Origin of the sequence: Streptomyces griseocarneus (assembly GCF_014655595.1) — a bacterium.
Classification (GTDB): domain Bacteria; phylum Actinomycetota; class Actinomycetes; order Streptomycetales; family Streptomycetaceae; genus Streptomyces; species Streptomyces griseocarneus.
Window position 1 is genome coordinate 178,927 of sequence record NZ_BNBL01000003.1, and the last position, 57,508, is coordinate 236,434.

Sequence of the window (57,508 nt, forward strand, 5' to 3'; positions counted from 1 at the left end):
TATATCCCTCGCCCTGACCACGGCCGCCCTCATCGGCGGCACCGCCGCGCTGGCCGCCCCGGCCCAGGCCGCCGCCCCGGCCGCCGCGCCCCAGCGCGTCGCGGCCGCCGCCAAGCCCTGCAACGCCGACAACGCGGCCATCTACACCGACGGCACCCGCCTGCGCACCAAGCCGAGCGCGTCCGGCGCGGTCAAGGGCCAGCTCTACTTCGGCGACCCGATCCGGATCCTGAGCAAGTCCGGCAAGTGGGACTACGTCCAGCTCAAGGCCAAGAGCCGCGGCGGCCTGTCCAAGGGCGCCCGCGGCTACGTCGCCCACGCCAACATCATCCCGCCGTACTGCGGCGGCCTCTAGGAACGACGCCGCCCCCGGCCGGCTGGGGGGCCGGTCGGGGGCGGGGGTTCACCTGAGAGCTGATCAGCCCATGTGGGGGTAGGTGTAGTCGGTCGGCGGGACCAGGGTCTCCTTGATCGACCGGGTGGACACCCAGCGCTGCAGGTTGCTCGCGGCACCGGCCTTGTCGTTGGTGCCGGAGGCGCGGCCGCCGCCGAAGGGCTGCTGGCCGACGACGGCGCCGGTCGACTTGTCGTTGATGTAGAAGTTGCCCGCGGCGAAGCGGAGCTTCTCCATCGCGTCGGCGGCCGCGTAACGGTCGCCGGCGATGATCGAGCCGGTCAGCGCGTAGGCCGAGACGGACTCCATCTGGGCCAGCATCGCGTCGAAGTCGGCGTCCTCGTAGACGTGGACGGCCAGGATCGGGCCGAAGTACTCGGTCGTGAAGACCTCGTTCTCCGGGTCGGTGCACTCGATGACGGTCGGGCGGACGAAGTAGCCGACCGAGTCGTCGTAGCTGCCGCCCGCGACGATCGTGCAGGTCGGGTCGGCCTTGGCGCGGTCGATGGCCGCCTTGTTCTTGGCGAACGAGCGGTCGTCGATGACGGCGCCGATGAAGTTCGACAGGTCGGTGACGTCACCCATGGTGATGCCGTCGACCTCGGCCGCGAACTCCTCCTTGAAGCCGTTCTCCCAGATCGAGCGCGGGACGTAGGCGCGGGAGGAGGCCGAGCACTTCTGGCCCTGGAACTCGAAGGAGCCGCGGGTCAGCGCGGTCTTCAGGATGGCGCGGTCGGCGCTCGGGTGGGCCACGACGAAGTCCTTGCCGCCGGTCTCGCCGACCAGGCGCGGGTAGGACTTGTACGTCTCGATGTTGTTGCCGACCGTCTTCCACAGGTACTGGAAGGTCTTGGTCGAGCCGGTGAAGTGGATGCCGGCCAGCTCGGGGTGGTTCAGGGCCACCTCGGAGACGGCGATGCCGTCACCGGTCACCAGGTTGATGACGCCCTTGGGCAGGCCCGCCTCCTCCAGCAGCTGCATGAGCAGCACGGCGGAGTGGGTCTGGGTGGGGGACGGCTTCCAGACGACCACGTTGCCCATGAGGGCGGGGGCGGTCGGCAGGTTGCCGGCGATGGCGGTGAAGTTGAAGGGCGTGATCGCGTAGACGAAGCCCTCGAGCGGGCGGTGGTCGCTGCGGTTCCACACGCCGGCGGAGTTGGCGACCGGCTGCTCGGCCAGGATCTGGCGCGCGAAGTGCACGTTGAAGCGCCAGAAGTCGACGAGCTCGCAGGGCGTGTCGATCTCGGCCTGCTGGGCGGTCTTGGACTGGCCCAGCATGGTGGAGGCGGCCAGCGTCTCTCGCCAGGGGCCGGCCAGCAGCTCGGCGGCGCGCAGGATGATCGCGGCGCGGTCGTCGAAGGACATCGCGCGCCAGGCCGGGGCGGCGGCGAGCGCGGCGTCGATCGCGTCCTGGGCGTCAGCCTGCGTGGCGTTGTTGAAGGTGCCGAGGACGGCGGCGTGGTTGTGCGGCTGGACGACCTTGAACGGCTCGCCCCCGCCCATCCGCTTCTCGCCGTTGATGGTCATCGGCAGGTCGATCGGGTTGGCCGCCAGCTCCTTGAGCTTGGCCTCGAGACGGGCGCGCTCGGGGGAGCCGGGGGCGTAGCTGTGCACCGGCTCGTTGACCGGCGCGGGGACCTGGGTCACGGCGTCCATGGGTTCCGTGTCTCCTTCGGGGCTTTCGAGGGTGGTCGGGAGGGGGGCTCAGCCCTTGGTGAGGATGGAGCGGGCGAAGAACAGCAGGTTCGCGGGCTTCTCGGCCAGGCGGCGCATGAAGTAGCCGTACCAGTCGGTGCCGTACGCCGTGTAGACGCGCATCCGGTGGCCCTCGGCCGCCAGCCGGACGTGCTCGTCGCTGCGGATGCCGTACAGCATCTGGAACTCGTACTCGTCCAGTTTGCGCCCTGCCTGCCGGGCAAGGTCCTGGGTGATCGCGATCAGACGCGGGTCATGCGATCCGATCATCGGATAGCCCAGGCCGCCCATGAGGATCTTGACGATCCGGACGAACGCCTTGTCGATCTCGGCCTTGTCCTGGTACGCGACGGAGGCGGGCTCCTTGTACGCACCCTTCACGATACGCACCCGGCTACCGGCGGCGGCGAGGCGGCGGGCGTCCTCCTCGGTGCGGAAGAGGTAGGCCTGGATGACGCAGCCGGTCTGCGGGAAGTCCTTCCGCAGCTCCTCGTGGATGGCGAACATCGAGTCGAGGGTGGTGTGGTCCTCGGCGTCCAGGGTGACCGTGGTGCCGATGGCGGCGGCGGCCTCGACGACGGGACGGACGTTGGCGAGCGCCAGCTCGTGGCCGCCCTCCAGGGCCTGGCCGAACATGGAGAGCTTGACCGACATCTCGGCCCGCTCGCCCAGACCCAGCTCCTTCAGGCGCCCGATCAGCTCGAGGTAGGCGTCGCGGGCGGCGTAGGACTGCTCGACCGTGGTGATGTCCTCGCCCACGACGTCCAGGGTGACCTCGAGGCCCTTGGCGGCCGAGTCCTCCACGATCGGAATGACCTGGTCGACCGTCTCACCGGCGATGAAGCGGTCGACGACCTGCTTGGTGCCCGGTGCGGCCGACACGAAGCGGCGCATTTTGTCGCTGCGCGACGCGGCGAGAATCACGGGACCCAGCACGGGCACCTCCACGGTGACGGCCGCTCCCACCTGGGGAGACGGCATAAGTAACTCAACGTGAAACGTAGAGTTCACGCCACCTCGCGGGCCATCGACAGCTGTCACGCATCGGTGGCCGGGATCTCAGACAAATGTATGACAATGAAGAGCGGTGAATACGAAGGGAGTGCGGAGCGGCATGCGTGGCGAGTACCAGCAGCTGGTGGACGAGATCTCGGCGGCCCTCGGCGCTCCCGCAACCCTGGAGGACCGGGACTTCGGGCTGATCGCGTTCGGCGCCCACGGGGGTGACGACGACCTCGAGATGATGATGGACCCCGTCCGGACGCGCTCGATCCTGCAGCGCCGGTCGACGGCGGCGGTACGGGCGTGGTTCGAGGCCTTCGGCATCGCGCGGGCGCAGGCGCCGCTGCGGATCCCGCCGGACCCGGCGGCCGGCGTCTTCAAGGGCCGCATCTGCCTGCCCGTGCGGCACCGGGGCGTGGTGCACGGCTATGTGTGGCTGCTGGACGACGGGCACCTGGCGGGGCTGGACCTGAAGACGCCGTTCGCCGACCCCCGGCTCGCCCAGGCCATGGAGACCGCCGCGCGCATCGGCGCCCTGCTGGCGGCCGAGGCCCGGGCCGGGGCGGAGCTGGGCGAGCTGCTGCGGGACCTGCTGACGGCCCGGCCGGCCGGCCGGGAGGCGGCGCGCGGCGCGCTGCGGGAGGCGCTGGGGAACGCGGCGGACGGGCCGCTGGCCGTGGTCGCCGTCGCACCGTGGCGCACGGCCGCGGACGGCGACGGGGACGACCAGGCGGGCCCGGACGGTACGGGCTCGGCGCTGGCCGCCCAGTCCGGGGTCGCGGCGATGTGCGCGGTGCCGGGCGTGCTCCCCGACGGGTCGGCGGCCCTGGCCGCCCTCATCCGGCTGCGGGCCACCACCTCGCCCGCCCCGGCCCAGGCGGCCGCCGACCGGCTGCTGCGCTCGCCCCGCGCGGGGCGGGGCGACGGCGGGGCGGCGACGGCCGCGGCCGGGATCGGCACGCCCCGGCGGGGGCTGGCCGAGCTGCCGGACGCCTGGGCGGAGGGCCTGGCCGCCGCGCGGGCGGCGGTGGCGGACCGGAAGCTGGGGCCGGTGGCCGAGTGGACGGCGATCGGCCCGTACCGGGTGCTGACCGGCCTGCCGGAGGAGCGCGCGGCCGACCGGGCCGTGCTGCCGCTGCTGGAGCCGGCCCACACCGAGCTGGCCCGGACGGCGGAGGTGTACCTCGACTGCGCGGGCCAGGCGGGCCGCACGGCGGCGGCGCTCGGCATCCACCGGCAGACGCTCTACTACCGGCTGGGCCGGGTGGAGCAGCTCACCGGCCTCGACCTGGACGACGGCGAGGACCGTCTGCTGCTCCACATGACGCTCAAGGCGGCGCGCCTGCGCCTCCGCCCGTAGGACCCCTCCGTCAGCCCTCGGCGAGCGTGATCGCCTGGACGGGACAGCCGCGCGCCGCCTCCTTCACCAGCGGATCGCCCGCGCCGTCCTCCTTGCCGGGAAGGACGCTGCCGTAGCCGTCGTCGTCCTGGGTGAAGACCTTGGGTGCGGTGAGGGCGCACATGCCGGATCCGATGCAGGAGTCGGAATCGATGGTGACGCGCATGATCGTGCTCCGTTCTTCGGTCACCAGGTGACCGGGAGGGCGTAGAGACCTTGCAGGGTGGTGCCGGGTTTGATGACGCCGCCCGGGCCCACGACCAACTCGTCGGGTTCCAGGGCCGGGCGCAGCGTCGGGATGCGGGTGAGGAGGGTGGTGAGGGCGATCTCCATTTCCGCCCGGGCCAGGTTCTGGCCCAGACACTGGTGGACCCCGTAGCCGAAGGCCACGTGGTGGCGGGCGACGCGCCGGACGTCGAGGGCGTCGGGGTGGTCGTAGACGGCGGGGTCGCGGTTGACGACGGAGACGGCCAGGACGACGCCGTCGCCCGCGCGGATGGTGTGGCAGGCGAGCTCGATGTCCTCGAGGGCGACGCGCACCAGCCCGTCGGCGATGGACAGGAAGCGCAGCAGTTCCTCGACGGCGCCCGTCATCAGAGCGGGGTCGGCGCGCAACGCGGCGAGCTGGTCGGGGTGTTCGAGAAGGGTGTACGTACCGAGGGAGATCATGTTGGCGGTGGTCTCGTGGCCGGCGACAAGCAGTATGAAGGCCATCATCACGAGTTCGTCGCGGTCGAGCCGGCCTTCGGCGAGTCGTTCGGCGACGAGCTCGTCGAGCAGTCCGTCGTCGGCGGCGGCCGTGCCGCGCTCCTTGGCGTCGACGAGCCGGTGGAGGTAGTCGACCAGGTCTTCCCTCGGCGGCCGGGCCTCGTCGGCGCTCTGGGCGGTGAGCAGCGCGCGGGAGCGGCCTTCGAAGAAGTCGTGGTCGGCGTAGGGGACTCCCAGCAGCCGGCAGATGACCATGGACGGCACGGGGAGGGCGAAGGCGGGGACGAGGTCGGCGCCGGGCCCCTGTTCGAGCATGGCGTCGATGAGGCCGTCCACGACGGCCTGGATCGCCGGGCGCATGGCGCTGATGCGCTTGAGGCCGAATGCCGGGATGAGCATGCGGCGCTGCCGGGCGTGCTCGGGGTCGTCGACGCCCACGAGCGGGAACTCGAGGCTGGCCTGCTCCGCGACGCGCGGCACGAAGACGGGGAAGGAAGGATTCTTCCGGTCGGAGGAGAGGCGGGGGTCCGCCAGCAGGGCGCGGGCCTCGGCGTGCCCGGTGACGGCCCAGACCTCCCGGCCGTCGTAGAGGGTCATCCGCCCCACCGGCCCGCGTGCGGCCAGTTCGGGGTACTGGGCGGGCGGGCGGTACGGACAGGTGCGGTCCTGGGGGAATGCGGGGGCGGAGGGGGTGGTGGAGGGGGTGTCGGTCACGGCCATGTGAACCTCCCGGACGGACTGGTGTCCTTGGGCAACCAGTACAGCGAATTCATCCCGCTTACGTCCAGTACGCCCCCTCAAGTCGCCGCCGCACAACCGAATTAGGCGCCGCCCTCCCGGCCGGGCGCCGTCAGCACCGTACCCGCGAGGATCCGGAGCATGCCCTCGACGATTTCCTTCCCGCTCGGCACGGCCGACGGGTCGACGAGCCACTGCGCCCACAAGGCCGATGAAGAGCGAGTGGTAGACGGACCCGGCGGTCCCCGTCCCGTCCGGCACTGACCCCGCGTCACCGCGATTCGCGCCCGCGCCCCTCCGGGCGGGGGCGCGCCCCCGCTCCCGCCCGGGCCACGACCGGCTCCAGGCCGTCGAGCAGCCGGGCCAGCCCGAACGCGAACATCGCGTCGAGGCCCGGCCCGCCGCCGGCGTGGTCGAGGACGCGGCCGCCCTCCGCCGCGTCCTCCAGGTTCACGGCGAGACCGCGCACGAAGGAGGACCAGGTGACCGCGATGTACGTCAATTCACCCGACCCGAGGCCCAGTTCCCGCAGCGGCTCCATCGCCCACCGCGCAAGGGCGTCGGCCCGCGCCGACGGCAGCGGCCGGACCGGCGACATCACCTTGGCGAGCCAGGGGTGGCGGCAGTAGAGCGCCCACTGCGACCCCGCGGCCGCCTCCAGCCGTCCGCGCCAGTCCGCCGGAGCGCGCGCCGGGAGCTCGGCCTCGCCGAGGACGGCGTCGGCCATCAGCACGACCAGCTCGTCCTTGCCGGGTACATGCCGGTACAGCGCCACGGTGGAGACGCCGAGTTCGGCGGCGAGGGCGCGCATGGACAGCGCGGCCGAGCCGTACGCGTCGGCGATGGCGACGGCCGTGCGCACCACGCGCTCCCGCGAGAGAGCGGGCTCTCCCGTACGCTGCCGGGCGCGCCGGCGCGCCGTGCGGGCGGCCGGCTCCGGGCGGAGGACCGCGCCGGGCGCGCGGACGACCGTACCGACCCCGGGCACCGCCCGCACCAGCCCCTCCTGCCGCAGGACCGCGAGCACCTTGGCGGCGGTGGCCGTCGCCACGCCCCACTCCTGGGCGATCCGCCGCGTGGACGGCACCTTCTCCCCCGCCCGCACCTCTCCGGAGGCGATGCGCTCACGGAGCTCGGCGGCGATCCGGCGGTAGGGCGGATCCGTTGGCTGTCCGCGTGCGCCCATGACGGAAGAGTACGGCCGGGCGGGACGCATGGCCCCGGTCATAAAACAGGATGAGCGACCCGGTACGTTCGGTGACGACCCATCACCTACGGCGAAGGGCGGAAGAGCCATGAAGGCGATCCGCAGTTGTGTCACCGCGGCCGCGGGGGCCGCTCTCGTATGCGGGCTCACGGCCTGCGGCGGTACGGGCGAGGGCGGCACGCCCACCCCGCACGCCGCGCTGAAGGCCGCGGCGCTGAAGACCACGCAGCAGAACTCGTACCGCACGAAGCGCTGGACGAAGGGCGACGGGAAGGAGCCCAGCTCCCGCGAGGAGCTCGCCTTCCAGCGGAAGCCCGAGCTCGACGAGAAGAAGCACTGGAGACCCGGGTCCGCCGAGGCGAGCCGGACCTTACGCACCCCGGACGCCGACTACATCAAGAAGCCCGGCGCCCAGGGCGGCAAGTGGGTGAAGATGGACAACGACCTGGGACCCGTCCCGCGGCGCCCCGTCGACCCGGAGATCAAGAAGCGGTCCGAGGGCTATCTGCCGAACATGATCGGATCCCTCGCGACGGCCAAGAACCTCGAGAAGGCCGGCGAGGAGACCGTGAACGGGCGACCCACCACCCACTTCAAGGGCACGGTCGTGCCCCTGGAGATGGAGGAGTACAAGGGCGACGTCATGAACGGGGCCGTGCGCGACCACTTCGCGAGCGAGCGCAAGATCGCCCACCATGTGAAGGCCGAGATCGACCTGTGGATCGGCGAGGACGACCTCGTCGTCAAGGCCCAGGAGGTCGCCCGCACCTCCCAGGGCGAGATCCGCACGGTCGAGGAGTACTCGGACTACGGCGTCGACCCGAGGATCACGATCCCCCGGGGCGACGACGTCGTCTCCTTCGACCGGGTGAAGCCCGAGTCCGCCGGCAAGAACTGAGGGCCGGCGGACTTCGCGACGATCGCGGCGGCCGTCAGTCCGTGAGGTTCACCGCACGGGCCGAGGCCGCGCCGATCTCCTCGGCGATCTCGGTGAGCACCGGCGCCGGGACGGACTCGTCGACGGTCAGGGCCACCAGCGCCTCGCCGCCCTCGAGGGTGCGGGAGACCTGCATGCCCGCGATGTTGATGCCGGCCTCGCCGAGGATGCGGCCCAGCGTGCCGACGACGCCGGGGCGGTCGGCGTAGCGGAAGAAGGCCATGTGGTCGGCGAGCGCCAGGTCCACGTCGTGGTCGCCGACCGCGACGATCTTCTGCAGGTTCTTGGGGCCGGCCAGGGTGCCGGAGACGGAGACCTCGGCGCCGCCGGAGAGCGTGCCGCGCACGATCACGACGTTGCGGTGGTCGGGGGACTCCGAGCCCGTGGTGAGGCGGACCTCGACGCCGCGCTCCTGCGCGAACAGCGGGGCGTTCACGTACGACACGGTCTCGTCGACCACGTCCTCGAACACGCCCTTGAGCGCGGAGAGTTCGAGCACCTTCACGTCGTGCTGGGTGAGCTCGCCGTAGACCTCGACGTCGAGCCGGACCGCGACCTCGCCCGCGAGCGCGGTGAAGATCCGGCCGAGCTTCTCCGCCAGCGGCAGCGCGGGCTTGACGTCCTCGGCGATCACGCCGCCCTGGACGTTGACCGCGTCCGGCACCAGCTCGCCCGCCAGCGCCAGCCGTACGGACTTGGCGACCGCGATGCCCGCCTTCTCCTGGGCCTCGCCCGTGGAGGCGCCCAGGTGCGGGGTGGCGACCACGTTGTCGAACTCGAACAGCGGGGAGTCCGTGCACGGCTCGGAGGCGTAGACGTCCAGGCCGGCGCCCGCGACGCGGCCCTCCTTCAGCGCGCTGGCCAGGGCCGCCTCGTCCACGATGCCGCCGCGGGCGGCGTTGACGATGCGCACCGAGGGCTTGACCTTGCGCAGCGCCTCGTCGCCGATCAGGCCGAGCGTCTCGGGGGTCTTGGGCAGGTGGACGGTGATGAAGTCCGCGGCCTCGAGCAGCTCGTCGAGCGTGACCAGCTTGACGCCCATCTGCGCGGCCCGGGCGGGCTGCACGTAGGGGTCGTAGGCGACGACCTTCATGCCGAACGCCGCCATGCGCTGGGCGACCAGCACGCCGATCCGGCCCAGGCCCACCACGCCGAGCGTCTTCTCGGACAGCTCGACGCCCGTGTACTTCGACCGCTTCCACTCGCCGTTCTTCAGGGCGGAGTTGGCCTGCGGGATGTTGCGGGCGGTGGCGATCAGCAGGCCGCAGGCGAGCTCGGCGGCGGTGACGATGTTGGAGGTGGGGGCGTTGACGACCATGACGCCGGCCTTGGTGGCGGCGGAGACGTCGACGTTGTCCAGGCCCACGCCCGCGCGGGCGACGACCCGCAGCCGCTTGGCGGCGGCGATGGCCTCGGCGTCGATCCGGGTGGCCGAGCGGACCAGGATCGCGTCGGCGTCGGCGACGGCGGGCAGCAGCTCGGCCCGGTCGGCGCCGTTGCAGTGCCGGATGTCGAAGTCCGGGCCCAGGGCGTCGACGGTGGCGGGCGAGAGCTCTTCGGCGATGAGTACGACGGGTTTGCGAGACGAAGCAGTGCTCACGTGGTCTCAGTCCTCACTAGTCCTTCGCGGACGGCCGTCCCGACGGCCGAAGGCGGTGAAGGGGGCAGCCGCGTGGAAGACGCACGACGCTGTGAGCCTGACGCGTTGTGCTCCGCAGTGTATCGGTGCACGCGGCCGCGGCCCGTGCCGATGCCCAAACGTCACCCTGGGGTGGCCGGACTCGGCGGACCCCGGCGGACAAAGCGGAACGGCACCGGGCCGGGGCCGCCGCCCCCTGCCCGGTGCCGACGCCCGCGGTGCCGGTTACTCCTTGTCGTCCACCCAGCTCATCAGCTTGCGCAGCTTCTTGCCGGTGGTCTCCAGGAGGTGGTCCTCGTCGGCCTTCTTGTACTCGTTGTACTGGGGCAGGCCGGCCTGGTACTCCTTCATCCAGTTGTTGGCGAAGGTGCCGTCCTGGATCTCGCCCAGGACCTTCTTCATCTCGGCCTTGGTGGCGTCGTTGACGATGCGGGGGCCGGTGACGTAGTCGCCCCACTCGGCGGTCTCGGAGACCGACCAGCGCATCTTCTCCAGGCCGCCCTCGTACATCAGGTCCACGATCAGCTTCAGCTCGTGGAGGCACTCGAAGTACGCGATCTCCGGCTGGTAGCCCGCCTCGACCAGGGTCTCGAAGCCCGCCTTGACCAGCGCGGACGCGCCGCCGCACAGCACGGCCTGCTCGCCGAAGAGGTCGGTCTCGGTCTCCTCGGTGAAGGTGGTCTTGATGACGCCGGCGCGGGTGCCGCCGATCGCCTTGGCGTACGAGAGCGCCAGCGCGAAGCCGGAGCCGGAGGCGTCCTGCTCGACGGCCACGATGCACGGGACGCCGCGGCCCTCCTCGTACTGGCGGCGCACCAGGTGGCCCGGGCCCTTGGGGGCGACCATGCAGACGTCCACGCCGGCCGGGGGCTTGATGAAGCCGAAGCGGATGTTGAAGCCGTGGCCGAAGAACAGGGCGTCGCCGTCCTTGAGGTTGTCCTTGACGGACTCCTCGTAGACCTTGGCCTGGATGGGGTCCGGGACCAGGATCATGATGACGTCGGCCTCGGCCGCGGCCTCGGCGGGGGTGACCACGCGCAGGCCCTGCTCCTCGGCCTTCTGCTTCGACTTGGAGCCCTCGTGCAGGCCCACGCGGACGTCGACGCCCGAGTCGCGCAGCGACAGCGCGTGGGCGTGGCCCTGGCTGCCGTAACCGAGGACCGCGACCTTGCGGCCCTGGATGATGGACAGGTCGGCGTCGTTGTCGTAGAAGAGCTCGGCAGCCACGTGGAATATCTCCTTGTTTCCGGTGTGTCCGGTGGTACGCCCCACCGTATGACGGGTGGGCAGGGGAAGGTGTTCGGGGATCGGGGTGCGGCGGACGGCCGGTCAGGCCGAGCGGTCCAGCGCGCGCAGCGAGCGGTCGGTGATCGAGCGGGCGCCTCGTCCTATGGCGATCGTGCCGGACTGGACCAGCTCCTTGATGCCGAACGGCTCCAGCATCTTGAGCATCGCGCCGAGCTTGTCGCTGCCGCCGGTGGCCTCGATGGTGACGGCCTCCGGGGAGACGTCGACGGTCTTGGCGCGGAAGAGCTGGACGATCTCGACGATCTGGGAGCGGGTCTCGTTGTCGGCGCGGACCTTCACCAGGACGAGTTCGCGCTGGATGGCCGCGCTGTCCTCCAGCTCGACGATCTTCAGCACGTTGACGAGCTTGTTGAGCTGCTTGGTGACCTGTTCCAGGGGCAGCGACTCGACGTTGACGACGATCGTGATCCGGGAGATGTCGGGGTGCTCGGTCACCCCGACGGCCAGCGAGTCGATGTTGAAGCCCCGGCGGGAGAACAGCGCTGCGACCCTGGCGAGGATGCCGGGGGTGTTCTCCACCAGGACGGAGAGCGTGTGCTTGGTCATGATCGGTCTCTCGGCTTTCTCGTCGCGGCGGGTCAGTCGTCGTCGATGCCGTCGAAGTCCGGCCGGACGCCGCGCGCCGCCAGGATCTCGTCGTTGGAGGTGCCGGCGGCGACCATCGGCCAGACCATGGCGTCCTGGTGGACGATGAAGTCGACCACGACCGGGCGGTCGTTGATGGCGTTGGCCTGCTCGATCACGGAGTCGAGCTCGGCGGGGGACTCGCAGCGCAGCCCCACGCAGCCCATGGCCTCGGCGAGCTTGACGAAGTCGGGCACCCGGGTCCCGGCGCAGGGCTCCTGGCCGGGGCCGGTGGCGGTGCCCCCGTTGGAGACGCCGTCACCGGTGTGCAGCACGGTGTTGGAGTAGCGCTGGTTGTAGAAGAGGGTCTGCCACTGGCGGACCATGCCCAGGGCGCCGTTGTTGATGATGGCGACCTTGACGGGGATGTTGTTCAGCGCGCAGGTGACCAGTTCCTGATTGGTCATCTGGAAGCAGCCGTCGCCGTCGATGGCCCAGACCGTACGGTCCGGCATGCCGGCCTTGGCGCCCATCGCGGCGGGCACCGCGTAGCCCATCGTCCCGGCGCCGCCGGAGTTGAGCCAGGTGCGCGGCTGCTCGTAGTCGATGAAGTGGGCGGCCCACATCTGGTGCTGGCCGACGCCCGCGGTGTAGATGGTGTTCGCGGGGGCGAGCTGCCCGATGCGCTGGATGACCTGCTGCGGGGAGAGGCTGCCGTCCTCGGGCTGGTCGTAGCCGAGCGGGTAGGTCTGGCGCCAGCGGTCGAGGTCGGTCCACCAGTCGGCGTACCGGCCGCGGGCGGCCTCGCCCGCACGGCCCTCGGCCTGCTCCGCCTGGACGGCGACGATCAGGTCGGCGATGACCTCGCGGGCGTCGCCCACGATCGGCACGTCGGCGACGCGGTTCTTGCCGATCTCCGCCGGGTCGATGTCCGCGTGGACGATCTTGGCGTAGGGGGCGAAGGAATCCAGCTTGCCGGTGACGCGGTCGTCGAAGCGCGCGCCGAGGGCGACGATCAGGTCGGCCTTCTGCAGCGCGGTGACCGCGGCGACCGAGCCGTGCATGCCGGGCATGCCCAGGTGCTGGGGGTGGGTGTCGGGCAGCGAGCCCAGCGCCATCAGGGTGGCGGTGACCGGGGCGCCGGTCAGCTCGGCGAAGACCTTCAGCTCGGCGGTGGCCTTGGCCTTCATCACGCCGCCGCCGACGTAGAGCACCGGGCGCTCGGCCTGGGCGATCAGCTTGGCGGCCTCGCGGATCTGCTTGGCGTGCGGCTTGGTGACGGGCCGGTAGCCGGGCAGGTCGGTGTGCGGCGGCCAGACGAACGTCGTCCGGGCCTGCAGGGCGTCCTTGGCGATGTCGACCAGCACCGGGCCGGGGCGGCCGGTGGAGGCGACGTGGAAGGCCTCGGCGATCGTCCGCGGGATCTCGGCGGGGTCGGTGACCAGCCAGTTGTGCTTGGTGATCGGCATGGTGATGCCGCAGATGTCCGCCTCCTGGAAGGCGTCCGTACCGATCGACTTCGAGGAGACCTGCCCGGTGATCGCGACCAGCGGGACGGAGTCCATGTGGGCGTCGGCGATCGGGGTGACGAGGTTGGTGGCGCCCGGGCCGGAGGTGGCCATGCAGACGCCGACCCGGCCGGTCGCCTGGGCGTAGCCGGTGGCCGCGTGGCCGGCGCCCTGCTCGTGGCGGACGAGGACGTGGCGGACCTTCGAGGAGTCCATCATCGGGTCGTAGGCGGGGAGGATCGCGCCGCCGGGGATGCCGAAGACGATGTCGGCACCCACCTCCTCGAGCGAGCGGATGAGGGACTGCGCACCCGTGACGTGCTCGACGGTGGCGGGCTGCTGCTGGTGCGCCGCGCCGCTGCGGGGCCGCGGCTGCGGATGGTGGGCCCCGGTGGCCTGCTCTGTCATCGACATTCTCTTCTCGAAGGCTTCGGATTCGACGGTTCGGCAGAAGGTTCGGCAAACAAAAAACCCCTCGTGCCGTAAGGCAAGCGAGGGGAGCGCGTCGGTGTGGTCAGCAGGGCTTCATGAGCGGCCTGCTTCAGCCGACGCGCTTTCCAAGTACGAGAATTCGGGTGCGCATGGGATCGACCCTCCCTCCGGCACACCTGAAGTGTCAAGTGGGTGGGACGGGCGTCTCATTATTTGAGCGCAATGGAGCATGCGCGAGCGCTCCGGCACCGCCCACCGCCCCGGATCGTACGGGCAGCGCACCCCCGACGAGCACCTCGTTTCCGCCATTCGTGGGATCACCCGGCAGTGCGTACGGACCGCATTCGAGGGCGTGCCGCAGCCGGTGTTCGTCGAGGGCTCCGGCGAAGGCCGCGCCCTGCCCGTGGGTGCAGCCCATGGCCCGCAGGGCGAGGGCCTGCTCGGGCTCGTCCACGCCGTCGGCCACGGACTGCATGCCGAGATCCGTGGCGATCCGCAGCAGCCCTGCCGTGATCTTGTGCAGGCGGGGGGACTCCACGACGCCGTCGACCAGGCCGCGGTCGAGCTTGAGGACGTCGATGGGCAGCCGGCGCAGGGCGCTCATGGCGGCGTAGCCGCTGCCGAAGCCGTCCAGCGCGATGCGCACGCCGAAGCGCCGCAGCGAGGCCAGGCGCCGCTCCAGCTCGTCCAGCGGGACGCGCGGATCACTGCCGGACAGCTCGAGGACGAGCGACCCGGCGGGCAGGGCGTGCCGCAGGACGATCGCCTCGATGTCCTTGGGCGGCAGCGACTTGTCGAGCAGCCGGGCGGCGGGCAGCCGTACGTACACGGGCACGGTGTGGCCCGCGCGGCGGCGCCGGCCGGCCTGCTCCGCGGCCTTCTCCAGCGTCCAGCGGCCGAGCTCGGCGGTGCGGGCGCTCTCGTCGCCGCGGTCCATCTCGGCCACCCGCAGGAACTCGTCCGGGGTGAAGAGGATGCCCTGGGCCGAGCGCCACCGGGCCTGCGCGGAGACGGCGGTGATGCGGCCGGTGGCCAGCTCGACGACCGGCTGGTGCAGCAGGGCGAACTCGCCGTCGTGCAGGGCGGTGCGCAGCCGGGTGGCTAGCTCCGCGCGGCGCACGACGTCGGCCTGCATCTGGGGCGCGTAGAGCTCGACGCGGCCCTTGCCGGCCTGCTTGGCGCGGTACATCGCGAGGTCGGCGTTGCGCATGAGGGTGCCGGGGGTGATGCCCGGCTCGGCGAAGGCGACGCCGATGCTGGCGGCGACGCGGACCTCGGTGCCGCCCTCGACCAGGTAGGGCTGGGAGAGGGTGAGCCGGAGCCGGTCGGCGATCTCCAGGATGCGGTACTCGCGGGCGGCGGCGTCGCGGGTGCCGTCGCCGATGATCAGCGCGGCGAACTCGTCGCCCCCGAAGCGGGCGGTGGAGTCCCCGGCCCGGACCGAGTCCTGGAGCCGGCGGGCGGCCTGCACCAGGAGTTCGTCGCCGGCCTGGTGGCCGACGGTGTCGTTGACGGCCTTGAAGCCGTCGAGGTCGATGAAGAGCACGGCGGTGCCGGCATCGGTGACTCTGCGGCCGGCGAGGGCCTGCTCGACGCGCCGGGTGAACAGGGCACGGTTGGGCAGGTCGGTGAGCGGGTCGTGCTCGGCGGTGTGCTGCAACTGGGCCTGGAGCCGGACCCGTTCGGTGACGTCGCGGCTGTTGAAGATCAGCCCGCCGTGGTGGCGGTTGACGGTGGACTCGACGTTGAGCCAGTCGCCGCCGCCGGAGCGGAAGCGGCACTCGATGCGGGTGGTGGGCTCCTCGGCGGGCGGGGCCGCGAGGAACCGGCGCACCTCGTGCACGACGCGGCCCAGGTCCTCGGGGTGGATCAGCGAGGCGAGCTCGGAGCCGACGAGCTCCTCGGCGTCGCGGCCGTAGACCCCGGCGGCGGCGGGGCTGACGTAGCGCAGTATCCCGGTGGGCGCGGCGATCATGATGACGTCGCTGGAGCCCTGCACCAGGGAGCGGAAGTGGTTCTCCTTCTGCGCCAGTTCCTGGGTGAGGGAGATGTTGTCGAGCAGCATGATGCCCTGGCGGACGACGAGCGCCAGGACGACCGTGCAGCCCGTGAAGAGCACGACGCGGTCGACGCGGTGGCCGTCGAGGACGTTGTACAGGATGCCCAGGGTGCAGACGGCGGCGGCGAGGTAGGGCGTGAGGGCGGCGAGCGAGCCGGCGATGGGCCGGCCGGCCGCCGGCAGGGGCCGCGGGCGCTTGCCGGCGCTCTCCTCGCCCTCCTCGCGGGCCACCCAGGGCGCGTACGCCATGAGCAGGTAGCCCGCGAACCAGCCGGCGTCGAGGATCTGGCCGGAGCGGTAGTGGTCGCGCAGCAGCGGCGAGGTGAACAGCGCGTCGCACAGGACGGTCAGGGCCAGGGCGGCGATGGCGGTGTTGATGGCGGAGCGGTTGGCCGAGGAGCGCCTGAAGTGCAGCGCCAGCACCATGGACACCAGCACGATGTCCAGCAGCGGGTAGGCCAGCGACAGCGCGGCGTGGGCGACGGTCTCGCCCGCGAAGTGCGCGGTGTGGGCGAGGGCCAGGCTCCAGGAGAGGGTCAGCAGCGAGCCGCCGATGAGCCAGGAGTCGAGCCCCAGGCACACCCAGCCGGCCCGGGTGACCGGGCGGCGGGCCAGGACCAGCAGGCCGATGATGGCGGGCGGCGCGAAGAGCAGGAAGCAGAAGTCGGCCGGGGAGGGGCTCGGCACGGGCCGGTCCAGGACGACCTCGTACCAGCCCCAGACGGCGTTGCCGAAGCCGGCCATCGCGGAGGAGGCGGCGAACAGCAGCCAGGCGGGCCGGAAGCGGGTGCTGCGGGTGTGCCCGTACCAGAAGCAGGAGACGGCGGCGAGGCCGGCGGCGCCGCTCAGGCCGAAGTCGCCCATGGTGGTGGCGAGCTCGGCCGAGCCCCAGCCGAAGGCGGCGCCCGTGGCGTAGCCGCCGCAGATCACGGCGAGGAGGAGCTGGGAGAGCACGCCCGGCCCTCCGGCGGGGGCGGCCCGGCGGGCCAGCGCCGCTCCGGGGGCGCTCACCGCGCCGCCGTCCGGTGCAGGCCGGGCCGTGGGAGCCACAGGACCGGGGTCGCCGTGCGGTGCAGCCGTGGTCGGTGCCTGAGCCGCGTCGGGTAGATCGTCCATTGGCCGTGCATCGCCCGTCGCCCCCCTCGAGTGCCGGTACCTCGCTGCGTCCGTACGGTGCGCGGCGCAGCCCCCGTCGGGACGATACACCAGACTCGTCACTCAGGGACATAGCTCATATACATAGCGTAACTAGGTACGGGATTACGGATACGGAGCGCAGCCGAACGATGTCTCTACGTGGTAGCGCGCCTCACGCGGCCCGGAATCGCTACGCGGTGGCTACGACATTCCGCAGAGGCTCGTCCAGTACGAATCTGGCCAGCTGATCGCGCAGGAGGGTCTTGGCCCGGGGCAGATAGGCCGAAGAAGGTCCACCCACATGGGGGGTGACGAGGACGCCGGGCGCCTTCCACAGCGGGTGACCGGCGGGCAGCGGCTCGGGGTCGGTGACGTCCAGGGCGGCGCGCAGCCTGCCCCGCTCCAGCTCGGTCAGCAGTGCCTCGGTGTCCACGACGGCGCCGCGCGCGATGTTGACCAGGAGTGCGCCGTCCTTCATCCGGCCGAGGAACGCGGCGTCGGCCAGGTGCCTGGTCTCGTCCGTGAGGGGGGTGGCGAGGATCACCACGTCGGCGTCGGGCAGGAGTTGAGGCAGGGCGGCGACCGGATGCACCGGGCCGCGTGCTGTCGTACGCGGGGAGCGCGCGACGCGCACCACCCGCGCGCACTCAAAGGGAACGAGCCGGTCCTCGATGGCCGAGCCGATCGAGCCGTAGCCGACGATGAGCACCGACTTGTCGGCCAGCGCCGGGCGGAACTCCTGCCGCCACTCCCCCGCGTCCTGCGCGCGGACGAAGCCGGGGATGTCGCGCAGGGCGGCGAGGGTGAGGGTCAGGGCGAGCTCGGCGGTGCTGGCGTCGTGCAGCCCGCGGGCGTTGCACAGCAGCGTGCCGGACGGCAGCAGGGGGACGGCGGGCAGGATGTCGTCGACGCCGGCGGTCAGCGTCTGCACGACCCGCAGCCCGGTCATCCGCGGCAGCGGGCGCGCGGCGACGGCGGCGCCCTTGAGGTAGGGCACGCAGTAGAAGGCGCAGTCGGCCGGGTCGGTGGGGTAGTCGGGTCCGCCGTTCCAGTGGGCGTAGCGAAGGCCCTCCGGCAGGCCCTCGATCTCCTCGGGAGCGATGGGCAGCCAGGCCAGGGGGAGGGCGGCGGAACCGCTGTGATCTGCGCTCATGTCTGGAGGCTATGCGAAGGGGCCCCGGAGGCAGAGGTTACTTTGGGGGCGAGGAACGGGAGGGGTACGGCCGGTGGACCGCAGGACAATCGGTGCGACGGCGCTCGAAGTGGGGGCGATCGGCCTCGGGTGCATGCCCATGCACTGGGCGTACACCGCCTCCCAGCAGAACGGCGAAACCGCGCTGCGCACGATCCACGCGGCCCTCGACGCGGGGGCCAGCCTGCTGGACACCGCCGACATGTACGGGCCGTTCACCAATGAGTTGCTCTTGGGGCGGGTGTTGCGGGAGAGGCGCTCGGAGGCCTTCGTCTCGACCAAGTGCGGGCTGCTGGTGGGCGAGGCGCACATCGTCGCCAACGGCCGGCCCGGCTACGTCAAGCGGGCGTGCGACGCCTCGCTGCGCCGGCTGCAGACCGATGTGATCGATCTCTACCAGCTGCACCGGCCGGATCCCGAGGTGCCCGTGGAGGAGACCTGGGGGGCGATGGCGGAGCTGGTGTCCGCCGGGAAGGTACGGGCGCTGGGGTGGTGCGCGATCGGCGCGCGGGCCCAGCGCAGGCCCGGTTCCGGGTCCCGGGCCGGCGCTGGGATGTACGACGCGACGATCCGCCAGCTCGAGCGGGTGCAGCAGGTCTTCCCGGTCAGCTGTGTGCAGGCGGAGTTGTCGGTCTGGTCGCGGGAGGCGCTCGACCGGCTGGTGCCGTGGTGCGCGTCGCGCGGGGTGGGACTGCTGGCCGCGATGCCCCTGGGGAATGGTTTCCTCAGCGGCACGCTCACTCCCGGCCAGGGCTTCGAGCCGGAGGACGTCCGCGCGCGGCACCCGCGCTTCACGGCGGAGATGATGGCCGCCAACCAGCCGATAGTCGCCGGGCTGCGCCGGGTGGCACGCCGGCACGACGCCACGGCGGCCCAGGTCGCCCTGGCCTGGGTGCTGGCCCAGGGCCGGCACGTGGTGCCGGTGCCGGGCACGAAGAAGGCCCGGTGGGCCGTGCAGAACGCCGCGGCCGCCGGACTGCGGCTGACCCAGGAGGACTTCGCCGAGATAGCGGCCCTGCCGAAGGCGATGGGGTCCTGGGACTGAGCGGGTGCGGGTGTATGAAGGACGCGTGACCGACGCCGTCGAGGCGAGAGGACCTTCACCGTGCGCCCTTCACGACGCCTCGTGGCCGCCGTGGCCGCCGCGCTGCTGATCGCCGTCACGGGTTGTTCGGAGGGCGGCGGGCGGCCCGGCGTCCCCCCGACGGAGAGCGGGCGGCCGACGTCGGGGGCGGCCTCCCCCGGGGCGCCCGCGAAGGGCTCGGCCGAGGTCGTCCGTACGCTCACCACGAAGCTCGCCTCCCCCTGGGGCGTGGCCACGCTGCCCGGCGGCGACCTGCTGGTGGGCTCGCGCGACACGGGCAGGATCGTCCGGATCGCGGCCCGGGACGGGCGGCGGACCGAGGTGGGCTCGGTGCCGGGGGTCGCGGCGGCGGGCGAGGGCGGGCTGCTGGGTCTCGCGGCGTCCCCCCGCTTCGCCGAGGACCGCACGCTGTACGCGTACTTCACCACCGAGTCCGACAACCGCATCGCCCGCATGCTGGTCAACGACAGGCGTCCGGCGGGCGAGCAGCTGACCCCGCCGGACACCGTCCTGCGCGACATCCCCAAGGGCACCGTGCACAACGGCGGCCGCATCGCCTTCGGACCCGACGGGATGCTCTACGCCGGCACGGGTGAGGGCGGGCGGCGCGAGCTCGCCCAGGACCCCGCCTCCCTCGGCGGCAAGATCCTGCGCATGACCCCCGACGGCGAACCGGCCCACGGCAATCCGCGGGCCGACTCGGTGGTCTACAGCTCGGGCCACCGCAATGTGCAGGGCCTGGCGTGGGACGCGGACAAGCGCCTGTGGGCGTCGGAGTTCGGCCAGAACACCTGGGACGAGCTCAACCTCGTCGAGCCGGGCCGCAACTACGGCTGGCCGGAGGCCGAGGGCAGGGCGGGCCGGCCCGGCTTCACCGACCCCGTGGAACAGTGGCGCACCTCCGACGCCTCCCCCAGCGGCCTCGCCTACGCGGCCGGCTCCCTGTGGATGGCGGGCCTGCGCGGGGAGCGGCTGTGGCGCGTCCCGCTGCGCGGCTCCCGGCCCGCGGCGGCGCCCCGGGCGTTCCTCGCGGGGAACTACGGGCGGCTTCGCACGGTTGTACCTACAGACGACGGCGGTCTGTGGCTGACGACGAGCAACACGGACGGCCGGGGCAGACCCGGGCCCGAGGACGACCGGCTGCTCCGCCTGAAGGTGACCTGACGGACGGGAGTCCAGATGTTCAACGTGATCGAGGAGCTGTTCGCGCCCGGCCGTGAACACTCCGAGGAGGAGCGCAACCGTCTCGAGTTCACCCGCGAGGACGTCGGCGACGCGGACCCGGCCGAGGGCCCGATCGACCTGGACTCGGGACACGTGGTCATCCGGCCCCGGCAGGGCTGAGGCCGGGGATTTCCCCGGCCCGCCGCGTCAGCGCGCCAGAGAGTCGGCGCGGACGTCCTCCGCCTGATCGGTACGTGCCCGGTCCGTACGCTCCGCCGGGCCGGCCGCCCGAAGCGGTATGGCCACCGGCTCGAGCAGGGGTGCGGGCCCCGCCGCCGGCTCCTCGGCCGGCTCGATGCTGATGCGCGGCAGCACGCGGTCCATCCAGGCCGGGAGCCACCAGTTGGCGCCGCCCAGCATGTGCATGAGGGCCGGGACCAGCAGCGTGCGCAGCACGAAGGCGTCCAGCGCCACGGCGGCCGCCAGGCCGATGCCGAACATCGCGATCACCCGGTCGCCGCTGAGCACGAAGGCCAGGAACACGGAGATCATGATGACGGCCGCGGAGTTGATCACGCGGCTGGTCTCCGCCAGGCCCACCCGCACCGCGCGGCAGTTGTCGCGGGTCGCCAGCCATTCCTCGTACATCCGGCTGACCAGGAAGACCTGGTAGTCCATGGACAGCCCGAAGAGCACCGAGACCATCACGACCGGCAGGAAGGGCTCGATCGGGCCGGCCCCGCCCAGGCCCAGCGCCTCGCTCCCCCAGCCCCACTGGAAGATCGCGACGACGATGCCGAAGGACGAGGCGACCGCGGCCATGTTCATCGCCGCCGCCTTCAGCGGTATGCCGATGCTGCGGAAGGCCAGCAGGAGCAGCAGACAGCCCAGGCCGACGACGGTGCCGACGAAGAGCGGGAGCTTGCCGAGGATGACGCCCGCGAAGTCGTCGTAGCTCGCGGTCATGCCGCCCACGTGGACGTCGAGGCCGCTGCCTGCGGTGGCCCTGGGCAGCACGCTGTCGCGCAGGTGGTCGACGAGGTCGCTGGTGTCGCGGGACTGCGGCGAGGTGGTGGGGACGACGGTGATCACACCGGTGTCGCCGCTGGCGTTCACCGTGGAGGGGGTCGCGGCGGCGACGCCGGGGGTGTGGCGCAGGGTGTCGGGGAGCCGGTTGAACGCCAGCCGGTCGGAGGCGCTGTCGAGCGGCGCCACGAGGGTCAGCGGGCCGTTGACGCCGGGGCCGAAGCCGCGGCCGAGCATGTCGTAGGCCTGGCGGGTGGTGGAGCTCGCCGGGTTGTTGCCCTGGTCGGAGGTGCCCAGGTGGAGGGAGAGGGTGGGCAGGGCCAGGGTCAGCATGACGGCCGCGGCCACGGCTCCCAGCAGCTTGGGGTGGCGCTCGACGAAGGCCGACCAGCGGGCGGCCAGGCCCGTCGGGCTGTCCGGGGCCGGGCCCGTCAGGGCCAGGGTGCGGCGCTCGCGGCGGCTGAGGGCCCGGGGGCCGATGAAGCTCAGCAGGGCGGGCAGCAGGGTGACGGAGGCGGCGACGGTCAGGACGACGGTCAGCGAGGCGGCGATCGCCACGCCGGTGAGGAAGTTCAGCCGCAGGATGAGCATGCCGAGCAGGGCGACGCACACCGTGCCGCCCGCGAAGACCACGGCCCGCCCGGTGGTGGCCACCGCCCGTTCGGCGGCGAGGGGGACCGGCAGGCCCTGGCGCAGGCCCTTGCGGTGGCGGGTGACGATGAACAGGGCGTAGTCGATGCCGACGCCGAGCCCGATGAGCGTGCCCAGCATGGGGGCGAAGTCGGCGACCTTCATCAGGTGGCCGAGCAGGGACGTTCCCATGGCGGCGGTGCCCACGCCGACGAGGGCGGTCGCTATGGGCAGCAGGCTGGCGGCGAGCGAGCCGAAGACCACGAAGAGCACGATCGCCGCCACGGCGATGCCGATGATCTCGCTGAGGTGGCCGCTCTTGCCCTCGGTGGTGGCGATGCCGCTGCCGCCGAGGGCGACCTGGAGGTTGGCGCCGGCGGCCTTGCGGGCCGTCTCGACGACCTGGGTGACCTGGGCCTTGTCCGGGTCGCCGCCCTGGGTCGCGAAGGCCACGGAGGCGTAGGCGGTGTGCCCGTCCGGGCTGATCCGCGAGGCGCCGTCGGCGCCGTAGGGTCCGCTGACCGAGCTCACGCCGGGCAGCGCCTCGATCTTGCGCAGGGTGGCGCTCATGCGCCCCTCGGCGTCGGCGGCGCGGACGGTGCCCTGGTCGGTGTGCCAGACGATCTTGTCGTCGCCGCCCTCGCCCGGGAACGCCTTCTCCAGGAGGGCGGTCGCACGGGCGGCCTCGGTGCCGGGGACGCCGTAGTCGTTGGAGTAGGCCGGCCCCGCCAGCGTGGCGGCGGCGGTGGTGCCCGCGAGGGCGACGAGCCACAGCACGACGACTGCGAAGCGGCGGCGCAGGCACCACCGGGCGAGTGAGGTCATCTGGCCGCTTCCCGGGTTTCGCGTCGATCTCCGGGACATGACCCGTGGTTCCGACCGCTGAGCAACTGGGCGAAGGTCACCCCTCAGGGGTTCCCTGGCGCCCTACTGTGACAGCCGGAAAAGATCATTTGTCCCCTTTGTGGGTTAAGCCACAAAGGGGACTTTCGACGCCGTTTCCCCGGGCTCAGCGGAAGCCGTTCCAGCTGTGCGCGACGTCCACCACGACGTGGTTGCCCGTCTGGAACACCCGGAACGGCAGGCGGGCGCGTACGCCGAGGCCCACCTGGGTGTCCCCCTCGAAGCTGCCGCCGAAGCGGGTGTCGCGGAACGTCGGGTAACCGCTCAGCCGCACGTCCGGCAGGGACTGGCGCACCTTGCCGTCGTAGGTGGCCTGGCCGGTCCGCGGGTCGTAGCTGGGCGCCGCGACGCGGACCTCGAGAATCGCCCCGCCGCGCACCGGGATGACGTCCCCGGAGCCGTCCTGCCGCAGCCGGTCGACGTACCGCACGTGGTAGCCGATCCGGGCGCCGGCGTCCGGCCCGAGAGTGTCGAAAACCATGCGGTCGAAACAGCCGTGGCTGCCGGTCCTGATGTCCCTCAGCGGTGTGTACCGGCTGTCGGTGGAGACCTTCGGCACGCTCCCCCAGCCGGTGCCGCAGGCCGCCGCGGAAGCGGCCCGGGGGGCGGCTTCCGCAGCCGCGGCCTGCCCCGCGGGCACCGTCGCCGCCAGGCCCGCTCCCGCCAGCAGGAGCGCGGCCAGTGATGTGCTCAACCGTCGCATTGCTACCCCCAACACTTCAGGTGCGGGCCACCCTGACAGGCCCACTGCCGCGATCATGCCGGACCGTTTTCCCGGATGGGGCACGTACCGGCAAATCTCGGCCGTCCCGGTGCTACGGGGGCCGCCCGCCGTCAACGTACGACGACGGCCGCCCCCCGCAAGGGGGACGGCCGTCGCTGTCGTGGCAGGCTGCGGGAGCCGTCAGCCCTCGACGCCGAGCCGCTCCAGGATGAGCTCGCGCACGCGCGCGGCGTCCGCCTGGCCCCGGGTGGCCTTCATGACCGCGCCGACGAGCGCGCCCGCCGCCGCGACCTTGCCGGAGCGGATCTTGTCGGCGATGCCCGCGTTGGCCGCGATGGCCTCGTCCACGGCCGTGCCCAGCGCACCCTCGTCGGAGACGACCTTCAGGCCGCGCTTCTCGACGACCTCGTCCGGGGCACCCTCGCCCGCGAGCACGCCCTCGATGACCTGGCGGGCCAGCTTGTCGTTGAGGAAACCCTCGGCGACCAGCGCGCACACCCGGGCGACCTGCTCGGGAGTGATCTCCATCGCCGCGAGGTCGGTGCCGGCCTCGTTGGCCCGGCGGGACAGCTCGCCCATCCACCACTTACGGGCGGACGCGGCGTCGGCACCGGCCTCGATCGTGGCGACGATCAGGTCGACCGCGCCCGCGTTGAGGATCGACTGCATGTCGTGCTCGGAGACGCCCCACTCCTCGCGCAGCCGGTTGCGGCGCACGCGCGGCAGCTCGGGCAGGCCCGCCCGCAGCTCCTCGACCCACTCGCGGGAGGGGGCCACCGGCACCAGGTCCGGCTCGGGGAAGTAGCGGTAGTCCTCCGCCTCCTCCTTGATGCGGCCGGAGGTGGTGGAGCCGTCCTCCTCGTGGAAGTGACGGGTCTCCTGCAGGATCGTGCCGCCCGAGGACAGCACGGCGGCGTGCCGCTGGATCTCGAAGCGGGCGGCGCGCTCGACCGAGCGCAGCGAGTTGACGTTCTTCGTCTCGCTGCGGGTGCCGAACTTCTGGGCACCCTTCGGCATCAGCGACAGGTTGACGTCGCAGCGCATCTGGCCCATCTCCATGCGGGCCTCGGAGACGCCGAGCGCCTTGATGAGCTCGCGCAGCTCGGCGACGTACGCCTTGGCGACCTCGGGGGCGCGCTCGCCCGCACCGGTGATCGGCTTGGTGACGATCTCGATGAGGGGGATGCCGGCGCGGTTGTAGTCCAGCAGGGAGTGGGACGCGCCGTGGATGCGGCCGGTGGCGCCGCCCACGTGCGTGGACTTGCCGGTGTCCTCCTCCATGTGGGCGCGCTCGATCTCCACGCGGAAGACCTCGCCGTCCTCCAGCTGGACGTCCAGGTAGCCGTTGAAGGCGATGGGCTCGTCGTACTGGGAGGTCTGGAAGTTCTTCGGCATGTCCGGATAGAAGTAGTTCTTCCGGGCGAAGCGGCACCACTCGGCGATCTCGCAGTTCAGCGCGAGGCCGATCTTCACGGCCGACTCGACGCCGACGGCGTTGACGACCGGGAGGGAGCCGGGCATGCCGAGGCAGGTGGGGCAGGTCTGCGAGTTGGGCTCGGCGCCCAGCTCCGTGGAGCACCCGCAGAACATCTTGGTCTTGGTGCCGAGCTCGACGTGCACCTCGAGGCCCATGACGGGCTCGAAGGTGGCAAGCGCCTCCTCGTACGACACCAGTTCAGTGACGGTCACGGAAAACTAACCTCTCAGTCCCGGCTCAGCCCGCGAGGACGTCGTCGCTGTTCATGCGGCGCAGCTCGCGGACGAGCAGGGCGACGCCGGTGGCGATGGCCGCGGCGGAGACGACCGCGTCGACGAGCTGGAGGGTGTCCTGCTCGCCGCGGGCCTTCTTCGCCTGCTTGATCACGCTCACCGCACCGAACAGCGTGGTGCCGATGGACAGGTACGTACCGGCCTTGGACTTCTTGAAGCCCTTGGCCTTCGTCAGCGCGCTCTTCTTGTCGGTGCTCACAGCGACGGTGCCTCCTCGAGAATCGGGTGGCCCCAGCGCTCGGTGAACGCGGCCTCGACCGCGGCACCGACCTTGTAGAGCCGGTCGTCCTTCATGGCGGGAGCGATGATCTGCAGACCGACCGGCAGGCCGTCCTCGGGCGCGAGGCCGCAGGGCAGCGACATGGCGGAGTTGCCCGCCAGGTTGGTCGGGATGGTGCACAGGTCCGCGAGGTACATCGCCATCGGGTCGTCGGCGCGCTCGCCGATCGCGAAGGCGGTGGTCGGGGTCGTCGGGGAGACGATCACGTCGACCTGCTCGAACGACTTGTCGAAGTCGCGCGAGATGAGCGTGCGGACCTTCTGCGCCGAGCCGTAGTACGCGTCGTAGTAGCCGGAGCTCAGGGCGTACGTACCGAGCATCACGCGGCGCTTGACCTCGGGGCCGAAGCCGGCCTCGCGGGTCAGGGCGGTGACGTCCTCGGCCGAGCGGGTGCCGTCGTCGCCGACGCGCAGGCCGTAGCGCATGGCGTCGAAGCGGGCCAGGTTCGAGGAGCACTCGGACGGGGCGATGAGGTAGTACGCCGCCAGCGCCAGGTCGAAGGACGGGCAGTCCAGCTCGACGATCTCCGCGCCCAGCTCCTTGAGGAGCTCCACGGACTCGTCGAAGCGCTGGATGACGCCGGCCTGGTAGCCCTCGCCGCGGAACTGCTTGACGACGCCGACGCGCATGCCGGCGACCGAGCCGTTGCGGGCCGCCTCGACGACCGGCGGGACCGGGGCGTCGATGGACGTCGAGTCCAGCGGGTCGTGGCCGGCGATGACCTCGTGCAGCAGGGCCGCGTCCAGGACCGTACGGGCGCAGGGGCCGCCCTGGTCGAGGGAGGAGGAGAAGGCCACCATGCCGTAGCGGGAGACCGCGCCGTAGGTGGGCTTGACGCCGACCGTGCCGGTGACGGCGGCGGGCTGGCGGATGGAACCGCCGGTGTCCGTGCCGATGGCCAGGGGGGCCTCGTAGGCCGCGAGCGCGGCGGAGGAACCGCCGCCGGAGCCGCCGGGGATCTTGGTGAGGTCCCAGGGGTTGCCGGTCGGGCCGTAGGCGCTGTTCTCGGTGGAGGACCCCATGGCGAACTCGTCCATGTTGGTCTTGCCGAGGATGACGACGTCGGCGTCCTTCAGACGCTTGGTGAGCGTCGCGTCGTACGGCGGGATCCAGCCTTCGAGGATCTTGGAGCCGACGGTGGTCGGGACGCCCTTGGTGGTGAAGATGTCCTTCAGCGCCAGCGGGACGCCGGCCAGCGGGCCGAGCTCCTCGCCGCGCTCGCGCTTGGCGTCGACCTCGCGGGCCTGGGCGAGCGCGCCCTCGCGGTCGACGTGCAGGAAGGCGTGCACCTTCTCGTCGACGGCGTCGATGCGGGCCAGGTGGGCCTCGGTGACCTCTACGGCCGTGAGCTCGCCGGAGGCCACCTTGGCGGCGATCTCGGCGGCGGTGAGCTTGATGATCTCGCTCATGCGGTTCAGTCCTCCCCCAGGATCTGCGGCACCTTGAAACGCTGCTGCTCCTGGGCGGGGGCGCCGGAGAGCGCCTCCTGGGGGGTCAGCGACGGGCGGACCTCGTCCGCTCGCATGACGTTGGTCAGGGGCAGCGGGTGGGAGGTCGGCGGTACGTCCTCGTCGGCCACATCGGAAACGCGGGCGACCGCGCCGATGATCACGTCGAGCTGTTCGGCGAAGTGGTCGAGCTCTTCCGCCTTCAGCTCCAGACGTGACAGCCGGGCGAGGTGAGCGACCTCCTCGCGCGTGATGCCAGGCATGCAGCGATCCTCAAGGGTGGTGGATTGGGTGTACGGCTTTCGCCCCAATCCTATGGCGCCGGGGAGCGTGCCCGCGAAACGGTTTCGCCGCCGCTGGGTTCAGTGGTCATTTCGGGGGGTACCTCCCCGCCGCGCCGGCGTCCGGCCACGACGGGGGGGCGACCGCCTAGGTCACCGGCTGGTCCGCGTCCTCGTCGGCGGTGGCGGCCGCCAGCGGCTCGTCCTCCCGGCGCCAGCCGGAGGTGCTGCGCAGCCGCAGCCACGCCGTCGTCTCGTCGGGCGGCATCGCGGCGGCCACCAGCCAGCCCTGGACCGCGTCGCAGCCCAGGTCGCGCAGCCGCTCCCAGGTCTCGTCGTCCTCCACGCCCTCCGCGACGACGAGGAGCCCCAGCGAGTGGGCGAGGTCCAGGGTGCAGCGGACGATCTCCGCGTCCTCGTTGTCGATCGCCAGGCGGGCGACGAACGAGCGGTCGATCTTGAGCTCGCTCACCGGCAGCCGCCGCAGGTGGACCAGGGACGAATAGCCCGTGCCGAAGTCGTCGAGGGACATCTTCACGCCGTGGCCGGTGAGGCCGGCGAGGGTGTCGGCGGCCCGCTGCGGGTCCTCCAGCAGGACGTGCTCGGTTATCTCCAGCTGCAGGGCCCCCGGGGGGACGCCGTGCCGGGCGAGGCGGGCGGCCACCGAACCGGCGAACCCGGGAGTGTGAACGTCGCGCGGCGAGACGTTGACGGCGACCGGCACCTCCAGGCCCATGGCGCGCCACTTGGCGACCTGGCACAGCGCGGTCTCCAGGACGTACTCGGTCAGCCTCGGCATCAGCCCGGACGACTCCGCTATCGCGATGAACTCGTCCGGGGAGACCCGGCCGCGCTCGGGGTGCACCCAGCGCACCAGGGCCTCCAGCCCCTCCACGTGGCCGTCGAAGCCGACCTTGGGCTGGTAGTGGAGCTCGACCTCGCCGGCGTCCAGGGCGCGGCGCAGGTCGCCCAACAGGCCGAGCCGGTCGGGGGTGTTGCCGTCGCGGCGGGCCTCGTAGACCTCGACGCCGCTGCGGTCGCGCTTGGCCTGGTACATCGCCACGTCGGCGCGGCGCAGCAGTCCCTCGGCGTCGAGGGCGTGGTCGGGGTAGACGGCGACGCCCGCGCTGGCCTCGAGGACGAGAGTGAGCCCGTCGAGGTCGAGGGGGGAGCCGAGGTCGGCGACGAGGTCCCGGGCCACGCGCTGGGCGCTGGTGAGGGAGTCGGTGGTGGGCAGCAGGACGGCGAACTCGTCGCCGCCGAGCCGGGCGGCCTCCGCGTCGCGCGGGAGGGCCAGGAGGAGGCGTTCCGCTATCTGCAGCAGGAGCCGGTCGCCGGCGAGGTGGCCGAGGGTGTCGTTGACGGACCGGAAGCGGTCGAGGTCGATCAGGACCAGCGCGGCGCGCTCGCCCGCCTGTTCGGCTTCGTCCAGGGCGTTCCATGTGCGCTGCAGCAGCCATTCCCGGTTGTGCAGGCCGGTGAGGGGGTCGCGCAGCTGCTCCTCGGCCCGGGCGCGGGCGATCCACAGGGTGGAGTCCAGCGCGATCAGGGGCACGGCGAAGAGCGGGAGCAGCAGCGGTGAGTGGTCGGCGACGACGGCGATCAGCGGGGCGATCCCGAGCAGCGCGATGCCCACGAGGGCCTGCCGCACGAGGGCGGTGCGGGCGATGCTGGCGAGCGAGGAGCGCGGGGCCATCGAGTACCAGAGCAGGGCCCGGGTGACGGCGAGGTAGAGGAAGGCCGCCAGCGCGATCCTGGGGGCGGCGGCGAGGTGCCAGGTGTCGGGGAGCCAGGGGTCCTCGACGGAGGCGCTGACGTCCCAGGAGACGAGAGCGAGCCCGGCGGCGGCGATGCCGAGGATGTCGACCGCGCCGTGGAGTAAGGCCTGCCGCCAGCGGTGCCGCCGGGCGGTGGCCACCAGGGTGACGACGGCGATGCTGATCAGCACGGCCGGGAGCCAGCCGTAGAGCAGCAGGACGGCCAGGGTGAGGGCGGCACCGGATCCGGTGCCGCCCCACCAGCGGTCGCGGCCCAGGGCGACGAGGTGGACGACGATGAGCGCGGTGAGCGTCGCCAGCGACCAGCCGACGGCCCCGCCGGGGAAGAGCGCCCGGCCCGAGGTGAGGGCCTGGAAGGTGCCCCCGGCGAGCGCCAGCGCGGCCAGGGCCAGACACAGCGTCGGCAGCCCGGGCGAGGAGAGCCGGCGCAGCCGCGATTCCGGTTCGGCGCTGTCGGTGGGTTTCATGCCCGTCCCTCTCACAGCCGGCGGTGCCCGCGCCACGGCAGGCGCACATCCCAACAGTAGGCCGCAGAAGGCTACGGCGGGCAGCGATCGGCAGCGGTTGCCCGAATGCGTTCCGGCCTTCTGCAGCCATCTGGTATGCGCTGTAGGGGTAATGCCCACTGACTATGCGGGCATTACTCCGCGGGGGTGGCCTCCTGGGGCACGGCCGCCGCGCGCGCCGCCTCGGGGCCTTCGCTCAGGAGTACGACGAAGCCGTCCTCCTCCAGCACGGGGACCTTCAGCTGCATCGCCTTGTCGAACTTCGACCCGGGATTGTCACCGACGACCACGAAGTCGGTCTTCTTCGACACCGACCCGGTCACCTTCGCGCCCTGCTGCTGCAGCGCCTCCTTGGCGCCGTCGCGGGTGAAGCCCGAGAGGGTTCCGGTGACGACGACGGTGAGTCCGGCCAGCGGACGCGGTCCCTCGTCCGTGGCGGCCTCCTCCTCCATCCGGACGCCGGCGGCACGCCACTTCTCGATGATCTCGCGGTGCCAGTCCTCGGCGAACCACTCCTTGACCGCGGTGGCGATGGTGTCGGAGACGCCCTCCACGGCGGCGAGCTCCTCCTCGCTCGCCGCGGCGATGCGGTCGATCGAACGGAACTCACGGGCCAGCGCGGCCGCGGCGACGGGTCCCACGTGACGGATGGACAGCCCGTTGACGATGCGGGCGAGCGGGCGCTGCCTGGCGGCCTGGATGTTCTCCAGCATGGCCAGGGCGTTCTTCTTCGGCTCACCCTTCTGGTTGGCGAAGAACGTGACGACCTTCGCCTCGCCCGTCTTGGGGTCGCGCTTGGGCAGACCGCTGTCCGGGTCCACCACGTACGACTTGATGGGCAGCAGCTCCTCGATCGTCAGACCGAAGAGGTCGCCCTCGTTCGCCATGGGCGGGGTGGCGGGCTCCAGCGGCTGGGTGAGGGCGGTGGCCGCCACGTAGCCGAAGTTCTCGATGTCGAGGCACTCGCGGCCCACCAGGTAGTAGAGCCGCTCACGGGTCTGGGCCGGGCACGAGCGGGCGTTGGGGCACCGCAGGTCGATGTCCCCTTCCTTCATCGGGCGCAGCCCGGTGCCGCACTCCGGGCACTCGGCGGGCATCACGAACTCCCGCTCGGTGCCGTCGCGCAGGTCCACGACGGGGCCGAGGACCTCGGGGATCACGTCGCCCGCCTTGCGGATGACGACGGTGTCGCCGATGAGGACGCCCTTGGCCTTGACGACCTCCTGGTTGTGCAGGGTGGCGAACTCGACCTCGGATCCGGCGACGGTGACGGGCTCGAAGACCGCCTGCGGGGTGACCCGGCCCGTGCGGCCGACGCCGACGCGGATGTCGAGGAGCTTGGTGTTGACCTCCTCGGGCGGGTACTTCCAGGCGATGGCCCAGCGCGGGGCGCGCGCGGTGGAGCCGAGGCGCCCCTGGAGGGGGATCTCGTCGAGCTTGACGACGACGCCGTCGATCTCGTGCTCCATGGAGTGCCGGACCTTCGGCTGGCCGTAGCGCGCGATGAACGTCCGCACGTCGTCGAGGGAGTCGAGCACCTGGGCGTGCGCGGCGGTCGGCAGGCCCCATTCGCGCAGCAGGTCGTACGCCTGCGACTGGCGGTCGATGTCGAAGCCCTCGCGCGCGCCGACGCCGTGCACCACCATGTGCAGGGGCCGGGTGGCGGTCACGCGCGGGTCCTTCTGGCGCAGCGAACCGGCCGCCGCGTTGCGCGGGTTGGCGAAGGGGGCCTTGCCCGCCTCCACCAGACGGGCGTTGAGCTCCTCGAACTTCTCCATCGGGAAGTAGACCTCGCCGCGCACCTCGACCAGGGCGGGGATGCGGTCGCCCTTGAGCCGCTCGGGGATCTCGTCGATGGTGCGGATGTTCGGCGTGATGTCCTCGCCGGTGCGGCCGTCGCCACGGGTGGCGGCGCGGGTGAGCCGGCCGTTCTCGTACGTCAGGTTGACGGCGAGGCCGTCGACCTTCAGCTCGCACAGGTAGTGATAGCGGGCGCCCTCGCCGATGTCCTTGGCGATGCGCTCGGCCCAGGCGGCCAGCTCTTCGTCGTCGAAGGCGTTGTCGAGGGAGAGCATGCGTTCGCGGTGCTCGACGGAGGTGAACTCCGTCTGGTACGCCCCCGCCACCTTCTGGGTGGGCGAGTCGGGAGTGCGCAGCGGTGGGTACTCCTCCTCCAGCGCCTCCAGTTCACGCAGGAGCGTGTCGAAGTCGGCGTCGCTGACGACGGGGGCGTCCTTGACGTAGTAGCGGAAGCGGTGCTCCTCGACCTGCTCGGCCAGCAGTGCGTGCTTCTCCCGCGCCTTCGCGGGCACCGCGGCCTGCGCCGCGAGCGCTTCGAGCTCTTCGCCTTGCTGTTCGACAGCCACCGTCTCGTCCTCCCGTTGCTCCATGAGCGCCGTCACTCAGGGTTGTCTGCGAGTGATTTCGCCGCCCGGACGCAGTGGGCGAGGGCCGCACGGGCATATGCGGGCGAAGCGCCCGCGAGCCCGCACTGCGGGGTGACCACCACGGACTCGGCGAGAGTCCCCGGCGACAGCCCCAGCCTGCGCCACAGCGTCCTGACACCCATGACGCTACCGGCAGGGTCTGACAATGGGCCGTCCACGCCGGGCACCACGCCCGCGAACAGCGTGGTGCCGGCCTCGACCGTCTCGCCGATCGCGTCGTCCTCACGCTCGGTGAGCAGCGAGAAATCGAACGAGACGCCGGTGACGCCGGCGCGCCGCAGCAGTGCGAACGGCACGCCGGGGGCGCACGAATGCACGACGACGCCGGTGCCCGCGCCCTCCCGCGCCACCGCCACCAGGTCCCTGAACGCGCCCTCCACCACGGCCCGGTCCACCGCCCGGTACGTGCGGTAGCCGCTGGCGGAGCGCACCTGGCCGCGCAGCACGGCGGGCAGGGAGGGCTCGTCCAGCTGCAGCACGACGTGCGCCCCCGGCACCCGGCGGCGCACCTCCGCGAGGTGGGACCGCAGCCCCTCGGCGAGGGAGGCCGCAAGGTCGCGGCAGGCCCCGGCGTCGCTCAGCGCCGCCTCGCCGCCGCGCAGCTCGAGCGCGGCCGCCAGGGTCCACGGGCCGACGGCCGAGACCTTGAGCGGGCCCTCGTAGCCCTGGGTGAACTCCTCGAGCGCGTCCAGGTCCTCGCCCAGCCAGGAGCGGGCGCGGCGGGTGTCGCGCCCGGGCCGGTCGCTGATGCGCCAGCCGCTGGGCTCCACATGGGCGAAGACCTCCACCAGCATCCCGGCCGTCCGGCCGATCATGTCCGCGCCGGGCCCGCGCGCGGGCAGCTCCGGAAGGTGCGGCAGCGCCTCCAGGGATCCGGTGACGGTCTTCGCGGCCTCCCGGGCGTCCGTCCCCGGCATCGAACCGACGCCGGTCGCGGTGCCGGCACCCCACATGGCCTTGTTCTTCTCGCTCACCCAGGAAGGGTACGCAACCGGGCGCCCGGGGATCAGCCTCCGGAGTGTCCCGGGCGCACGGTCAGGTCGTGGATCTCCGCGTCGCGCGGCAGGTCGAGCGCGAGCAGCACGGTCGTGGCGACGGACCGGGGGTCGATCCACTTGTCCGGGGTGTACTCGTTGCCCTCCTGGCGCTGCACGTCCGCCTGCATGGGCGTGGCCACGCGGCCGGGGTAGACGCTGGTGACGCGGACGCCGTTGGTGTGCTCCTCGTCGCGCAGGGAGTCGGCCAGGGCCTTGAGCCCGTGCTTGCTCGCGGCATACGCGCCCCACCCGCCGCGCGCGTTCAGCCCCGCGCCGGAGTTGAGGAAGACCACGTGGCCGCGGGACAGGCGCAGCTGGGGCAGCATCAGGCGGGTGAGCTCCGCCGGGGTGACCAGGTTGACGGCGAGGGTGCGGTTCCAGGTCTTCGGGGTGAGCTCGCCGACGGGGCCGAGGTCGGAGACGCCGGCGATGTGCAGCAGCGAGTCGAGCCGGTCGGGCACGTTCTGGTGGCTGAGCGCCCAGGAGAGGCGGTCGGGGTTGGCGAGGTCGGCCACGAGCGTGTGGGCCCCGGGGAACCGGGCGGCCAGCTCCTTGGCCCGGCCCGCGTCGCGCGCCACGAGCCACAGTTCGTCGCCGCGCTCGTGCAGCCGCCGGGCGACCGCCTCGCCGATGCCCGAGCCGGAACCGGTGATCAGATGTGTTGCCATGCCCCCCAGCTTGCCCTAATGCGGGCCGACGGGCCCCGGCCGGACGCTATGGACTGGTTTCGGCCGTCTCTGATCAGGTTCCGGGCTCGGTTAGGTCGCGAGTCCGTCACGGTGTTACCGGCGGTATGGCGGACCGTGGACGGGTTGCCTAGCGTGACGGACTCGTCGAAGGCGCCGGTCCCGGTGCCGTTCGACGTCTCCTGTCGCCCACCGAGAGCAGCCACTGTGAAGCTTCGTATCGTCCGTACCGCCGTCGCCTTCGGAATCGCCGCCATCACCCTCAGCGGAGCGAGCGGCTGCAGCGGCGGGTCGGGCGGGCCGGAGTCTTCCTCCGGCTCGGAGGAGACGTCCGTCAAGAGCGCGGCGGGTGTCGACGACGCCCGTGACGCCCGGAAGGACGTCGAGATCTCCGAGTGCGCGTACGCGGACAAGAAGGGCGTCACGGCCAAGGTGAGCGTCACCAACGCCAGCGCGTCGTCGACCTTCAACTACGACGTCACCGTGAAGCTCACGGCCCCCGACGGCACGGCGCTGACCGACCAGAAGGCGTCCTTCCTCCTCGTCCGCCCCGGCCGCATGGACACCGCCGACGTCGCGGCCCCCCATGCCGGCAAGGCGGGCGCCTCCGCCGGCGGCGCCAAGTGCGAGGTCGCCAAGGTGGAGCGCGGCACCGGCTGAGCCCCGTCGGACATGCCGTCCAATGACCTGATTTCGGCGACCCCCCGCCCCATTTCAGGACCAGTTGTGTCGCGGCCGTGTCACAGAAATCGCAAGGCCACGCTGGGATTTGGCGCCATGTAAGAACGTTGTTAGCGTGACGTGCGCTCGTCAATGCAGCAACAACTTCAAGCCACTTCATCGGGGGAGTTCTCAGCGTGAAGCTTCGTCATGTCCGCGCGGCCGCCATCTTCGGTATCTGCGTCGTCGCCCTGACCGGAGCCCGTGGGCACCACGGCGGCAGCTGCTTCGGCGGTTCCAGCCACAGCAGCGGCTCGTCGTCCTCCGGCGGCTCCTCCACCACCACGGGCGGCAGCACGACCGGGGGCGACTCCTCCGGCGGCTCGTTCGGCGGTGGCACCACGAGCGGGGGCACGACGACCTCCGGTGGCACCACCACCTCCGGCACGTCGGGCGACTCCACCACCTCGGGCGGTACGACCACGGTCGGCGGCAGCGGCGGCAGCAACAGCGCCATGCGCGACATCAAGATACGCAGCTGCGAGTACACCGACCGCCTCGGCATCACCGCGAAGATCGAGGCCACCAACAGCAGCGCCACGCTGAAGTACGACTACCGCCTCACGGTGAAGTTCTACGGCCCGGACCGCGAGCTGCTGGGCACCCGCAACCCGTCCATCCCGTTCGTCTCCCCCGGCAAGACGGACACGCTCGACGTCTCCCAGCCGTTCGTCCCGAAGGCGGGCACGTCGGGCACGGTCCGCTGCGAGGTCTCGAGCGTGACGCGGACCCCGCGGACCTGAGCCGTCAGACGGTGCGGGCCGCGCCCGCCGTGGCCCGCACCGTCGACGCGATCGTCGCCGAGCCCACCACGCGCGTGCCGTCGTAGAGGACGATCGCCTGGCCCGGGGCCACGCCCCGGACCGGCTCGGCGAAGGAGACCCTGAGCTCCTCCCCCACCGGCTCCGCCGTCACCTCGCACTCGCCGCCGTGCGCGCGCAGCTGGGCGGTGTAGGTGCCGGGGCCCTGCGGGGCCGCGCCGCACCAGCGGGGCCTGATCGCCGTCAGGGCCGTCACGTCCAGGGCCTCCACCGGGCCCACCGTCACCGTGTTGTTCACCGGGGAGATGTCCAGGACGTAGCGCGGCTTGCCGTCCGGGGCCGGGTGGCCGATGCGCAGGCCCTTGCGCTGGCCGATGGTGAAGCCGTACGCGCCCTCGTGCGTGCCCAGCTTGGCGCCGGACTCGTCGACGATGTCGCCCTCGGCCCTGCCCAGGCGCTTCGCCAGGAAGCCCTGGGTGTCGCCGTCGGCGATGAAGCAGATGTCGTGGCTGTCGGGCTTCTTCGCGACCGCCAGGCCCCGGCGCTCCGCCTCCGCGCGGATCTCGTCCTTCGTGGTGATCGTGTCGCCCAGCGGGAACATCGCATGGGCCAGCTGCCGCTCGTCCAGGACGCCGAGCACGTAGCTCTGGTCCTTGGCCATGTCGCTGGCACGGTGCAGCTCGCGCGTGCCGTCCTCGTTGAGCACGACGGTGGCGTAGTGGCCCGTGCACACCGCGTCGAAGCCCAGGGCGAGGGCCTTGTCCAGCAGCGCCGCAAACTTGATCTTCTCGTTGCAGCGCAGGCAGGGGTTCGGGGTGCGCCCGGCCTCGTACTCGGCGACGAAGTCCTCGACCACGTCCTCGCGGAAGCGCTCGGCGAGGTCCCAGCAGTAGAAGGGGATGCCGATGACGTCCGCGGCGCGGCGGGCGTCGCGCGAGTCCTCGATCGTGCAGCAGCCGCGCGCGCCCGTGCGGAAGGACTGCGGGTTCGCGGACAGCGCCAGATGCACGCCGGTCACGTCGTGGCCCGCCTCGACGGCGCGGGCCGCGGCGACGGCGGAGTCGACGCCGCCGGACATGGCGGCGAGGACGCGGAGCCCCTTGCGGGGGGCCTGGGGGTCGGGTGCACCGGGGAAGTCAGTCATAGCCCTACCAGGGTACGGGTCGCCGGAACGGCCCCCGGGCCCCCTCAGCTCAGCCCCGCCGTCCTCGCCCGCTCCACCACCGGGCCGATGGCCCCGACGACCGCGGCGACGTCCGCCTCCGTCGACGTGTGCCCCAGAGAGAACCGCAGCGTCCCCCGCGCCAGGTCCGGGTCCGTCCCCGTCGCCAGCACGACGTGGCTGGGCTGGGCGACGCCGGCCGTACAGGCCGAGCCGGTCGAGCACTCGATGCCCTGGGCGTCCAGCAGCAGCAGGAGGGAGTCGCCCTCGCAGCCGGGGAAGGAGAAGTGGGCGTTGGCCGGCAGCCGGCCCGCAGGGTCCGGGTCGCCGCCGAGGACGGCGTCCGGCACGGCCGCCCGTACGCCCTCGACCAGGCGGTCCCGCAGCGTCCCGACCTCGCGCGCGAAGTCCTCGCGCCGTTCGGCGGCCAGCGTGCCCGCGACCGCGAAGGCGGCGACGGCGGGCACGTCCAGCGTCCCGGAGCGCACGTGCCGCTCCTGGCCGCCGCCGTGCAGCAGCGGTACGGGCGCGTACTGCCGTCCCAGCAGCAGCGCGCCGATGCCGTACGGGCCGCCCACCTTGTGACCGCTGACGGTCATCGCGGCGAGCCCCGAGGCGGCGAAGTCCACGTCCAGCTGGCCGAAGGCCTGGACCGCGTCCGAGTGCAGGGGCACGTCGAATTCGGCGGCGACGGCCGCCAGTTCCCGCACCGGCATGACGGTGCCGATCTCGTTGTTGGCCCACATCACCGTGGCGAGGGCGACGTCGCCGGGCTCACGGGCTATCGCCTCGCGCAGCGCGTCGGGGTGCACCCGGCCGTAGGAGTCGACCGGCAGGTACTCGACGGTCGCGCCCTCGTGGGTGGCCAGCCAGTCGACGGCGTCGAGCACGGCGTGGTGCTCCACCGGGCTGGCCAGGACGCGGGTGCGGGCCGGATCGGCGGCGCGGCGCGCCCAGAACAGGCCCTTGACGGCCAGATTGTCGGCTTCGGTGCCGCCCGCGGTGAAGACCACCTCGCTGGGCCGCGCACCGAGCGAGGCGGCGAGCGACTCGCGCGCCTCCTCGACGGTACGGCGGGCTCGGCGCCCGGCGGCGTGCAGCGAGGAGGCGTTTCCGGCGAGGGACAGCTGGGCGGTCATCGCCTGGACCGCCTCCGGAAGCATCGGGGTGGTGGCGGCGTGGTCGAGGTAGGCCATGGTGGGCTCGATTCTACGAGCCCGGGGCCGCCCCGTGACCGCCGCCGCCGTACCGCTCCGCCACGGCCGCCGCCACCCGGGCCAGGTCCTCGCGCACCGACCCCGGCGTCAGCACCTCCACGTCCGCCCCGAAGGGCAGCAGCGCCCGGGCATCCCGGACGTCGGTGAGCGCGAGCTCCACGGTGGCCGGGTCCCCCTCGCCCGGCGGGCCGGCCAGCTGCGGGCCGAGGATGCGCAGGAACATGTCCAGGCGGGAGCGCCGCACCGTGGCCGTGACCAGGACCTCGGCCGGCCGCTGCTCGACCTCCCGGCGCAGCGTCTCCCAGGCGTCCGCCAGCTCCACGCCCGCCCTGCGGCGTACGGGCTCGTCGGTGACGGTGACGGCGGCCACCCGGTCGGCGCGGAAGAGCCGGGGCTTCCCGCGCCGGTCGGCGACCAGGTACCAGACGCCGGCCTTGGCCACGAGTCCGTAGGGGTCGACGGTGTACGTCCTCGGGCGCGTCTCGCCGCCGTGGCGGTAGCGCAGCCGCAGCCGTCGCTCGGCGAAGACGGCCGTGTGCAGGTCGCCGAGGTCGACGGCCGGGCCGGGGGTGGCCATCCAGCGGACCGGGTCGACCAGGATGCGGCGGCTGGTGGCCTCGGCGGCGGGGCGGTGCGGGGCCGGCAGCGCGGCCATGACCTTGCGCAGGGCGGAGCCGATCGCCCCCTCGAGACCGAGGGCGGAGTGGGTGCCCTGGGCGGCGAGGACGAACAGGGCGCGGGCCTCGTCGGAGGTGAGCCCGGTGACGTCCGTGCGGAAGCCGGGCAGCAGCGCGATGCCGCCGTGCCGGCCGCGCTCGGCGTAGACGGGCACGCCGGAGGCGGAGAGCGAGTCGACGTCGCGGTAGATGGTGCGTACGGAGACTTCCAGGCGCTTGGCGAGTTCGGCGGCGGGCACCCGGGTGCGGGTCTGGAGCAGCAGGAGTATCGACAGCAGGCGGTCGGATTTCACGCCGCCCAGCATGCCGTCCGGCGCGCTGTTCAAGATCACGGGAAAGCACATCGCCGGAAAACATGACGGCAGGTGTCAGCTTATGCGCGGAAGCTCTGTCCTGGCCGGGTCGCCCCGGCCGGATTCGACCGCCTCGGACAGGGAGCAGCCCGTGAACGCCATCGACACCGCCTTCGACCCCCGCCCCCTCCTCGACCGTGCCACCGCCCAGCTGTCGGCGCTGGTCCACGCCGTGCCGGCGGACCGGCTCGGCGACCCCACGCCGTGTGCGGAGTTCGACGTCCGCGCCCTGCTCGCGCACCTGGTGCTGGGCGCGCACGACGGGGCGGCGATCGGCGAGACCGGTGACGTGGTGTGGGGGCGGCCGCCGACGGACATCGCGGACGACGGCTGGGGGCGCGCGTACGACGAGGCGCGGGCGCACCTGGCGGCCGGGTGGGCGGACGACGCGACGCTGGAGCGGGTGGTGGACCTGCCGTGGGGGAAGCTCCCGGGCCGGGCCTACCTCACCTCGGGGATGGTGCTGGAGACCGTCACGCACACGTGGGACCTGTCCGAGGCGCTCGGGCACCCGCTGCCGCTGGACCAGGAACTCGCGGAGCCCGTCCTGGGCTGGGCGCGGCAGTTCCTGCCGGCCGAGCGGCGGGGCGAGGGCGTGCCGTTCGAGCCGGTGCGTCCGGCGCCCGAGGGGGCGGACGCGTACACCCGGCTGGCGGCCTGGCTGGGGCGGCCGGTGCGCTAGCGGAAACGATACGCCCGGGCGTTACCCGGCGGCGGGGTCCTCGGTGGCCGCGCTGCGCCGGTGCCAGGCGCGCGGTGCCCGCCAGTTGTAGCGCATGGCCAGCAGGCGCAGGACGAACGCGGTCGCGGCGGAGAGCATGCTGGTGGAGACGTTGAGCGCGTCGTAGCGGATGAGCAGTGCGGCCATGGTGGCGCCCACCATGGCCGGCACGGCGTACAGGTCGCGGTCCCAGCGCAGCAGCGAGGGCACCTCGTGGGCGAGGACGTCGCGCAGCACGCCGCCGCCGACGGCGGTGGCGAGCCCGAGGGTCGCGGCGAAGGTGAGGCCGAGCCCGTACGTGTAGGCCTTGACGGTGCCCGCGACGCAGAAGAGCCCGAGGCCGGCGGCGTCGAAGACGTTCACGGCCTTGGTGATCCGCTCGACCTCGGGGTGGAGGAAGAAGACGAACACGGTGGCGACCAGCGGGGTGAGGAAGTACCCGAGGTCGGTGAAGGCGGCCGGCGGTACGGCTCCGATGATCAGGTCCCGGATCAGCCCGCCGCCCAGGGCCGTGACCTCCGCCAGCACCGCCATGCCGAAGACGTCGAAGTTCTTGCGGACGGCGAGCAGCGCGCCCGAGATGGCGAAGACGAAGATCCCGGCGAGGTCGAGCGAGTGCTGGACGGAGGGGCTGAACAGATCGGAGAGCACCCGACATTCTTACTCGTCGCGGGCGGTGTCCCTGACAAGCCGGTCCGGGCGGCCAGAGGACACCCCCCTCGGACACGCCCTAGCGCTCCGGCGGCAGCGCGGGCCGGTCGCGGCTGGAGAGCCAGGTGCCGAAGAGAGCGCCCAGGTCCTTGCCGGAGACGGCCTCGGCGAGGCCGATGAACTGGGCGGTGCGGACGTTGCCGTGCCGGTGCAGCTTGGTCCACTTCGGCAGCAGCCGGAAGAATGCCTTGTCGCCGATGCGCTCGCGCAGCATCTGCAGGGTCATCGCGCCCCGGAAGTAGACGGCGCGCGAGAGCATGGTGTCGCGCTGCGGATCGGCGAGGTCGATCTTCCAGAAGGGGTCCTGGGGCTTGCGCAGGTTGTAGGCCTCGAGGAAGGACCGGTGGGTGCTCTTGCGACCCTTGTACTCGTCCCACAGCCATTCGGCGTAGGTGGCGAAGCCCTCGTTGAGCCACACGTCCTTCCACCGCTCGACCGAGACGGAGTTGCCGAACCACTGGTGGGCGACCTCGTGGACGACCGTGGACTCGTCGCGGACGGCCGAGTAGACGGGCTTGGTCTGGGTCTCCAGCGAGAAGCCGGCCTCGGGCATGTCGTCGACGATCGCGCCGGTCTCCTCGAAGGGGTAGGGGCCGAAGACCTGCGACCAGTGGTCCGTGGCCTCGGCGGTCAGGCCGTAGAAGTCGAGCTGCCCGGTGGCCAGGGCGGGGTCGGTGGCGACGTAGATGGGGATGCCGCCGGGCGTCCTGCCCTTCTTGACGTCGAACTTCCCGATGGTGGCGGTGGCGAGGTAGGGGGCCATGGGCCGGGTTTCGCGCCAGTGGGCGACGGTGGTGGCGCCGCGGTCGTGGGTGGCCAGGAGCCGGCCGTTCGAGACGGCGGTCAGGCCCTTGGGGGCCCTGATCCGGATGTCGAAGGTCGCCTTGTCGGAGGGGTGGTCGCTGGAGGGGAACCAGGTGGAGGCCGCGTTGGGCTCGCAGGCCACGAAGGCACCGTCCCGGGTTCTCATCCACCCGTACTTGGAGCCGAAGACGATGGGGCCGGAGAGCGGGCGGGGGGTGCCGCCGTAGGCGACGGTGGTGGTGAAGGCGTGGCCCTTGGGCACCGGGAGCATCGGGTGGATCTTCAGCTCGGGGCCCTCCTGGGTGAAGGCGGCGGGCAGGCCGTTCACCTCGACCGATCCGACCTTGAGCTGCTGCAGGTCCAGGTGGAAGGAGGTCAGGCCGCGGGTGGCCCGCGCGGTGAGGGTCGCCCGGCCGTCGAGGCGGCCGCTGTCCGGGGCGTAGCGGACGTCGAGGTCGTAGTGGCGGACGTCGAAGCCGCCGTTGCCCAGGCCCGGGAAGTAGGGGTCGCCGATGCCCGCTGCGCCGGGGCCGAGCGGGTGGTCGCCGGGGCGGGGGACGGAGGCGGGGCCGGCGGCTATCGCGCCGGCGGTCGCCGCCGCCGTGGCGAGGGCGAGGAGCTTCACCGGCCCTCGCCGGCGCATCGCGTCCCGGCCGGGCAGGCGCCGGCGTAGGGAGTCCCGGCTGGGCAGATGCCGGCGTATCGAGTCCCGGCCGGGCAGACGCCGGCGTATCGAGCGGGAGAGTGCCATGAGCCGTCCCTTCGACCGCGCGATTCCCGCGTGCGGCGGCCGCGCCGACTCCGCACCCTCCCCTCTCCCCACGGGCTCACGCCTGCCCTCAGCCTGACATGACTCTCAGGTGACCGCACCTCGCGCTCCGGAGTCACTGCCGTCCTCGGGGTGGTGGCAGGCGACCGCGTGCCCCGGCCGGAGCGTCAGCAGCGGCGGTTCCTCGCGTGCGCAGACCTCGGTCGCCTTCCAGCAGCGGGTGTGGAAGCGGCACCCGGACGGCGGCGAGATCGGCGAGGGCACGTCGCCCTTGAGGAGGATGCGTTCCCTGCGGGCGCGCCGGGCGGGGTCCGGCACCGGCACGGCGGACAGCAGGGCCCTGGTGTACGGGTGCAGGGGCGCGGTGTAGAGCGGGGAGCGGTCGGCGAGCTCGACGATCTTGCCCAGGTACATCACCGCGATGCGGTCCGAGACGTGCCGGATGACCGACAGGTCGTGGGCGATGATGACGTACGTCAGCCCCAGCTCCTCCTGGAGGTCGTCCAGCAGGTTGACCACCTGGGCCTGGATGGAGACGTCCAGCGCGGAGACGGGCTCGTCCGCGACCACCAGCTTCGGCTTGAGGGCCAGGGCGCGGGCGATGCCGATGCGCTGGCGCTGGCCGCCGGAGAACTCGTGCGGATAGCGGTTGTAGTGCTCGGGGTTGAGGCCCACCAGCCCCAGCAGCCTCTGCACCTCCTTCTTCACCCCGCCCTCGGGCGTGATGCCCTGGAGGCGGAACGGCGCGCCGACGATCGTGCCGACGGTGTGCCGGGGGTTCAGCGAGGAGTACGGGTCCTGGAAGATCATCTGGACGTCGCGGCGCATCGGGCGCATCCCGGCGACGCCGAGGTGGGTGATGTCGCGCCCCTCGAACTCGATGCGCCCGGCGGTGGGTTCGAGCAGCCGGGTGATCAGCCGGCCCATGGTCGACTTGCCGCAGCCGGACTCGCCGACGACGCCCAGGGTCTCCCCCGGCCGGACGTCGAAGGTCAGGCCGTCGACGGCCTGCACCGCGCCCGACTGGCGGCGCAGCAGGCCCTTGGTGATCGGGAAGTGCTTGACCAGGCCCTCGACCTTCAGCAGGGGCGCGGCCGGCTCCGGCGACGCGGAGGGCTGCCCGGGAATCGTCATCTCGTGGCCCTTCACAGCTTCGGCGCGATCTCTTCGGTCCAGATCCGCGCCCGTTCCTCGTGCGTCATGTGGCAGGCGGCGTGGTGCCGGTCGGTGCCCGGCACCGGGGCGAGCTCCGGCCGCTCGCTGCGGGTGATCCCGTCGGCGGGCACGTCGGCGTAGGGGCAGCGCGGGCTGAAGGCGCAGCCGGGAGGCACGTTGATCAGGCTGGGCGGCGAGCCCTTGACGGGGATCAGCCGCTCGGTCTGCTCGCGGTCGATGCGCGGCATGGAGCCCAGCAGGCCCCAGGTGTAGGGGTGCTGGGGCCGGCGGAAGACCTGCTCGGCGGGGCCGCGCTCGACGCAGCGGCCGCCGTACATCACCAGGATGTCGTCGGCGAGCTCGGCGACCACGCCCAGGTCGTGGGTGATGATGATGACGGCGGAGCCGAACTCCTGCTGCAGGTCGCGGATGAGGTCGAGGATCTGCGCCTGGACGGTGACGTCCAGGGCGGTGGTGGGCTCGTCCGCGATGAGCAGCTCGGGGTTGTTGACCAGCGCCATCGCGATCATCGCGCGCTGGCGCATGCCGCCGGAGAACTGGTGGGGGTAGTCGTCGGCCCGCCGGTCGGGCTGCGGGATGCCGACGCGGTCCAGCAGCTCGACCGCGCGCTTGCGGGCGGTCTTCTTGTCGACGTCGTGGTGGACGCGGTAGGCCTCGACGATCTGGGCGCCGACGGTGAAGTAGGGGTGCATGGCCGACAGCGGGTCCTGGAAGATCATCGCCATCTCGCGGCCGCGCAGCCGCCGCACCTCGTCGGGGTCGGCGCTCATCAGCTCCTTGCCGTCCAGCCAGATCTCGCCGCTGATCCTCGCCCGGCGGCGGCCGTACTGGCCGACGGTGTGCAGGCCCATGATGCCCAGTGAGGTGACGGACTTCCCGGAGCCCGACTCGCCGACGATGCCGAGGGTGCGGCCCTTGTCCAGCCGGAAGGAGAGCCCGTCGACGCTCCTGACCAGGCCGTCGTCGGTGGGGAAGTGGATGCGCAGGTCGCGCACCTCGAGGAACGCGGCCGGCGGCTGCCCGGGGGCGGGGGCGGGTGCGGTCGTCACGAGAGCCTCACTCGGGGGTCGATCACGGCGTACAGGAGGTCCACCACGAGGTTGGCGAGGACGACCGCGGCGGCGGCGATGAGCGTCACGCCGAGGATCAGCGGCAGGTCGCGGTCGCCGATCGCCTTCACGGCCGCCTGGCCGAGGCCGGGCAGGTTGAAGGTGGTCTCGGTGAGGATCGCGCCGCCGACGAGGGCGCCGAGGTCCATGCCGAGGATGGTCAGCACGGGCGTCATGGTGGAGCGCATGGCGTGCTTGCCGATGACGACCGGCTCGCGCAGCCCCTTGGCGCGGGCGGTGCGGATGTAGTCCTCGCCGAGGATCTCCAGCATGGTGGCCCGGGTGAGGCGGGCGTACATGGCCGCGTAGAGGAAGGCGAGGGTGATCCAGGGCAGGACGAGGCCGCTGAACCACTCCCCCGGGCTCTCGGCGAAGTCGACGTACTCGCCGTCCAGCCAGCCCAGTCCGTAGGAGAAGACCGCGAGCGAGAGCAGGCCGGTGAAGTAGATCGGCAGCGAGACGCCGGCGAGGGCCACGGTCATGGCCGCTCGGTCCCACAGGCTGCCCCGCTTGAGCGCGGAGACGACGCCCGTGATCACTCCGCCCAGCAGCCACAGCACGCAGGCGCCGGCGGCGAGCGAGAGCGTCACCGGCAGCCGGTCCTTGAGCACCGGCCAGATGTCCTGCTCGGTGCGGAAGGAGTAGCCGAAGCAGGGCACGTCGCAGTGCACCGAGGTGCCGCCGCCGGAGTAGTCGCGGCCGGAGACGATGCCGGAGACGAAGTGCCAGAACTGGACGAGGACCGGGTCACCGAGCCCCAGCTTCTGCCGGATGCCCTCGATGGTCTCCGGGTCCGCCTGCTTGCCGACGTACAGCAGGGCCGGGTCGGACCCGGTGAGCTTGGGGATGGCGAAGAAGATGCCGAAGGTCACCAGCGTGACCACCAGCAGCATCACGATGACGGCGAACAGCCGCCTGACGATGTATGCGAACACTGCGGTCGGCCCGGCGGCGGCCCCGGGAACCGTGACGGTCCCCGGAGCCGCCGCGCGCGGCCCTCACCTGCCCTTCGGGGCCTGGCGGCGGGTGTGCCGGCTGAGCGGACGGACGGTCACTTGGCGACGCCCAGGGAGGCGTAGTCGTAGCGGCCGTTGTAGGCGTCTGAGGTGTAGACGTTGGTCAGCCGGGAGCTGCGCCAGATGATGTTCTTCTCGAAGACGAAGGGCAGGTACCAGCCGCCCTCGGTGACCTTCTTGTTGGCCTCCTGGAAGATCTTCCCGGCCTTGACCGGGTCGGTCTCCGCGATGGCCTGGTCGTAGAGCTTGTTGATCCCGGGGTCGTTGATCTCCCCGTAGTTGTTGTTGCCGCTGTCGAGGATGAACCGGCCGTCCGTCAGGGGCTGCAGGAAGCCCTGGCCGCTGGGGAAGTCGGCGCCCCAGCCCATGATGATGATGCCGTAGCCCTTGGCCTTGACGTTCTTGGGAGCGCCGATGATGCCGGTGGTCTGGGCGCCGTCGTACTGGTCGATGTCGGTCTGGATGCCGACCTTCTTCAGCGCCGCCTGCATCGACTCGGCGGTGGCGATCTCCGGCGGCTTGTTGTTGCGGACGGCGATGGTGGTCTTGAAGCCCTCCGGCTTGCCGCAGGCCTTCAGCTCCTCCTTGGCCTTGGCGATGTCGGGCTTGCCCTGCTTGAGCTGGAAGGGGTCGTAGCCCGGGTCGTAGCCCTCGACGGACGGCGGGATCATGCCGGTGGCGATGTCGCCGCCCGCGTCGGGGCCGCCGCGCGCGGTCTGCAGCGAGGTGTGGTCGGCGGCGTAGATCACCGCCTTGCGGCAGTGCTCGTTGTCGAAGGGCGCCACGGTCCTGGGGAAGACGGCGTAGCGGATGAAGCCGGTCTGGGGGTTGTCGACGTTCGCCTTGGCCGACTGCAGCGCCTTCTGGCGGCCGGCCGAGCCCATGCCGGTGGCGTTGATGTCGACGTCGTAGTCGCCGGCGATCAGGCGGTTGTCCATGTCGTCGGCGTTGGTGGAGAGCTTGACCGTGATCTTGTCGGGCAGCGCCTTGCGGACGGGGTCGGACTCCCGCTTCCACTTCTCGTTGCGCACCAGCTCCAGGCCCTTGTTGGGGGTGTACGACACCCAGCGGTAGGGGCCGCTGGAGAACGGCTTCTGCCCGTACTTCTCCGCGGTGTCCTTGTCCGGGCGCACGGGGGCGGCCGCGGGCAGGGCCAGCATCTGGGGGAAGTCGCCGTTGGCCTTGGGCAGCTTGAAGACGATGGTTTTGTCGTCCGGAGTCTCGATCGCCTTCAGCCCGAGCCTGTCCGGGCTCTCGTCCTTGTACGGGCCCTTGTAGGTCTTGTCGGGGTCGAGGGCCTGCATGAGCCACAGCGGGCCGCCGGAGATCTTGTCCTGCGCCCAGGTGCGCTCGATGCCGTACTTGATGTGCTTCGAGGTGATCGGCTGGCCGTCCTCCCAGGTCAGGCCGTCCCTCAGGGTGAACGTGTACGTCTTCTTGTCCGCCGAGACCTTCCCGGTGTCGGTGGCCATGTCGGGGACGACGGTGCGGCTCTCCTTGCCGGGCGCCGCCTTGGGGGTGACCAGCGTGCGGGTGTAGAAGCGGGCGAAGTCCCACATGAAGCCGTAGTAGCCGCGCTGCGGGTCCCAGGAGTCGGCGTCCTGGGTGCCGATGAACCGCAGCTCGCCGCCCTTCTTGTCGGAGGCGCTGGCCACCTTGTCGATGCCGGCGTTGAATCCCGGGGCCTTGCCGCCGTGCTTGCCGTCCTTGCCGCCACCGCCGCCGCAGGCCGTGGTGCCGACGAGGGCCGCGACCACGAGGGCCGCCCCCGCGACGGTTGCGCGCCGGGGATTTCTCTGGGTTGCCAAGATGTCGCGACCTCCGTGATTGTCGCCGCCCCGGAAGGGCCGGCGGTGTTCGGGAACGGCCTCTGACGGGACGACAGGGGCGGGTGTACGACCGGAAGCGGGCGGTGGTGCGGCTAGCGCGAGCCCTTCGGGTCCAGCGCGTCGCGCACGCCGTCGCCGAAGAGGTTGAACGCCAGCACGGTGACGAAGATGGCCACACCCGGGATGATCATGAACATCGGGTCGGCCTCGTAGGTCGTGACGGCCTTGGAGAGCATCTGCCCCCAGGAGGCGGTCGGCGGCTTGACCCCCGCGCCCAGGAAGCTCAGCGCGGCCTCGGTGAGCACGTTGGTCGGGATCATCAGGGTGGTGTAGACGGTGATGGGCGCGACCAGGTTGGGCAGCAGCTCGCGGAAGAGGATGTAGCCGCGGCCCGCGCCCAGGCTGCGCGCCGCCTCCACGTACTCCCGCTCCCGCAGCGAGAGCGTCTGGCCGCGCACGATGCGCCCCACGTACGGCCAGCCGAAGAAGCCGATCACGGCGATCAGCACGGCCATCCGCACGCCCGAACCCTGCAGCCCCCACAGCGAGTTGGGCACCACCGACACCAGGGCGATGATGAACAGCAGCTGGGGGAAGGCGAGCAGCAGGTCCATCACCCGGCTGACGACGGCGTCGACCCAGCCGCCGAAGTAGCCGGCGACGATCCCGAACACCGTGCCGAGCACCACGGCGACGACCGCCGAGAGGAAGGCCACGAGCAGCGAGACGCGGGCGCCGTAGACGACCCGGCTGAAGACGTCGCGGCCGTTGCCCGGCTCGACGCCGAAGAGGAAGTCCGAACTGATGCCTCCCCAGGACCCCTTGGGGGTGCTGAAGAACGGATCAATCGTTTCTTCATGGAATTCGTTCGGCGGATGGCCCAGCAGCCCGACGATCAGCGGGGCGAAGGCCGCGACCAGGACGAGCAGCAGGACGACGACCCCGCCGGCCAGCGCCACCTTGTCGCGTTTGAGGCGGATCCAGGCGATGCGCCAGGGGGAGCGCCCCTCGATGGCCTTGCCGGGCACGTCGGTGGCGACATCGACGGCGGCGGCCCCTGCCGCGCCCGTATCGTGCAGTGGTGCCGTCATGTCTGGTGGACCCCTCTCGGCCGGATGCCGCCGGCCCAACGCCCTCCGCCGCGAGGGCGGAGGTTCACATCACTGGTGCGAGTGGTGCGATTTGTGCGGTGGTGCGGGGAAGTTCACGCGGAGCAGGTCGACGTTTCCGTGGAGCGGGTCGTCGTTCACACGGAGCAGGTCGTACGGCAGAGCCTTCGGCCCTTGTTGGCGGGAGTCTTCAATGTGGCGCCGATCACCCGCCAGACGTCGTCGGCAATGGATGCGCAACCGTGATGTGCGTAGGAAGGTTCCGTTATACGGACAGCGGTGGACCGGCAGCGGGTCAGTACGCGCCGGCCTGCCAGCCCTGCTGCGGCGGATAGCCGTAGCCCGTCGTCGGCGCGGGGGCGCCGCCGTAGGCGTCGCGGTCGAAGAAGGGGCGGGCGTTGGCGCGCATCCACATGGCGACCGGGTCGTACTCGTCGGCCATCGACACCGTCGACACCGGCAGCCCCTCCGGGACCACCCCGATCGACTGCTGCATCATCAGCCGCACCGACTCCACGGCCGCCGGGGAGGTGTCGTACAGGTCGAGGCCGATCGCCAGGTACGGCGAGCCCAGCGCGGGCTGCACCCAGGCGCGGCGCAGCGCCCGGACCACGGGGGTGCGGTGGGCGTTCTGCCCGAGCAGGGCGTAGAACTGCGGAATGTCCACGGCCGGTTCGCTCAGCCGCAGGGGGCCGGCGGGCAGCCGGTCCAGGCCCGCCGTGATCCGGCGCAGGTCGAGCCAGGGGATGCCGACGCCGCCGCCGGGCGCGTGCGGGTTGAGCCACAGGCCCCAGCGGTCGGGGTAGAGGGAGGCGGCGACGTCCCGGCCCGTGACGACCTCGTGGGCACGGTTCCAGCCGCTGGCGGCGAGCTCCTGGGCGGACGTCACACAGGGCGCGTAACCCAGCCCGTCGACCTGCATGTTGCCGTACTGCGCCTCGGGCGAACCGGCCTGCCCGTGCCACAGCAGCATCCACACCCGGCCCTCGGCGAGAGCGCGCAGCAGCGCCTCGTAGGTGTCGTACCGGCCGGGCGCCACCTGGCGCAGCACCTGCTCCACGCCGCTCTCCGCGCCCGCGCTCACCTGAGTCCGCCTTCTCTCTCGGCCGCCTTACGGGTGCCCTCACCCCGTACGGTCATCCAACCAGCTTACGAGGCCCGGGCCGCGGGCAAGAGAGCTGTCCGCGCTGTTCACAGGTCACGGTCGTAGAACGGACGCAGCCGGTCGCGCATCCAGTCGGCCACCGGGTCCCGTGCGACATCGAGGAACACCAGTTGAACGGGCCAGGGCACGGGGGCCTTGCCCAGCGCCCGGCCGAGGGCCTCCAGGGTGACGGTCCGGCCCTCCGGGTCGGGCAGCTCCAGCTCGACGCCCACGAACAGCGCGGGGTCCGCGCCCTCGACGCTCGCCAGCGCGCGGCGGGCCGTGCGCACGACCTGGCGCTGCTCGGCGAACTCCAGCCCGGCGGCCGCCAGGAAGGCGGTCGGCTCGTCCTGCCAGTCGGGCTCGAAGAGGCGCACCCGGCCGCCGGTCGGCTCGCCCTCGAGGAGGATGCGCCCGGTCCGGCACAGCTCGGCGACGGCGGGCGGCGGGAGCGGCGCCCCGACCGTGCCCTCGGGGTTGAGGACGATGCCCACCTGCGGGGGCAGGCCGCGGGCGAACTCGACGGCGGGGGCCACGGCGAAGGACACGTGCTCGCCCATCACGCGCAGGAACTCCGCGTGCGAGCTGAACACCGGCACGTAGGCGGCGCCGCCCAGCTCGAGCGTGGGCAGGTCGAGGCCGTCGCTGTCCGGCCCGCCGCCGGCCGGCAGCGGTATCCACACGCTGCTGCGCCCGAGCACCTCGACGATGCGCTCGCCGGCCCCGGCCGCGCCGCCCAGCGAGGCGGCCAGCACCTCTTCGAGTTCGTTGCCGGGCCAGACGGGGGTTGAGGTTTCCTCGACGCTCATGCCCCCGAACCCTAGCGGCTGCGCCTGGGCCCGGTGGGTGCAGGGTGCGGTGCGGGGTGCGGGGCCGGGGCGGGACGGCGGGCCCTTCTGGGGCTGGATTATTTACGGCCCCCGTCAACCGTCGAGCGAGCCCCGCCCGCAGCCGCAAATAACCCCGACGCCCCTCCCAGGGCCCGCCGTCCCACCCCGGCCCCTCCCGCCGGTTTGTGGGCAATCGTTCCGCAGGGCTGGGGGCACCTCCCAGCGGTAGCTGGGGGAGGGTGGGCACAAACCGGCCCACCGGGCCGCAGCCGAACGGTGCCCCCCGCTAGCCGAAGCCGATGACCCGCAAGGCGTCCGCCGCCTGGCGGTCCAGCACGGTCACCGACGCCGCACCTGCCGGCAGCCGGCCGGCCATCGTGGCCTCGGTCAGCCGTGCCATCGCGCGGCGATGCCGCGCAAAGGCGTACGCCGACACACCCCGCCCCCGCGCCGCCTGCCCTGCCAGCGCCGTCGCCGGGTCGACGGCGAGCAGCACGACGTGCACCGCCCCGCCGCGCCGCCGGGCCTCCCGCGCCAGCCAGCGGCGCACCACGCTGCGCTGGCCGCAGTCGTGGACCACGACGCTCACGTCCGAGCGCAGTGCCCGCCGCAGGGATGCGTAATGGACAAGTCGCGCGAAAGGCCGGTATGCCGCATACGGCACACCGGCCGGCATGCGCCGCTCCAGCCGTTCTCTCGCGTCCTGGGAGTCCACCCGCCGCACCGGCGTGCCCCGGCCGTCCGCCGGCGGCACCACCCGTCGCATCAGCGTGGACTTGCCGCTGCCGGGCAGCCCGGAGACCACGAGCAGGTCGCCGAGCGGATAGCGCAGTTCCGAGGCCGGGCGGCCGCGCAGGTCGAGCACCCCCGCCGGGCGCACCGCCGGCGCCCCGGGCGCCTTCTTTCCGGCAGTCGCCTGCACGTCCGTACGCGTACGCACTGTGATCGCCTTCCCTCCCCCGTCCGTTCACTGCCCCCTACCCACGGAACGTAAAGAAAAGGTAATCCAATTCATGGGACCGGGGGCAGTCCCTCGTACGCCCTTACGTGCAATGATGTGCGCGCCAGCAGCACCCCACGCACCACCCCGCACGATCCTGCACGCCCGTGCATGATCGCGCGCAACCAACTGCATACCGGCCGCTCGAATCCGCGCGGGAGAGTCCCAGGCAGCACACACCGTGTGCGCTGGGCGCCGAAGGAGCAAGTTCCTCCCTTGAATCTCTCAGGCCCCGTACCGCGCGGGTGAGGCAGATCTGAAAAGCGGGCCCCGCCGCGTGCGGTGGTGGTCCCACCCAAGGTGCAAGCCGAGAACGCCCCTCATGGAGCTCTCGGTGAACCTCTCAGGTTCCGATGACAGATGGGGAGGCCGCCTTTCGAGGTATTCCTCCGCGACTGACTGCCCGGGAGCCTGACCATGACGAACGCCCCCCGCCATACCGCCCTCGACGCGCTGCACCGCGCCCTCGGCGCGACCATGACCGACTTCGCGGGCTGGGACATGCCCCTGCGCTACGGCAGCGAGCGGGACGAGCACGTCGCCGTCCGCACCCGCGCCGGGCTCTTCGACCTGTCCCACATGGGCGAGATCACCCTCACGGGTCCGCAGGCCGGCCAGGCCCTCGACTACGCCCTCGTCGGCAACCTCTCCGCGCTCGCCGTCGGCCGCGCCCGCTACACCATGATCTGCGACGCCGAGGGCGGCATCCTGGACGACCTGATCGTCTACCGCCTGGCGGACGAGGAATTCATGGTCGTCGCCAACGCCTCCAACGCCCAGGTGGTGCTGGACGCGGTCACCGAGCGCGCCGCCGGCTTCGACACCGTCGTGCGGGACGACCGCGACGCCTACGCGCTGATCGCCGTCCAGGGCCCGGCCTCCCCCGGCATCCTGAAGTCCGTCACCGACGCCGACCTGGACGGGCTGAAGTACTACGCGGGCCTGCCGGGCACCGTCGCGGGCGTGCCCGCGCTGATCGCCCGTACCGGCTACACCGGCGAGGACGGCTTCGAGCTGTTCGTCGCGCCGGGCGACGCCGAGAAGCTGTGGCAGGCCCTGACGGAGGCGGGCGCGGACGCGGGTCTGGTGCCCTGCGGCCTCTCCTGCCGCGACACGCTGCGCCTGGAGGCCGGCATGCCGCTGTACGGGCACGAGCTGACCACCGCCACCACCCCGTTCGACGCGGGGCTGGGCCGGGTCGTGAAGTTCGACAAGGACGGTGACTTCGTGGGCCGTGCGGCGCTCGAGGCCGCCGCCGAGCGGGCCGAGAGCGCCCCGCCGCGCAAGCTGGTCGGCCTGATCGCCACCGGTCGCCGGGTGCCGCGCGCCGGCTTCTCCGTCGTCGCGGGCGGCGAGGTCGTGGGCGAGGTCACCTCGGGCGCCCCCTCCCCCACCCTCGGCAAGCCGATCGCGATCGCCTACGTGGACGCGGCGCACGCGGCGCCGGGTACGGAAGGGGTGGCCGTGGACATTCGCGGCAGCCACGAGCCGTACGAGGTCGTCGCCCTGCCCTTCTACAAGCGGGCCCGCTGAACCCCCCTCATCTCATCTGTCAAGACCCCTTGCACAAGCACTCTCGCGCGTACAGGAGAATCTAGCCATGAGCAACCCCCAGCAGCTGCGCTACACCAAGGAGCACGAGTGGCTGTCGGCCGCCGACGAGAACGGTGTGGCGACGATCGGCATCACCGAGTTCGCGGCCAACGCCCTCGGCGACGTGGTCTACGCCCAGCTCCCGGCCGTCGGTGACACGGTCGCCGCGGGCGAGACCTGTGGTGAGCTGGAGTCGACCAAGTCGGTCAGCGACCTCTACGCCCCGGTGACCGGCGAGGTCGTCGAGGCCAACCAGGACGTCGCGGACGACCCCTCGCTGGTGAATTCCGCCCCCTTCGAGGGCGGCTGGCTGTTCAAGGTGAAGATCACGGACGAGCCGGAGGACCTGATGTCCGCCGACGAGTACACCGCCTTCGCCGGCTGACCCCGCCCGCTTCCCTCCCGTCAGGAAGTCCAGGAAGAACTCATGACGCTTCTGAACAGCTCCCTCCATGAGCTCGACCCCGACGTCGCCGCCGCAGTCGACGCCGAACTCCACCGCCAGCAGTCCACCCTCGAGATGATCGCCTCGGAGAACTTCGCTCCGGTCGCGGTCATGGAGGCCCAGGGCTCGGTCCTCACCAACAAGTACGCCGAGGGCTACCCGGGCCGCCGCTACTACGGCGGCTGCGAGCACGTCGACGTCGTCGAGCAGATCGCGATCGACCGCATCAAGGCGCTCTTCGGCGCCGAGCACGCCAACGTGCAGCCGCACTCCGGCGCGCAGGCCAACGCCGCCGCCATGTTCGCCCTGCTCAACCCCGGCGACACCATCCTGGGTCTGAACCTCGCCCACGGCGGGCACCTGACCCACGGCATGAAGATCAACTTCTCCGGCAAGCTCTACAACGTGGTCGCGTACCACGTCGACGAGGCGACCAACCTGGTCGACATGGACGAGGTCGAGCGCCTCGCCAAGGAGCACCGCCCGAAGCTGATCGTCGCCGGCTGGTCCGCCTACCCGCGCCAGCTGGACTTCGCGGCCTTCCGCCGGATCGCCGACGAGGTCGGGGCGTACCTGATGGTCGACATGGCCCACTTCGCGGGCCTGGTCGCCGCGGGCCTGCACCCCAACCCGGTGCCGCACGCCCACGTCGTCACCACGACCACCCACAAGACCCTGGGCGGCCCCCGCGGCGGTGTGATCCTCTCCACGGCCGAGCTGGCCAAGAAGATCAATTCCGCGGTCTTCCCCGGTCAGCAGGGTGGCCCGCTCGAGCACGTGATCGCGGCGAAGGCCGTGTCCTTCAAGGTCGCGGCGAGCGAGGAGTTCAAGGAGCGCCAGCAGCGTACGCTGGAGGGCGCGAAGATCCTGGCCGAGCGCCTGGTGCGGGACGACGTCGCCGAGGTGGGCGTCTCCGTCCTGTCCGGCGGCACGGACGTGCACCTGGTCCTGGTGGACCTGCGCAACTCCGAGCTGGACGGCCAGCAGGCCGAGGACCGCCTCCACGAGGTGGGCATCACGGTCAACCGCAACGCCATCCCGAACGACCCGCGCCCCCCGATGGTCACCTCGGGCCTGCGGATCGGCACCCCGGCGCTGGCCACGCGCGGCTTCCAGGCGGAGGACTTCCGTGAGGTCGCCGACATCATCGCCGAGGCCCTGAAGCCGGGCTTCGACGCCGAGGCCCTGCGGAACCGCGTCACCGCCCTGGCGGCGAAGCACCCGCTGTACCCCGGGCTGAAGTAGGACCGACGCACGGGATTCACCGGTCGGTGCGGGGCACTGGGCACGCTGCGAAGCGTGTCCGGTGCCCCGCGTCACGACCGGGACCCGTCGCCTCGTGCCCCGGGTTCCGACGTGTGAGAACGCCCACCACGGCGAGCGGCCGGCATCGCGCACACTGAGAGGTGGGCGCGGTGCCCCGCACCACGTCACGCACGACCTGTACCACCCCCTGTACCACCCCGTACCACCGACCCAGAGGAGCTGCCACCGTGGCCATCTCCGTATTCGATCTCTTCTCGATCGGCATAGGCCCGTCCAGCTCCCACACGGTCGGCCCGATGCGCGCCGCCCGCATGTTCGTGGGGCGCCTGAAGAAGGACGGGCTGCTCGCGCAGACCACCTCCGTCCGGGCGGAGCTCTACGGCTCCCTCGGCGCCACCGGCCACGGCCACGGCACCCCCAAGGCCGTCCTGCTGGGCCTCGAGGGCCACTCGCCCCGCACCGTGGACGTCGAGATCGCCGACGACGAGGTCGAGCGCATCCGCACCACCAAGCGGCTGCGCCTGCTGGGCGCCGAGATCGGCTCCGACCACGAGATCGACTTCGACGACTCCACCCAGCTGATCCTGCACCGCCGCCGCGCCCTGCCGTACCACGCCAACGGCATGACCCTCTTCGCCTACGACGAGACGGGCGCGCCGCTGCTGGAGAAGACCTACTACTCGGTCGGCGGCGGCTTCGTCGTGGACGAGGACGCGGTGGGCGCGGACCGGATCGTGCTCGACGACACGGTTCTGAAGTTCCCCTTCCGCACCGGTGACGAGCTGCTGCGGATGTCCCGCGAGTCGGGCCTGTCCATCTCCGCGATGATGATGGAGAACGAGAAGGCCTGGCGCACGGAGACGGAGATCCGCGAGGGCCTCCTGGAGATCTGGCGCGTCATGCAGGCGTGCGTCACGCGCGGCATGTCCCGCGAGGGCATCCTCCCGGGCGGCCTGAAGGTCCGCCGCCGCGCCGCCAGCACCGCCCGTCAGCTGCGCGCCGAGGGCGACGCGCAGGCCCGCGCGATGGAGTGGATCACCGTCTACGCCATGGCCGTCAACGAGGAGAACGCCGCTGGCGGCCGGGTCGTCACCGCCCCCACCAACGGCGCCGCGGGCATCATCCCGGCCGTGCTGCACTACTACATGAACTTCGTCCCCGGCGCGGACGAGGACGGCATCGTGCGCTTCCTGCTGGCCGCGGGCGCGATCGGCATGCTCTTCAAGGAGAACGCCTCCATCTCCGGCGCCGAGGTCGGCTGCCAGGGCGAGGTCGGCTCCGCCTGCTCGATGGCCTCCGGCGGCCTCGCCGAGGTCCTCGGCGGCACCCCGGAGCAGGTCGAGAACGCCGCCGAGATCGGCATGGAGCACAACCTCGGCCTGACCTGCGACCCCGTCGGCGGCCTGGTGCAGATCCCCTGCATCGAGCGCAACGGCATGGCCGCCGCCAAGGCCGTCACCGCCGCCCGCATGGCCCTGCGCGGCGACGGCCGGCACCACGTCTCCCTCGACAAGGTCATCAAGACCATGAAGGAGACGGGCGCGGACATGAAGGTCAAGTACAAGGAGACGGCGCGCGGCGGCCTCGCCGTGAACGTCATCGAGTGCTGATCCGCTGAGCGGTGTGCGCGCAACGCCGGGCGGGCCGGGATCACGGCCCGCCCGGCGTCGTCGTACCGCCGCGCGTCGGCGCGACCGTACCGTTGTCAGTGGTGGCCCGTAGGCTCACGGGCATGAGTTACGCAAACCTGCGCGAACTCCAGAGCGCGCTCACCACCGCCTCGGACATCGCCTTCTCCCTCGACGCCGCACCCGCCCCCCATGAGGCCGATCAACTCGTGGACGCGCTGCGGCGGGCGCTGACGGCGGCCGGCGCGCTGCGGGCGGGGTCGGGGGCCACGGGCTGCGCGGAGCACCCCAGGGGCCCGGTGGACCCGCTGTACGGGGACGACAAGGACCCGCTGCCGTCCGGCTGGGGGCGGTGTCTGCTGTGCAACGACCGCCGGCGCCGGGCCGGCGCGCAGCGTCGGGGCTGGCGCTGACCCGGGGCCCCCGGGCGTAACACGTCCGGATCAGCGGTCCAGGGAGGCCCAGAACTCGTCGAAGGACAGGACGCCGTCGCCGTTGCCGTCCTTCTTGTTGATGATGGCCTGGGCCACGGTCTCGGTGACGTTGTGGTCGCCGAGCTGAGCCATGACGCTCTTGTACTCGGCGGCGGTGATGAATCCGTCGCCGTCGACGTCAAATCGGTTGAAAGCGGTGCGTGCTGCCTCGATGTCAGCCATGTGGGCCTCCCCTTGAGTGCTGGTGGGACCGGCACAGATTAGCTCCCGGGTCACCAGCTCCAGATAACGGTCCCAGTCCCAGTGCGGACCGGGGTCGGTGTGGGTGGCCCCGGGCACCTCGCTGTGGCCGATGATGCGGTCCCGGGTGACGGGGATGCGGTAGCGGTGGCAGACGGCGGCGGCCAGGCGCGCGGAGGCGCGGTAGAGGGCGTCGGTGAAGTATTCGGGCCGGTCGGTCCAGCCCTCGTGCTCGATGCCGATGCTGCGGGTGTTGTAGTCCCAGTTGCCCGCGTGCCAGGCGATGTCCTTCTCGCGGACGAATTGTGCGACGCGGCCGTCGGCGGAGCCCACCAGGTAGTGGGCCGACACCTTCGCCCGGGGGTCCTGGAAGATCCGCCGGGTGTCCGCGAAGGTCTCCTCGGTCACGTGCACGACGACGAAGTCGACGGGGTGGGCGCCGGGACGGTCGGAGACCGTGTGGTTGGCGCCGTCCGCCGGGAGCCAGCGGGTGGGGGGATACCTGCGCTCCATGGGGGCCTCCCGTATCCAAACGTTTACATAAAGATAAGAGATACCGCTGGTTTATACATGGATTTCAAGGTCGGTGGCGCAGGTCACCTTGGATTAATGGCCTCTCGCTTTGGCTCTTGAACACACCGCATGTCATAGTCGAGCCAGCGACCCCCATTGACCCGGGCCAGGTCGTCATCTCGCCGCGGAACACACCCCATTTCTCCGCGGCCAGCCGAAGAGACCCCTGCTCCGCCGCATGACGGCCGATGAGGGTCTCTTCGTTTCCGGGATCTCTTCGGCTCCGGGGCCGGATCGTTCTCCGGGCCGGCTCGCGTCAGCGGTCGGCCACGCGCATCTCGAACCAGGTGGTCTTGCCGCGCGCCAGCAGGTCCACCCCCCAGCGGTCGGAGAGCTTGTCCACCAGGAACAGCCCCCGCCCGCTGACGTCCATCTCGCGCACCGGCAGCAGGCAGGGCAGCCCCCGCGAGGGGTCGCGCACCTCGATGCGCAGCCAGCCGCGCCGGCGCAGCATCCGCAGCCCGAAGTGGCGGGCGCCGGTGTGGCGCACGGCGTTGCCCACGAGCTCGGAGACCAGCAGGACCGCGTGCTCGGTGAT

Annotated in this window: 50 protein-coding genes, 1 pseudogene and 1 riboswitch (2 of these 52 running past the window's edge); of the genes and pseudogenes, 14 read left to right on the forward strand and 37 right to left on the reverse strand. The window is 72.0% G+C overall.

The window, feature by feature from the left end; genetic code table 11:
- Positions 1–355 carry the 3' portion of an SH3 domain-containing protein gene (locus IE295_RS09550; protein ID WP_190063121.1) on the forward strand. Its footprint begins 8 nt before the window's first position, so the window shows 355 of its 363 coding nt (coding positions 9–363); its start codon lies off the left edge, out of view; the stop codon is at positions 353–355.
- 63 nt (positions 356–418) lie between these two features.
- Here the strand turns inward: IE295_RS09550 and pruA are convergent, their stop codons facing one another.
- Both pruA and IE295_RS09560 read right to left on the reverse strand, forming a co-directional pair.
- A complete protein-coding gene (gene pruA, locus IE295_RS09555; RefSeq protein ID WP_190063122.1) occupies positions 419–2,050 on the reverse strand; it encodes an L-glutamate gamma-semialdehyde dehydrogenase in 1,632 nt (543 codons plus the stop codon).
- Positions 2,051–2,098: 48 nt separating this feature from the next.
- Positions 2,099–3,025, reverse strand: a complete 927-nt coding sequence (locus IE295_RS09560; protein ID WP_190063453.1) for a proline dehydrogenase family protein — start codon at positions 3,023–3,025, stop codon at positions 2,099–2,101.
- 178 nt (positions 3,026–3,203) lie between these two features.
- Between IE295_RS09560 and IE295_RS09565 the strand changes: the two genes are divergently transcribed.
- Positions 3,204–4,451: a PucR family transcriptional regulator gene (locus IE295_RS09565; protein WP_190063123.1), complete on the forward strand. Its 1,248-nt coding sequence runs from the start codon at positions 3,204–3,206 to the stop codon at positions 4,449–4,451.
- A 10-nt stretch (positions 4,452–4,461) separates the two neighbouring features.
- Here the strand turns inward: IE295_RS09565 and IE295_RS09570 are convergent, their stop codons facing one another.
- From IE295_RS09570 to IE295_RS09580, 3 genes are all read right to left on the reverse strand, one after another.
- On the reverse strand, positions 4,462–4,656 hold the full coding sequence (locus IE295_RS09570; protein ID WP_190063124.1) for a ferredoxin: 195 nt from the start codon (positions 4,654–4,656) through the stop codon (positions 4,462–4,464).
- 20 nt (positions 4,657–4,676) lie between these two features.
- A complete protein-coding gene (locus IE295_RS09575) occupies positions 4,677–5,918 on the reverse strand; it encodes a cytochrome P450 (RefSeq protein WP_190063125.1) in 1,242 nt (413 codons plus the stop codon).
- A gap of 289 nt (positions 5,919–6,207) precedes the next feature.
- Positions 6,208–7,122 (reverse strand): GntR family transcriptional regulator, encoded by a 915-nt coding sequence (locus tag IE295_RS09580; protein ID WP_190063126.1) that lies wholly within the window; start codon positions 7,120–7,122, stop codon positions 6,208–6,210.
- Positions 7,123–7,231: 109 nt separating this feature from the next.
- Between IE295_RS09580 and IE295_RS09585 the strand changes: the two genes are divergently transcribed.
- On the forward strand, positions 7,232–8,041 hold the full coding sequence (locus IE295_RS09585; protein WP_190063127.1) for an SCO4651 family lipoprotein: 810 nt from the start codon (positions 7,232–7,234) through the stop codon (positions 8,039–8,041).
- Positions 8,042–8,075: 34 nt separating this feature from the next.
- Here the strand turns inward: IE295_RS09585 and serA are convergent, their stop codons facing one another.
- The 6 genes from serA to IE295_RS09615 all read right to left on the reverse strand — a co-directional run bounded on the left by serA (position 8,076) and on the right by IE295_RS09615 (position 17,880).
- A complete protein-coding gene (gene serA / locus IE295_RS09590; RefSeq protein WP_190063128.1) occupies positions 8,076–9,680 on the reverse strand; it encodes a phosphoglycerate dehydrogenase in 1,605 nt (534 codons plus the stop codon).
- A 264-nt stretch (positions 9,681–9,944) separates the two neighbouring features.
- Positions 9,945–10,946 (reverse strand): ketol-acid reductoisomerase, encoded by a 1,002-nt coding sequence (gene ilvC / locus IE295_RS09595; protein WP_190063129.1) that lies wholly within the window; start codon positions 10,944–10,946, stop codon positions 9,945–9,947.
- Between the two features lie 102 nt (positions 10,947–11,048).
- Positions 11,049–11,573, reverse strand: a complete 525-nt coding sequence (gene ilvN / locus IE295_RS09600; protein ID WP_189451234.1) for an acetolactate synthase small subunit — start codon at positions 11,571–11,573, stop codon at positions 11,049–11,051.
- Positions 11,574–11,605: 32 nt separating this feature from the next.
- On the reverse strand, positions 11,606–13,507 hold the full coding sequence (locus tag IE295_RS09605; RefSeq protein WP_190063130.1) for an acetolactate synthase large subunit: 1,902 nt from the start codon (positions 13,505–13,507) through the stop codon (positions 11,606–11,608).
- Between the two features lie 208 nt (positions 13,508–13,715).
- Entirely contained in the window at positions 13,716–16,601 is a 2,886-nt protein-coding gene (locus IE295_RS09610) for a putative bifunctional diguanylate cyclase/phosphodiesterase (protein WP_190063131.1), read from the reverse strand.
- Positions 16,602–16,917: 316 nt separating this feature from the next.
- Positions 16,918–17,880, reverse strand: a complete 963-nt coding sequence (locus IE295_RS09615) for a 2-hydroxyacid dehydrogenase (RefSeq protein WP_190063132.1) — start codon at positions 17,878–17,880, stop codon at positions 16,918–16,920.
- Between the two features lie 73 nt (positions 17,881–17,953).
- On the opposite strand from IE295_RS09615, the gene IE295_RS09620 reads away from it, so the two are divergent.
- Genes IE295_RS09620 through IE295_RS09630 form a run of 3 tightly spaced genes read left to right on the forward strand, consistent with a single transcriptional unit; the run spans position 17,954 to position 20,347 of the window.
- Positions 17,954–18,964, forward strand: a complete 1,011-nt coding sequence (locus IE295_RS09620) for an aldo/keto reductase (protein WP_190063133.1) — start codon at positions 17,954–17,956, stop codon at positions 18,962–18,964.
- 60 nt (positions 18,965–19,024) lie between these two features.
- On the forward strand, positions 19,025–20,167 hold the full coding sequence (locus tag IE295_RS09625) for a PQQ-dependent sugar dehydrogenase (protein ID WP_190063134.1): 1,143 nt from the start codon (positions 19,025–19,027) through the stop codon (positions 20,165–20,167).
- A gap of 15 nt (positions 20,168–20,182) precedes the next feature.
- Positions 20,183–20,347, forward strand: a complete 165-nt coding sequence (locus IE295_RS09630; RefSeq protein ID WP_190063135.1) for a DUF6191 domain-containing protein — start codon at positions 20,183–20,185, stop codon at positions 20,345–20,347.
- A 27-nt stretch (positions 20,348–20,374) separates the two neighbouring features.
- On the opposite strand, the gene IE295_RS09635 is transcribed toward IE295_RS09630, so the two are convergent.
- The 10 genes from IE295_RS09635 to IE295_RS09680 form a co-directional block, all read right to left on the reverse strand.
- Complete coding sequence (locus tag IE295_RS09635) at positions 20,375–22,648, reverse strand: MMPL family transporter (RefSeq protein WP_190063136.1); 2,274 nt, start codon at positions 22,646–22,648, stop codon at positions 20,375–20,377.
- A 184-nt stretch (positions 22,649–22,832) separates the two neighbouring features.
- On the reverse strand, positions 22,833–23,429 hold the full coding sequence (locus tag IE295_RS09640; RefSeq protein WP_190063137.1) for an AMIN-like domain-containing (lipo)protein: 597 nt from the start codon (positions 23,427–23,429) through the stop codon (positions 22,833–22,835).
- Positions 23,430–23,630: 201 nt separating this feature from the next.
- Complete coding sequence (gene gatB, locus IE295_RS09645) at positions 23,631–25,139, reverse strand: Asp-tRNA(Asn)/Glu-tRNA(Gln) amidotransferase subunit GatB (RefSeq protein ID WP_190063138.1); 1,509 nt, start codon at positions 25,137–25,139, stop codon at positions 23,631–23,633.
- 25 nt (positions 25,140–25,164) lie between these two features.
- Complete coding sequence (locus tag IE295_RS09650; RefSeq protein ID WP_086568050.1) at positions 25,165–25,419, reverse strand: hypothetical protein; 255 nt, start codon at positions 25,417–25,419, stop codon at positions 25,165–25,167.
- A complete protein-coding gene (gatA, locus tag IE295_RS09655; protein ID WP_190063139.1) occupies positions 25,416–26,909 on the reverse strand; it encodes an Asp-tRNA(Asn)/Glu-tRNA(Gln) amidotransferase subunit GatA in 1,494 nt (497 codons plus the stop codon). The genes IE295_RS09650 and gatA overlap by 4 nt, the downstream gene beginning before the upstream one ends.
- Positions 26,910–26,914: 5 nt before the next feature.
- Positions 26,915–27,211, reverse strand: coding sequence for an Asp-tRNA(Asn)/Glu-tRNA(Gln) amidotransferase subunit GatC (gatC, locus tag IE295_RS09660; RefSeq protein WP_086568054.1), 297 nt, complete (start codon positions 27,209–27,211; stop codon positions 26,915–26,917).
- A gap of 166 nt (positions 27,212–27,377) precedes the next feature.
- The gene (locus IE295_RS09665) at positions 27,378–29,474 is read right to left on the reverse strand and encodes a putative bifunctional diguanylate cyclase/phosphodiesterase (protein ID WP_190063140.1); all 2,097 of its coding nucleotides are present in this window, start codon (positions 29,472–29,474) and stop codon (positions 27,378–27,380) included.
- A gap of 173 nt (positions 29,475–29,647) precedes the next feature.
- A complete protein-coding gene (gene ligA / locus IE295_RS09670) occupies positions 29,648–31,903 on the reverse strand; it encodes an NAD-dependent DNA ligase LigA (protein WP_224323063.1) in 2,256 nt (751 codons plus the stop codon).
- An 8-nt stretch (positions 31,904–31,911) separates the two neighbouring features.
- On the reverse strand, positions 31,912–32,913 hold the full coding sequence (locus IE295_RS09675; protein WP_263453460.1) for a methionine synthase: 1,002 nt from the start codon (positions 32,911–32,913) through the stop codon (positions 31,912–31,914).
- 53 nt (positions 32,914–32,966) lie between these two features.
- Positions 32,967–33,665: an SDR family oxidoreductase gene (locus IE295_RS09680; RefSeq protein ID WP_190063142.1), complete on the reverse strand. Its 699-nt coding sequence runs from the start codon at positions 33,663–33,665 to the stop codon at positions 32,967–32,969.
- Between the two features lie 225 nt (positions 33,666–33,890).
- Here IE295_RS09680 and IE295_RS09685 point away from each other — a divergent pair, with 225 nt between their 5' ends.
- Positions 33,891–34,343, forward strand: a complete 453-nt coding sequence (locus IE295_RS09685; protein WP_190063143.1) for a hypothetical protein — start codon at positions 33,891–33,893, stop codon at positions 34,341–34,343.
- A gap of 197 nt (positions 34,344–34,540) precedes the next feature.
- The gene (locus tag IE295_RS09690) at positions 34,541–35,146 is read left to right on the forward strand and encodes a hypothetical protein (protein ID WP_190063144.1); all 606 of its coding nucleotides are present in this window, start codon (positions 34,541–34,543) and stop codon (positions 35,144–35,146) included.
- A 4-nt stretch (positions 35,147–35,150) separates the two neighbouring features.
- Here IE295_RS09690 and mnmA read toward each other — a convergent pair whose 3' ends face one another.
- The 3 genes from mnmA to IE295_RS09705 are packed head-to-tail and all read right to left on the reverse strand — an operon-like array spanning position 35,151 to position 38,513.
- Complete coding sequence (gene mnmA, locus IE295_RS09695) at positions 35,151–36,308, reverse strand: tRNA 2-thiouridine(34) synthase MnmA (RefSeq protein ID WP_190063145.1); 1,158 nt, start codon at positions 36,306–36,308, stop codon at positions 35,151–35,153.
- Between the two features lie 44 nt (positions 36,309–36,352).
- On the reverse strand, positions 36,353–37,522 hold the full coding sequence (locus tag IE295_RS09700) for a cysteine desulfurase family protein (protein WP_190063146.1): 1,170 nt from the start codon (positions 37,520–37,522) through the stop codon (positions 36,353–36,355).
- A gap of 13 nt (positions 37,523–37,535) precedes the next feature.
- Positions 37,536–38,513 carry a helix-turn-helix transcriptional regulator gene (locus IE295_RS09705; protein WP_190063455.1) on the reverse strand — a complete coding sequence of 326 codons (978 nt, stop codon included), beginning with the start codon at positions 38,511–38,513 and terminating at the stop codon, positions 37,536–37,538.
- 151 nt (positions 38,514–38,664) lie between these two features.
- Here IE295_RS09705 and IE295_RS09710 point away from each other — a divergent pair, with 151 nt between their 5' ends.
- Complete coding sequence (locus IE295_RS09710) at positions 38,665–39,255, forward strand: TIGR03086 family metal-binding protein (RefSeq protein WP_308013108.1); 591 nt, start codon at positions 38,665–38,667, stop codon at positions 39,253–39,255.
- 21 nt (positions 39,256–39,276) lie between these two features.
- On the opposite strand, the gene IE295_RS09715 is transcribed toward IE295_RS09710, so the two are convergent.
- The 10 genes from IE295_RS09715 to IE295_RS09760 form a co-directional block, all read right to left on the reverse strand.
- The gene (locus IE295_RS09715) at positions 39,277–39,945 is read right to left on the reverse strand and encodes a trimeric intracellular cation channel family protein (RefSeq protein WP_190063148.1); all 669 of its coding nucleotides are present in this window, start codon (positions 39,943–39,945) and stop codon (positions 39,277–39,279) included.
- 79 nt (positions 39,946–40,024) lie between these two features.
- Entirely contained in the window at positions 40,025–41,452 is a 1,428-nt protein-coding gene (locus IE295_RS09720; protein WP_190063456.1) for a M1 family metallopeptidase, read from the reverse strand.
- A gap of 213 nt (positions 41,453–41,665) precedes the next feature.
- Positions 41,666–42,712, reverse strand: a complete 1,047-nt coding sequence (locus IE295_RS09725; protein WP_190063149.1) for an ABC transporter ATP-binding protein — start codon at positions 42,710–42,712, stop codon at positions 41,666–41,668.
- 11 nt (positions 42,713–42,723) lie between these two features.
- Positions 42,724–43,803 carry an ABC transporter ATP-binding protein gene (locus IE295_RS09730; RefSeq protein WP_190063150.1) on the reverse strand — a complete coding sequence of 360 codons (1,080 nt, stop codon included), beginning with the start codon at positions 43,801–43,803 and terminating at the stop codon, positions 42,724–42,726.
- Complete coding sequence (locus tag IE295_RS09735) at positions 43,800–44,798, reverse strand: ABC transporter permease (protein WP_190063151.1); 999 nt, start codon at positions 44,796–44,798, stop codon at positions 43,800–43,802. Before IE295_RS09735 ends, IE295_RS09730 begins: the two co-directional genes overlap by 4 nt.
- Before the next feature lie 116 nt (positions 44,799–44,914).
- On the reverse strand, positions 44,915–46,687 hold the full coding sequence (locus tag IE295_RS09740; RefSeq protein ID WP_224323062.1) for an ABC transporter substrate-binding protein: 1,773 nt from the start codon (positions 46,685–46,687) through the stop codon (positions 44,915–44,917).
- A gap of 113 nt (positions 46,688–46,800) precedes the next feature.
- Positions 46,801–47,799: an ABC transporter permease gene (locus IE295_RS09745; RefSeq protein WP_190063152.1), complete on the reverse strand. Its 999-nt coding sequence runs from the start codon at positions 47,797–47,799 to the stop codon at positions 46,801–46,803.
- Between the two features lie 313 nt (positions 47,800–48,112).
- Complete coding sequence (locus IE295_RS09750) at positions 48,113–48,901, reverse strand: enhanced serine sensitivity protein SseB C-terminal domain-containing protein (RefSeq protein ID WP_190063153.1); 789 nt, start codon at positions 48,899–48,901, stop codon at positions 48,113–48,115.
- A 107-nt stretch (positions 48,902–49,008) separates the two neighbouring features.
- Positions 49,009–49,770 carry an enhanced serine sensitivity protein SseB gene (locus IE295_RS09755; RefSeq protein WP_190063154.1) on the reverse strand — a complete coding sequence of 254 codons (762 nt, stop codon included), beginning with the start codon at positions 49,768–49,770 and terminating at the stop codon, positions 49,009–49,011.
- Positions 49,771–50,077: 307 nt separating this feature from the next.
- Positions 50,078–50,731 carry an AAA family ATPase gene (locus IE295_RS09760; RefSeq protein ID WP_372478815.1) on the reverse strand — a complete coding sequence of 218 codons (654 nt, stop codon included), beginning with the start codon at positions 50,729–50,731 and terminating at the stop codon, positions 50,078–50,080.
- A 205-nt stretch (positions 50,732–50,936) separates the two neighbouring features.
- Positions 50,937–51,041, forward strand: a riboswitch (glycine riboswitch).
- 167 nt (positions 51,042–51,208) lie between these two features.
- Between IE295_RS09760 and gcvT the strand changes: the two genes are divergently transcribed.
- The 5 genes from gcvT (at position 51,209) to IE295_RS09785 (ending at position 56,136) form a co-directional block, all read left to right on the forward strand.
- Entirely contained in the window at positions 51,209–52,324 is a 1,116-nt protein-coding gene (gcvT, locus tag IE295_RS09765) for a glycine cleavage system aminomethyltransferase GcvT (RefSeq protein ID WP_190063155.1), read from the forward strand.
- Positions 52,325–52,391: 67 nt separating this feature from the next.
- Positions 52,392–52,769, forward strand: a complete 378-nt coding sequence (gene gcvH / locus IE295_RS09770) for a glycine cleavage system protein GcvH (protein ID WP_190063156.1) — start codon at positions 52,392–52,394, stop codon at positions 52,767–52,769.
- Between the two features lie 42 nt (positions 52,770–52,811).
- A complete protein-coding gene (glyA, locus tag IE295_RS09775) occupies positions 52,812–54,074 on the forward strand; it encodes a serine hydroxymethyltransferase (RefSeq protein WP_190063157.1) in 1,263 nt (420 codons plus the stop codon).
- Positions 54,075–54,322: 248 nt separating this feature from the next.
- The gene (locus tag IE295_RS09780; protein WP_190063158.1) at positions 54,323–55,705 is read left to right on the forward strand and encodes an L-serine ammonia-lyase; all 1,383 of its coding nucleotides are present in this window, start codon (positions 54,323–54,325) and stop codon (positions 55,703–55,705) included.
- A gap of 122 nt (positions 55,706–55,827) precedes the next feature.
- On the forward strand, positions 55,828–56,136 hold the full coding sequence (locus IE295_RS09785; RefSeq protein WP_190063159.1) for a hypothetical protein: 309 nt from the start codon (positions 55,828–55,830) through the stop codon (positions 56,134–56,136).
- Positions 56,137–56,166: 30 nt separating this feature from the next.
- Here IE295_RS09785 and IE295_RS33390 read toward each other — a convergent pair whose 3' ends face one another.
- The 3 genes and pseudogenes from IE295_RS33390 to IE295_RS09795 form a co-directional block, all read right to left on the reverse strand.
- Entirely contained in the window at positions 56,167–56,379 is a 213-nt protein-coding gene (locus IE295_RS33390) for an EF-hand domain-containing protein (RefSeq protein ID WP_224323072.1), read from the reverse strand.
- A gap of 51 nt (positions 56,380–56,430) precedes the next feature.
- A pseudogene (locus IE295_RS33395) lies at positions 56,431–56,952 on the reverse strand (N-acetylmuramoyl-L-alanine amidase); the annotation flags it as partial.
- Positions 56,953–57,226: 274 nt separating this feature from the next.
- A protein-coding gene (locus IE295_RS09795) for an ATP-binding protein (RefSeq protein ID WP_372478820.1) crosses the window boundary here: on the reverse strand, positions 57,227–57,508 show its 3' portion. It continues 276 nt past the right edge of the window; only the last 282 of its 558 coding nucleotides appear in the window; its start codon lies off the right edge, out of view; its stop codon occupies positions 57,227–57,229.

Bases quoted from the DNA above. Each gene is read 5' to 3' on its own strand.
- gcvT (WP_190063155.1), top strand. From the start codon at position 51,209: ATGACGAACGCCCCCCGCCATACCGCCCTCGACGCGCTGCACCGCGCC.
- mnmA (WP_190063145.1), bottom strand. From the start codon at position 36,308: ATGACTGACTTCCCCGGTGCACCCGACCCCCAGGCCCCCCGCAAGGGG.
- IE295_RS09630 (WP_190063135.1), top strand. From the start codon at position 20,183: ATGTTCAACGTGATCGAGGAGCTGTTCGCGCCCGGCCGTGAACACTCC.
- IE295_RS09675 (WP_263453460.1), bottom strand. From the start codon at position 32,913: ATGTGGGGTGCCGGCACCGCGACCGGCGTCGGTTCGATGCCGGGGACG.
- IE295_RS09635 (WP_190063136.1), bottom strand. From the start codon at position 22,648: ATGACCTCACTCGCCCGGTGGTGCCTGCGCCGCCGCTTCGCAGTCGTC.
- pruA (WP_190063122.1), bottom strand. From the start codon at position 2,050: ATGGACGCCGTGACCCAGGTCCCCGCGCCGGTCAACGAGCCGGTGCAC.
- ilvN (WP_189451234.1), bottom strand. From the start codon at position 11,573: ATGACCAAGCACACGCTCTCCGTCCTGGTGGAGAACACCCCCGGCATC.
- IE295_RS09720 (WP_190063456.1), bottom strand. From the start codon at position 41,452: ATGCGCCGGCGAGGGCCGGTGAAGCTCCTCGCCCTCGCCACGGCGGCG.
- IE295_RS09700 (WP_190063146.1), bottom strand. From the start codon at position 37,522: ATGGCCTACCTCGACCACGCCGCCACCACCCCGATGCTTCCGGAGGCG.
- IE295_RS09745 (WP_190063152.1), bottom strand. From the start codon at position 47,799: ATGACGGCACCACTGCACGATACGGGCGCGGCAGGGGCCGCCGCCGTC.
- gatC (WP_086568054.1), bottom strand. From the start codon at position 27,211: ATGCCTGGCATCACGCGCGAGGAGGTCGCTCACCTCGCCCGGCTGTCA.
- IE295_RS09785 (WP_190063159.1), top strand. From the start codon at position 55,828: ATGAGTTACGCAAACCTGCGCGAACTCCAGAGCGCGCTCACCACCGCC.
- IE295_RS09615 (WP_190063132.1), bottom strand. From the start codon at position 17,880: ATGAGCGCAGATCACAGCGGTTCCGCCGCCCTCCCCCTGGCCTGGCTG.
- gatA (WP_190063139.1), bottom strand. From the start codon at position 26,909: ATGAGCGAGATCATCAAGCTCACCGCCGCCGAGATCGCCGCCAAGGTG.
- IE295_RS09755 (WP_190063154.1), bottom strand. From the start codon at position 49,770: ATGAGCGTCGAGGAAACCTCAACCCCCGTCTGGCCCGGCAACGAACTC.
- IE295_RS09680 (WP_190063142.1), bottom strand. From the start codon at position 33,665: ATGGCAACACATCTGATCACCGGTTCCGGCTCGGGCATCGGCGAGGCG.
- glyA (WP_190063157.1), top strand. From the start codon at position 52,812: ATGACGCTTCTGAACAGCTCCCTCCATGAGCTCGACCCCGACGTCGCC.
- IE295_RS09665 (WP_190063140.1), bottom strand. From the start codon at position 29,474: ATGAAACCCACCGACAGCGCCGAACCGGAATCGCGGCTGCGCCGGCTC.
- IE295_RS09640 (WP_190063137.1), bottom strand. From the start codon at position 23,429: ATGCGACGGTTGAGCACATCACTGGCCGCGCTCCTGCTGGCGGGAGCG.
- IE295_RS33390 (WP_224323072.1), bottom strand. From the start codon at position 56,379: ATGGCTGACATCGAGGCAGCACGCACCGCTTTCAACCGATTTGACGTC.
- IE295_RS09605 (WP_190063130.1), bottom strand. From the start codon at position 13,507: ATGACAGAGCAGGCCACCGGGGCCCACCATCCGCAGCCGCGGCCCCGC.
- IE295_RS09575 (WP_190063125.1), bottom strand. From the start codon at position 5,918: ATGGCCGTGACCGACACCCCCTCCACCACCCCCTCCGCCCCCGCATTC.
- gcvH (WP_190063156.1), top strand. From the start codon at position 52,392: ATGAGCAACCCCCAGCAGCTGCGCTACACCAAGGAGCACGAGTGGCTG.
- IE295_RS09725 (WP_190063149.1), bottom strand. From the start codon at position 42,712: ATGACGATTCCCGGGCAGCCCTCCGCGTCGCCGGAGCCGGCCGCGCCC.
- IE295_RS09585 (WP_190063127.1), top strand. From the start codon at position 7,232: ATGAAGGCGATCCGCAGTTGTGTCACCGCGGCCGCGGGGGCCGCTCTC.
- IE295_RS09565 (WP_190063123.1), top strand. From the start codon at position 3,204: ATGCGTGGCGAGTACCAGCAGCTGGTGGACGAGATCTCGGCGGCCCTC.
- IE295_RS09580 (WP_190063126.1), bottom strand. From the start codon at position 7,122: ATGGGCGCACGCGGACAGCCAACGGATCCGCCCTACCGCCGGATCGCC.
- IE295_RS09570 (WP_190063124.1), bottom strand. From the start codon at position 4,656: ATGCGCGTCACCATCGATTCCGACTCCTGCATCGGATCCGGCATGTGC.
- ligA (WP_224323063.1), bottom strand. From the start codon at position 31,903: ATGGAGCAACGGGAGGACGAGACGGTGGCTGTCGAACAGCAAGGCGAA.